The 57671-nt window shown below is 33.4% G+C and carries 56 protein-coding genes and 2 pseudogenes (1 of these 58 running past the window's edge); 30 read left to right on the top strand and 28 right to left on the bottom strand.

Annotated features, from left to right (window positions below; genetic code table 11):
- The 5 genes from rpmB to GBH57_RS05230 all read right to left on the bottom strand — a co-directional run.
- On the bottom strand, positions 1–89 hold the 5' end (the start) of the coding sequence (gene rpmB / locus GBH57_RS05250; protein WP_151673029.1) for a 50S ribosomal protein L28. It extends 151 nt beyond the left edge of the window; the window shows 89 of its 240 coding nt (coding positions 1–89); its start codon is at positions 87–89; its stop codon lies off the left edge, out of view.
- Between the two features lie 76 nt (positions 90–165).
- A complete protein-coding gene (locus GBH57_RS05245) occupies positions 166–1413 on the bottom strand; it encodes a CinA family nicotinamide mononucleotide deamidase-related protein (RefSeq protein ID WP_151673028.1) in 1248 nt (415 codons plus the stop codon).
- 2 nt (positions 1414–1415) lie between these two features.
- Positions 1416–1757: an Hpt domain-containing protein gene (locus GBH57_RS05240; protein ID WP_151673027.1), complete on the bottom strand. Its 342-nt coding sequence runs from the start codon at positions 1755–1757 to the stop codon at positions 1416–1418.
- Entirely contained in the window at positions 1757–2368 is a 612-nt protein-coding gene (locus GBH57_RS05235; protein WP_151673026.1) for a fumarylacetoacetate hydrolase family protein, read from the bottom strand. Before GBH57_RS05235 ends, GBH57_RS05240 begins: the two co-directional genes overlap by 1 nt.
- A gap of 17 nt (positions 2369–2385) precedes the next feature.
- Positions 2386–3159: a 3'-5' exonuclease gene (locus GBH57_RS05230; protein ID WP_151673025.1), complete on the bottom strand. Its 774-nt coding sequence runs from the start codon at positions 3157–3159 to the stop codon at positions 2386–2388.
- A 111-nt stretch (positions 3160–3270) separates the two neighbouring features.
- Here GBH57_RS05230 and GBH57_RS05225 point away from each other — a divergent pair, with 111 nt between their 5' ends.
- Positions 3271–3882 carry a glutaredoxin family protein gene (locus tag GBH57_RS05225; RefSeq protein WP_151673024.1) on the top strand — a complete coding sequence of 204 codons (612 nt, stop codon included), beginning with the start codon at positions 3271–3273 and terminating at the stop codon, positions 3880–3882.
- A gap of 9 nt (positions 3883–3891) precedes the next feature.
- On the opposite strand, the gene GBH57_RS05220 is transcribed toward GBH57_RS05225, so the two are convergent.
- Positions 3892–5415: a GH3 family acyl-acid amido synthetase gene (locus tag GBH57_RS05220; protein ID WP_151673023.1), complete on the bottom strand. Its 1524-nt coding sequence runs from the start codon at positions 5413–5415 to the stop codon at positions 3892–3894.
- Between the two features lie 161 nt (positions 5416–5576).
- Between GBH57_RS05220 and rluF the strand changes: the two genes are divergently transcribed.
- Both rluF and GBH57_RS05210 read left to right on the top strand, forming a co-directional pair.
- Positions 5577–6440, top strand: coding sequence for a 23S rRNA pseudouridine(2604) synthase RluF (gene rluF / locus GBH57_RS05215; protein ID WP_151673022.1), 864 nt, complete (start codon positions 5577–5579; stop codon positions 6438–6440).
- A gap of 348 nt (positions 6441–6788) precedes the next feature.
- Entirely contained in the window at positions 6789–8060 is a 1272-nt protein-coding gene (locus tag GBH57_RS05210) for a DUF2254 domain-containing protein (protein ID WP_151673021.1), read from the top strand.
- A 2-nt stretch (positions 8061–8062) separates the two neighbouring features.
- Here GBH57_RS05210 and GBH57_RS05205 read toward each other — a convergent pair whose 3' ends face one another.
- From GBH57_RS05205 to ruvX, 15 genes are all read right to left on the bottom strand, one after another.
- A complete protein-coding gene (locus GBH57_RS05205) occupies positions 8063–8458 on the bottom strand; it encodes a hypothetical protein (RefSeq protein ID WP_151673020.1) in 396 nt (131 codons plus the stop codon).
- A 116-nt stretch (positions 8459–8574) separates the two neighbouring features.
- Positions 8575–9765 (bottom strand): ADP-forming succinate--CoA ligase subunit beta, encoded by a 1191-nt coding sequence (gene sucC / locus GBH57_RS05200; RefSeq protein ID WP_151673019.1) that lies wholly within the window; start codon positions 9763–9765, stop codon positions 8575–8577.
- Between the two features lie 177 nt (positions 9766–9942).
- Positions 9943–10203: a DUF1456 family protein gene (locus GBH57_RS05195; RefSeq protein ID WP_151673018.1), complete on the bottom strand. Its 261-nt coding sequence runs from the start codon at positions 10201–10203 to the stop codon at positions 9943–9945.
- 60 nt (positions 10204–10263) lie between these two features.
- On the bottom strand, positions 10264–11205 hold the full coding sequence (locus tag GBH57_RS05190) for an NAD(P)H-dependent flavin oxidoreductase (protein ID WP_151673017.1): 942 nt from the start codon (positions 11203–11205) through the stop codon (positions 10264–10266).
- Positions 11205–12821 (bottom strand): S8 family serine peptidase, encoded by a 1617-nt coding sequence (locus GBH57_RS05185; RefSeq protein ID WP_151673016.1) that lies wholly within the window; start codon positions 12819–12821, stop codon positions 11205–11207. The genes GBH57_RS05190 and GBH57_RS05185 overlap by 1 nt, the downstream gene beginning before the upstream one ends.
- Positions 12822–12876: 55 nt before the next feature.
- Positions 12877–14085, bottom strand: coding sequence for a tRNA 2-thiouridine(34) synthase MnmA (gene mnmA, locus GBH57_RS05180; RefSeq protein ID WP_151673015.1), 1209 nt, complete (start codon positions 14083–14085; stop codon positions 12877–12879).
- 99 nt (positions 14086–14184) lie between these two features.
- Complete coding sequence (locus tag GBH57_RS05175; protein WP_151673014.1) at positions 14185–14886, bottom strand: toxin-antitoxin system YwqK family antitoxin; 702 nt, start codon at positions 14884–14886, stop codon at positions 14185–14187.
- Positions 14887–15004: 118 nt separating this feature from the next.
- On the bottom strand, positions 15005–16891 hold the full coding sequence (gene yidC, locus GBH57_RS05170; protein ID WP_151673013.1) for a membrane protein insertase YidC: 1887 nt from the start codon (positions 16889–16891) through the stop codon (positions 15005–15007).
- Positions 16892–17092: 201 nt separating this feature from the next.
- On the bottom strand, positions 17093–17842 hold the full coding sequence (locus tag GBH57_RS05165; RefSeq protein ID WP_151673012.1) for a hypothetical protein: 750 nt from the start codon (positions 17840–17842) through the stop codon (positions 17093–17095).
- A 4-nt stretch (positions 17843–17846) separates the two neighbouring features.
- Positions 17847–19490 carry a CTP synthase gene (gene pyrG, locus GBH57_RS05160; RefSeq protein WP_151673011.1) on the bottom strand — a complete coding sequence of 548 codons (1644 nt, stop codon included), beginning with the start codon at positions 19488–19490 and terminating at the stop codon, positions 17847–17849.
- A gap of 180 nt (positions 19491–19670) precedes the next feature.
- Positions 19671–20048 carry a hypothetical protein gene (locus GBH57_RS05155; protein ID WP_151673010.1) on the bottom strand — a complete coding sequence of 126 codons (378 nt, stop codon included), beginning with the start codon at positions 20046–20048 and terminating at the stop codon, positions 19671–19673.
- A gap of 96 nt (positions 20049–20144) precedes the next feature.
- On the bottom strand, positions 20145–20918 hold the full coding sequence (mazG, locus tag GBH57_RS05150; RefSeq protein WP_151673009.1) for a nucleoside triphosphate pyrophosphohydrolase: 774 nt from the start codon (positions 20916–20918) through the stop codon (positions 20145–20147).
- Positions 20919–21020: 102 nt separating this feature from the next.
- Positions 21021–21563 (bottom strand): DUF5606 family protein, encoded by a 543-nt coding sequence (locus GBH57_RS05145; protein ID WP_151673008.1) that lies wholly within the window; start codon positions 21561–21563, stop codon positions 21021–21023.
- 112 nt (positions 21564–21675) lie between these two features.
- Positions 21676–22266: a peptide deformylase gene (gene def / locus GBH57_RS05140; RefSeq protein WP_151673439.1), complete on the bottom strand. Its 591-nt coding sequence runs from the start codon at positions 22264–22266 to the stop codon at positions 21676–21678.
- Between the two features lie 59 nt (positions 22267–22325).
- Complete coding sequence (gene ruvX, locus GBH57_RS05135) at positions 22326–22736, bottom strand: Holliday junction resolvase RuvX (protein ID WP_151673007.1); 411 nt, start codon at positions 22734–22736, stop codon at positions 22326–22328.
- A 147-nt stretch (positions 22737–22883) separates the two neighbouring features.
- Here ruvX and GBH57_RS05130 point away from each other — a divergent pair, with 147 nt between their 5' ends.
- Positions 22884–23708 carry a 2,3,4,5-tetrahydropyridine-2,6-dicarboxylate N-succinyltransferase gene (locus GBH57_RS05130; protein ID WP_151673006.1) on the top strand — a complete coding sequence of 275 codons (825 nt, stop codon included), beginning with the start codon at positions 22884–22886 and terminating at the stop codon, positions 23706–23708.
- A 10-nt stretch (positions 23709–23718) separates the two neighbouring features.
- Entirely contained in the window at positions 23719–24333 is a 615-nt protein-coding gene (locus GBH57_RS05125) for a hypothetical protein (RefSeq protein ID WP_151673005.1), read from the top strand.
- Between the two features lie 38 nt (positions 24334–24371).
- Here GBH57_RS05125 and GBH57_RS05120 read toward each other — a convergent pair whose 3' ends face one another.
- Complete coding sequence (locus GBH57_RS05120) at positions 24372–25118, bottom strand: lipopolysaccharide kinase InaA family protein (RefSeq protein ID WP_151673004.1); 747 nt, start codon at positions 25116–25118, stop codon at positions 24372–24374.
- A gap of 86 nt (positions 25119–25204) precedes the next feature.
- Between GBH57_RS05120 and GBH57_RS05115 the strand changes: the two genes are divergently transcribed.
- Positions 25205–26278, top strand: coding sequence for a glycosyltransferase family 9 protein (locus tag GBH57_RS05115; protein ID WP_151673003.1), 1074 nt, complete (start codon positions 25205–25207; stop codon positions 26276–26278).
- 1 nt (position 26279) lies between these two features.
- On the top strand, positions 26280–26861 hold the full coding sequence (locus tag GBH57_RS05110) for a class I SAM-dependent methyltransferase (protein ID WP_151673002.1): 582 nt from the start codon (positions 26280–26282) through the stop codon (positions 26859–26861).
- Between the two features lie 15 nt (positions 26862–26876).
- On the opposite strand, the pseudogene GBH57_RS05105 reads toward GBH57_RS05110, so the two are convergent.
- Positions 26877–27665 (bottom strand): annotated as a pseudogene (locus GBH57_RS05105) (glycosyltransferase family 2 protein); the annotation flags it as partial.
- Between the two features lie 33 nt (positions 27666–27698).
- Positions 27699–28517: pseudogene (locus GBH57_RS16145) on the bottom strand (glycosyltransferase family 2 protein); the annotation flags it as partial.
- A gap of 135 nt (positions 28518–28652) precedes the next feature.
- Here GBH57_RS16145 and GBH57_RS05100 point away from each other — a divergent pair.
- Positions 28653–29390, top strand: coding sequence for a glycosyltransferase family 2 protein (locus tag GBH57_RS05100; RefSeq protein ID WP_151673001.1), 738 nt, complete (start codon positions 28653–28655; stop codon positions 29388–29390).
- A 23-nt stretch (positions 29391–29413) separates the two neighbouring features.
- Here the strand turns inward: GBH57_RS05100 and GBH57_RS05095 are convergent, their stop codons facing one another.
- A complete protein-coding gene (locus GBH57_RS05095) occupies positions 29414–30097 on the bottom strand; it encodes a polysaccharide deacetylase family protein (protein ID WP_151673000.1) in 684 nt (227 codons plus the stop codon).
- A 79-nt stretch (positions 30098–30176) separates the two neighbouring features.
- Between GBH57_RS05095 and GBH57_RS05090 the strand changes: the two genes are divergently transcribed.
- The 15 genes from GBH57_RS05090 to GBH57_RS05020 all read left to right on the top strand — a co-directional run bounded on the left by GBH57_RS05090 (position 30177) and on the right by GBH57_RS05020 (position 45586).
- Positions 30177–30938: a glycosyltransferase family 2 protein gene (locus tag GBH57_RS05090; protein WP_151672999.1), complete on the top strand. Its 762-nt coding sequence runs from the start codon at positions 30177–30179 to the stop codon at positions 30936–30938.
- A 61-nt stretch (positions 30939–30999) separates the two neighbouring features.
- Positions 31000–32067, top strand: coding sequence for a glycosyltransferase family 4 protein (locus GBH57_RS05085; protein WP_151672998.1), 1068 nt, complete (start codon positions 31000–31002; stop codon positions 32065–32067).
- Positions 32068–32086: 19 nt separating this feature from the next.
- Positions 32087–32992: a glycosyltransferase family 2 protein gene (locus GBH57_RS05080; RefSeq protein ID WP_151672997.1), complete on the top strand. Its 906-nt coding sequence runs from the start codon at positions 32087–32089 to the stop codon at positions 32990–32992.
- Positions 32985–33545, top strand: a complete 561-nt coding sequence (locus tag GBH57_RS05075) for an L-threonylcarbamoyladenylate synthase (RefSeq protein ID WP_151672996.1) — start codon at positions 32985–32987, stop codon at positions 33543–33545. Before GBH57_RS05080 ends, GBH57_RS05075 begins: the two co-directional genes overlap by 8 nt.
- A gap of 48 nt (positions 33546–33593) precedes the next feature.
- Entirely contained in the window at positions 33594–34559 is a 966-nt protein-coding gene (locus GBH57_RS05070) for a class I SAM-dependent methyltransferase (protein WP_151672995.1), read from the top strand.
- Between the two features lie 108 nt (positions 34560–34667).
- Positions 34668–35399, top strand: coding sequence for a hypothetical protein (locus GBH57_RS05065; protein WP_151672994.1), 732 nt, complete (start codon positions 34668–34670; stop codon positions 35397–35399).
- A 117-nt stretch (positions 35400–35516) separates the two neighbouring features.
- A complete protein-coding gene (locus tag GBH57_RS05060; protein WP_235904648.1) occupies positions 35517–36968 on the top strand; it encodes a CCA tRNA nucleotidyltransferase in 1452 nt (483 codons plus the stop codon).
- Positions 36965–37495, top strand: coding sequence for a GNAT family N-acetyltransferase (locus GBH57_RS05055; RefSeq protein ID WP_151672993.1), 531 nt, complete (start codon positions 36965–36967; stop codon positions 37493–37495). Before GBH57_RS05060 ends, GBH57_RS05055 begins: the two co-directional genes overlap by 4 nt.
- Positions 37482–38498 (top strand): COX15/CtaA family protein, encoded by a 1017-nt coding sequence (locus GBH57_RS05050; protein WP_151673433.1) that lies wholly within the window; start codon positions 37482–37484, stop codon positions 38496–38498. The genes GBH57_RS05055 and GBH57_RS05050 overlap by 14 nt, the downstream gene beginning before the upstream one ends.
- Positions 38499–38596: 98 nt before the next feature.
- Positions 38597–39127: an IS1096 element passenger TnpR family protein gene (locus tag GBH57_RS05045; RefSeq protein ID WP_151672992.1), complete on the top strand. Its 531-nt coding sequence runs from the start codon at positions 38597–38599 to the stop codon at positions 39125–39127.
- A gap of 79 nt (positions 39128–39206) precedes the next feature.
- Complete coding sequence (locus GBH57_RS05040) at positions 39207–40265, top strand: nucleoid-associated protein (protein WP_151672991.1); 1059 nt, start codon at positions 39207–39209, stop codon at positions 40263–40265.
- Between the two features lie 199 nt (positions 40266–40464).
- Positions 40465–41373: an ABC transporter ATP-binding protein gene (locus tag GBH57_RS05035; protein WP_151672990.1), complete on the top strand. Its 909-nt coding sequence runs from the start codon at positions 40465–40467 to the stop codon at positions 41371–41373.
- A gap of 9 nt (positions 41374–41382) precedes the next feature.
- The gene (locus GBH57_RS05030; protein ID WP_151672989.1) at positions 41383–42219 is read left to right on the top strand and encodes an ABC transporter permease; all 837 of its coding nucleotides are present in this window, start codon (positions 41383–41385) and stop codon (positions 42217–42219) included.
- A 157-nt stretch (positions 42220–42376) separates the two neighbouring features.
- Positions 42377–44812, top strand: coding sequence for an FIDD domain-containing protein (locus GBH57_RS05025; protein ID WP_151672988.1), 2436 nt, complete (start codon positions 42377–42379; stop codon positions 44810–44812).
- 75 nt (positions 44813–44887) lie between these two features.
- The gene (locus GBH57_RS05020) at positions 44888–45586 is read left to right on the top strand and encodes a hypothetical protein (RefSeq protein WP_151672987.1); all 699 of its coding nucleotides are present in this window, start codon (positions 44888–44890) and stop codon (positions 45584–45586) included.
- Here the strand turns inward: GBH57_RS05020 and GBH57_RS05015 are convergent.
- Entirely contained in the window at positions 45583–46200 is a 618-nt protein-coding gene (locus GBH57_RS05015) for an L-threonylcarbamoyladenylate synthase (RefSeq protein ID WP_151672986.1), read from the bottom strand. The two genes, GBH57_RS05020 and GBH57_RS05015, sit on opposite strands and share 4 nt — an antisense overlap.
- Positions 46201–46294: 94 nt before the next feature.
- A complete protein-coding gene (locus tag GBH57_RS05010) occupies positions 46295–46504 on the bottom strand; it encodes a hypervirulence associated TUDOR domain-containing protein (RefSeq protein ID WP_151672985.1) in 210 nt (69 codons plus the stop codon).
- Between the two features lie 109 nt (positions 46505–46613).
- On the opposite strand from GBH57_RS05010, the gene GBH57_RS05005 reads away from it, so the two are divergent.
- Genes GBH57_RS05005 through GBH57_RS04995 form a run of 3 tightly spaced genes read left to right on the top strand, consistent with a single transcriptional unit; the run spans position 46614 to position 48313 of the window.
- Positions 46614–47528, top strand: coding sequence for an alpha/beta hydrolase (locus GBH57_RS05005; protein WP_151672984.1), 915 nt, complete (start codon positions 46614–46616; stop codon positions 47526–47528).
- A 15-nt stretch (positions 47529–47543) separates the two neighbouring features.
- Positions 47544–47837 carry a hypothetical protein gene (locus tag GBH57_RS05000; RefSeq protein WP_151672983.1) on the top strand — a complete coding sequence of 98 codons (294 nt, stop codon included), beginning with the start codon at positions 47544–47546 and terminating at the stop codon, positions 47835–47837.
- Positions 47834–48313 carry a hypothetical protein gene (locus GBH57_RS04995; protein WP_151672982.1) on the top strand — a complete coding sequence of 160 codons (480 nt, stop codon included), beginning with the start codon at positions 47834–47836 and terminating at the stop codon, positions 48311–48313. Before GBH57_RS05000 ends, GBH57_RS04995 begins: the two co-directional genes overlap by 4 nt.
- Before the next feature lie 18 nt (positions 48314–48331).
- Here the strand turns inward: GBH57_RS04995 and GBH57_RS04990 are convergent, their stop codons facing one another.
- On the bottom strand, positions 48332–50650 hold the full coding sequence (locus tag GBH57_RS04990; RefSeq protein ID WP_151672981.1) for an ATP-dependent helicase: 2319 nt from the start codon (positions 50648–50650) through the stop codon (positions 48332–48334).
- Positions 50651–50923: 273 nt separating this feature from the next.
- Between GBH57_RS04990 and GBH57_RS04985 the strand changes: the two genes are divergently transcribed.
- From GBH57_RS04985 to GBH57_RS04970, 4 genes are all read left to right on the top strand, one after another.
- The gene (locus tag GBH57_RS04985) at positions 50924–52204 is read left to right on the top strand and encodes an amidohydrolase (protein WP_151672980.1); all 1281 of its coding nucleotides are present in this window, start codon (positions 50924–50926) and stop codon (positions 52202–52204) included.
- Positions 52205–52314: 110 nt separating this feature from the next.
- Positions 52315–53925 carry an FMN-binding glutamate synthase family protein gene (locus GBH57_RS04980; protein ID WP_151672979.1) on the top strand — a complete coding sequence of 537 codons (1611 nt, stop codon included), beginning with the start codon at positions 52315–52317 and terminating at the stop codon, positions 53923–53925.
- Between the two features lie 118 nt (positions 53926–54043).
- Entirely contained in the window at positions 54044–56812 is a 2769-nt protein-coding gene (locus tag GBH57_RS04975; protein ID WP_151672978.1) for a TrlF family AAA-like ATPase, read from the top strand.
- 294 nt (positions 56813–57106) lie between these two features.
- On the top strand, positions 57107–57412 hold the full coding sequence (locus GBH57_RS04970) for a TM2 domain-containing protein (protein WP_151672977.1): 306 nt from the start codon (positions 57107–57109) through the stop codon (positions 57410–57412).
- The last annotated feature ends 259 nt before the right edge of the window (positions 57413–57671 follow it).

Below are 57671 nucleotides of genomic sequence, written 5' to 3'. Positions count from 1 at the left end.
TTAAACTTGCGTTTTGTTTTATTCATCGCGTGAGAAACGTTGTTTCCAACCATTGCTCTCTTTCCAGTAAGTTCACAAACTCTTGACATTTCTGTAAATTATTAAGTTATTTTTAAACAGGCTGCAAATTTAATTAATATTATTGGTTCATACAACAAAAGAAAATTAGTTTTTTAAAATTTCTTTTAGAAGCATTTCCAAAGCCTTATTTTTTGCTTTCAAAATTACTCGTTCTCGAGCATTTCCAAAGTTAAATTTTTCCACTATTACTTTACGTGGACCAGCGACAGCAATACATACCGTACCTACCTCATCGTCTCCGTCTCCTTTTGATGGGCCAGCAATACCTGTTGTAGCAATTGCATATTGAGTGTCAAATAATATGTTAGATTTAATAGCCATTTGTGAAGCTACTTCAATGCTAACAACATTATATTGTTCAATTAACTCTTTTTCAACTCCAAGAATGGTTGTTTTCATCGAAGTGTCGTAAGGGATTAATCCACCTTTAAAATATGATGATGCTCCCGCAATTGCAGTAATTTCCTGTGCTATAGTACCGCCTGTACAACTTTCAACAATACTTAAAGTTGCTTTTCGGCTTACTAACGCTTCTGAAATTTGCTGCACCAAACTTGTATCTCCCTCATAACCAATTGCTATATCACTTAAAATAGCATGCAATCTATCCATTTGTGAGTCAATTTCAGTTTTAAGTTTGGTTTCATCTTCACTTGTTGAAGACAACCTAAGCCTAACTCTTCCTAATGATGGAAGATAAGCTAATTTAATATGGTTAGGAAGTGCTTCTTCCCAATCTGAAATAATTTCTTGAATTTCGGTTTCTCCTTTACCGTAGGTTAAAAGAGTTTTGTGATAAATAAATGGCCTATTGAACTTTTTAATAACACGAGGAAGTACTTGCTCCGTCATTAAATTTTTCATTTCAAAAGGGACTCCTGGCATAGAAACAAAAACAGTGTTTTCTTTTTCCATCCACATTCCTGGAGCTGTTCCATAAGGATTATCAAGAATTGTTGCCTTAGAAGGCACCATTGCTTGTTCTAAATTTGACGGCAACGGTTCTTTATCTAAATATTTAGTAAAAATTAATTTCACATTTTCAAGCACATCAGTATTTTCTACTAATGTATCTTGAAAAAAATCTAAAAAAGTTTGCTTTGTAATATCGTCTTTGGTAGGACCTAAACCACCAGTAATCAACACTAAATCAACCCTACTCATCGCTTCATTAAAAGCATTGACTATGTGTTGTTTTTCATCTTGTATTGATGTAATCTGATAAACCTTTACTCCTATTTTATTTAACTCCTTGGAAATAAAGACGGAATTTGTATCTACAATTTGACCAATGAGTATCTCATCTCCTATTGTAATAATCTCTGCGAGCATATTTAACTTGGGTAATCAGCTTTTAACTCTTCAAAAACAAGATGAAGCACTTCATTTAAATGATCTACATGTTCTGTAACTGTCGAACTGTTTTTGCTTGTTTTTGTCCAAGCTTCTATGCTAGTAATATTTTTTTGAACTGGAATACCAAACATTTCTAGGTTTGGTTTCATTTTATGTGCAAATTGATATGCGAGCTCTTTATTATCATTTTTAACAGCTTCTACTAAAGCTGTTAAGTCCGGGGGAATTTCTTCAAGAAAAGTTTTAGCTACGATCTCCATAAAATCCTCATCTCCACCAGCGACTTCGCTTAAACTCTCTTTTGAATAATGTGTACTCATCACTTAATTTTAATTTTAAAATTCTCCTCGCCTTCTAAAAAACCAGTAAGAACATCGTTAGGTTGTATTTTTGCAACACCACTTGGGGTGCCTGTAAATATAATGTCCCCAATCTTTAAAGTGAAATATTTTGAGATATATTCGATTAAAGCATCAATTTTCCACAACATTAGGCTTGTATTTCCCTTTTGAACGAGAATATCATTTTTTTTTAGGCTAAAACTTATGGCGTTTATATTTTCGAACTTTTCTTTATCTACAAATTTACCAACTACGGCTGCTCCATCAAATGCTTTTGCTTTTTCCCAAGGCAAGCCTTTTTCCTTGAGTTTTTGCTGAAGATCTCTCGCTGTAAAGTCAATTCCTAAACCTATTTGATCATAATATTTATGAGCAAACTTACGATCTATATGTTTTCCAATTCTAGTTATCTTAACTAGAACTTCAACTTCGTGATGTACATCATCACTAAAATCTGGAATAAAAAACGGTTGTTTTTTCAATAAAATTGCAGTATCGGGTTTCATAAACACCACTGGGTCTGTAGGACGTTCATTCTCTAATTCCTCTATATGGTCCGTGTAATTACGTCCTATACAAATTATCTTCATCAATCGTGTTTTTATAGTTACATTTTAGTATTTAATGAGCTTAACTTTATTCTAGTTAACACCTTTTTAGTGTACAATGGAAAATCTGCATTTAACAGCCATCCAAAATAACCCGGCTCCTTCTCTAAAACATCAACGACTAAAGTTCCTTTATGTTTTCCAAAGCCAAATGTTTCTTTTCCATCTTTAGTTAAGTGAATGTATCCTGCAAAATCAGCAAATCTTTTGTGAGCACTAAATTCTGATAATTTAGGCACGTCATTTTCAAGATCATCATACATTTCTAATTGCGCTTTTAACACTTCGTAAGTGGCATTTGTATCTGCCGCAGCACTATGCGCATCAACAAGTGTTTTTCCACAGTAAAACTTATACGCAGCTTCTAGTGTTCGCTTTTCCATTTTATGAAAAATTGTTTGTACATCTACTGATAAATTCTTTTTTAAATCAAAATCAACCTCAGCTCGCAATAATTCTTCCGCTAATAAAGGGATGTCAAATCTATTACTATTAAAGCCGCCTAAATCACTGTCTTTAATTAAATCGTAGACTTTTTTAGAAAGCTCTTTAAAGGTTGGCTCATTAGCTACCATTTCATCTGTAATACCGTGCACAGCTGTAGTTTCAGCAGGAATTGGAATTGTTGGGTTTACTCGCCAAGTATGGCTTTCTTTGTTTCCGTTTGGAAATACTTTTAAGATAGATATTTCTACTATTCGATCGTTTGCTATATTGATTCCTGTCGTTTCTAGATCAAAAAAACAGATAGGTTTTGTGAGTTTTAATTCCATTGGTATGATTTATGATTCAAATATACTTAGAAATTGAAGAGGATTAAATTCCTTGATTCAAAATTGAAAAATAACTTACAATCCAATTAGTATATTTGCCCTATGAAATTAATGACCTTTATTTTTACTGCTTTTATTTTTTGTTGCACTTTAACATCATACGCACAAGCTGACCGCATTATAATTTCCGAAGAAAAAAAAGGAAGACGTATAGTTTTATTTGCTGAGAACACTACTGATGAGGCATTAAATATTTTCATACTAATTGATGCAAAGGGATATCGACGTAGTGCAGATAAACCAATTTTAATGGATGTTCCTGCAAAGCGAAAACTACCTGTGACAACCTTAATTGAGCTAAACCTCGAAACTGCTAGTTATACTTATGAGTTGATTATAAACGAAGAACTAGACAATACTAAGGAAATTTCTTTTAAAAATTCTGTTTCAGATATTGAACGAGTTATAAAAGATAAATTAGTGATGTTTTCAAAATCAGATTGTGATAGGTGTGAGCAATTGAACGATGAATTAAAAAATCGTAGAATTATGTTCCGAAATTTTAATATTGACGAAGACCCTGTTTTATACAAACAGTTTATGGCTTTTATACAAAATAGTTACACTGAAAAAACTGAAATTCGTTTTCCTGTTATCTGGAATAAGAACGAAGTAATTTTTGGTTATGATGAATTAGAAACTCTAATACCTACACTGAAATAATTTAAAAAGTTATTTAACCGAAGAAACAAAGTCTTCCCATTCTTTAAACTTTTCTTCTTTCATTACACGAGCCATTTTTACCTGTCCTCCTTTTTTCTTGTTACGCTCATTCCAATCGTAAAAAACAGAAGGTGAAACGCTATGGACTTCAACCCCTTTCAAGGCTTTGGATCGAGCTACTCTATAGTTTTTATTAGCTCCTTTCAAGGCTTCATCTATAGCATTTGCTAATGTTGCAACGTCTATATTTGCTTCAGTACCCAAGTACCAAGAATGATAGAACTCTCCATTTCTTTTAACTGCTGCTAAAGTAAATTCGGGGATTTCAATGTCAAATTTTTGCTCTAACTCGCGTAAGGCTGTGTCCATCTTATTTACTGAAAGCTGAGAACCCACAACATTTAAAAAGAATTTAGTTCTACCCGTTATTACAATTTCAGCTTTTTCTACATCTGTAAAAGCAATGGTATCTCCAATAATATATCTCCACGCACCAGAAACTGAACTCATAATCAATACATAGTCCTGATCCTCCTCCACTTCAGCTATAGTCAAAACCTTAGCATTTTGATCTAAAGAACCATCTTCATTAATATATTCAGGTTTAAATGGCATAAATTCAAAATAAATACCGCCATCGGTTACTAATTTCATCGAGGTTGTATTTGGTCTATTCTGAAATGCTATAAATCCCTCACTTGCTAAATAAGTATCTATTACTGTTATAGGCTTAGACAACAAAAGATTAAAGCTTTTTTCATAGGGCTGAAATGCCACACCTCCACTTGTAAAAACTTGCAAATTTGGCCAAACGTCGTGTATTGTTTCTGCATTGTGGTAATTAATTACTTCTTTCATCATCAATTCCATCCACGATGGTATGCCACTTAAAGCGCCGATATCCCAACTTTTAGCTCTTTCAGCTATTGTTTTAACACGCTCATCCCAATCATCAATTTTAGCAATATCTTCTCCAGGTTTATAATAGCCTTTAAACCAAAACGGAATATTACTAGCGGTAATACCGCTAATTTCTCCTTCAAGAAATTCTCCACGTTCTTCTAAATCTGTTGAACTTCCGAGCATCATAATTTCTTTTTCGAAAAAATCAGATTCAAGTTCGAAGTTAACTAAAGCACCCACCTGTTGAACTCCTGCAGCTTTAATAGCATCAATCATTTCATCCGTAACAGGAATTCGTTTACTAGTTTTTCCAGTTGTCCCACTACTTAGTGCAAAATACGACGGTTTTCCAGGCCACGTAATATCGTGTGCGCCATCAATTACGCGGTTCCACCAATTTTCCTTCATTGCATTGTAATCGTGAAAAGGAATTATTTTAGAAAACTCTTTTTGAGGGTTTTCTGAATCCAAAATGGAATCGAAAGAATAGTATTTCCCAAACGCGGTATCTTTTGCTGTAGATAGTAAATTTTTCAATACTTGTAACTGAGCTTCTTTTGGTGATGTTTCAGAAATTAAACTACCTCGTAAGTCGATTGCACCTTTAATAATTGATCCTAAAATTGCCATGGTTTTACTGTTTTACTCAAAACTAACAATTATCAACTAATGCACTTTTCTATTTAATTCAACTTTAACCTTTCTAAAACCATTATAATTACAACGTTAAAAAAATGATAGTGTACTACAATATTATTAAGCAATAGCCTTATAAATGTTATCTTTGCGCTATGGCACATCATCCAGATTCTACTCGATTAAATAAAGCAATTAGTGATAGCGGTTACTGTTCACGAAGACAAGCTGACACCCTTATTGAACAAGGTCGTGTTACCTTAAATGGAGCTCCAGTATCATTAGGCGATAGAGCGATGCCTGACGATAAAATTGAAGTTGACGGAAATCTAATTACCGAAAACAACAACTTAGTTTACATTGCACTTAACAAACCTGTAGGGATCACTTGCACAACAGACTTAAGAGTTGAAGGTAATGTGGTTGAATTTATAGGACATAGCGAACGCATATTTCACGTAGGTAGATTAGATAAGCCTAGTGAAGGTTTATTATTAATGACTAATGATGGTGATATTGTAAATAAGATACTTCGAGCGGGCAATAAGCACGAAAAAGAATATATTGTTAGGGTTAATAGACATGTAACCGATGATTTTTTAAAAAGAATGAGTAGTGGTATACCTATTGCAGAACTAGAGACCACGACAAAACCTTGTAAGGTAGAAAGGCTAAGTAGATTTGTTTTCAGGATTATATTAATACAAGGCCTTAATAGACAAATACGCCGTATGTGTGAATACCTCGATTATGAAGTTGAATCATTACAACGAGTTCGTATTATGAATATTGAATTAGGTGATTTAGAAATAGGAAAATGGCGTGATTTAACTGTTAAAGAACTTCAAGATTTAAAAGATTCTGTTGAACAGTCTGACAATAGTGCTTTTGTAGATGCTACAACTAATAAAAAAGAACCTGAGTATAAAAAAAGGGAAACTAAAAACGAGCCTAGAAGCTCCAGAAAACCATTGAATTCTACAGGAGGCAGACGCCGCCGTGGCAGAAATAATAGTTAAAAATAATCACACGTCGACCGGGTTACGTGTGATCTTTCAACTAACTAACCAAATTAAATTTCAATTACGAAATCTCCCAGCCGCTTTGTACCATATTTCAATTATGAAAGTGCAAGAGAATCTCACTAACTCTTACAAGCACTACAAAATTACTATTTATTACTCTTACATTAAATTTAGTAGGCTTTGTTATCGTGCACATTGTCGAAAACCTACATTTTAGACATGTCATATTTCTTACCAACACCTAAAATTAAGTGTTTTTCTGTAGACAACCACTTACTTTAATACTTTGTTAATACATCTCTGAATTCAAATTAGGTATTTTTATTGTAAATAAAACAATAGATGAAACTCCTTTACAATAGAGCTCGCGATTTTTTTAATACTATACAAAGCAAAATTGCGTTCTACCCTACTTTATTTGCAATTTTTGGTTTTGTTCTTTCACTTGTTATGGTTGCAATTGAAGAAACAGGGGCTTCTCAAAGTCTTCAGAAAATAATGCCTCAACTAATGCTAGAAGATGGGGATACAGCGCTTACAGTTATGAGCACTTGTGTTGGAGGTATTATTTCTATGATGGTTTTTAGCTTTTCGATGGTTATGTTATTACTTAGCCAAGCGTCTAGTAATTTTTCTCCAAGAATTTTGCCAGGATTAATAAGTAATAAAGGCCATCAAGTAATATTAGGTATTTATCTTGCCACTATTATATATACCATTTTCACATTATTCTCAATTGAACCAGATGATGCACAGTATACCTTACCAGGAATCGCTATACTTGTCGCTATATCTTTAACGATAATATGTCTAGGATGCTTTATTTATTTTATTCATAATATTTCAGAAAGTATTCAAATAAACACAATACTTGATAAAATATATCACGGTTCACGAGATCGTTTAATTGAAGCTATTAAAGAGGAAGGAAAAACAACACAAGAGCCATTTGATTATAACAATTGGTATTCTTATAGTATTTCAAGTAGTGGATATTTTCAAAATGTATCTATTCAAAACTTATGTGAATTTTGTGAAAGTGAAAACACATTACTATACATTGCCAAACCAAAAGGATTTTTTGTTCTTCAAAATGAAATATTTTTCTATTCAAAAAAGGAGTTAGATGATGATCAAATAGAAACTATATTATCTAATATTAATTTTTCGAGAAGTGAATTAGTAGAGGATAATTATATTCTTGCATTTAAACAAATAACTGAGATTGCAGTTAAGGCTATGTCTCCCGGGATAAATGATCCAGGTACCGCTATAAATGCTATTGATTATTTAACCGAATTATTTAGCTATCGTTTATCTAAAAACGATAATAGTCTACATCAACACAAAAATAAAACATATGTTGAATTAGCTGTGGTTACTTTTGAACAGTTATTATATAATTGTATGGCATCACTAAGAACATACTGTAAACACGATCCTATTATAATTCAAAAACTTATATATATGTTACGTTATTTAAGTGTTCAAGAAATGTGTAAAGATTCCTACAAAACCACAATTGAAAATGAAATACAGGCGCTAATAGCAGATAGTAAAAATGCATTAAACAATAAACACGATAATAATATGATCACTAATTTAATTAACTAAGCTTAGTTGTAATAGGTATTAAAAATTTTCATAATATCTCCACTTGGTATAATCTTGTTATCATAATCATTCATTCGTAATAATAATTGATTTACTACACCTTGTCTAATTCCCATTTTTAAACCAAAATTTCGTACAGCAACTAATTCTTTTTCATGAGCCTCATTATCTATGTTCATTGTAAGTATTAATTTATAAAAATGAGTGATACGCTCAAGCTCCGTTTTTAAAACTTTAGATGGTAATGGGTTTTCAAAAAGTATTTTTACTTCTTGTTCACTAATATCCATTTTAGTCGCAAGACTTAAAATAAAATTATATTCCCCATCAGTAACCTTATCATCAGCTTTTGCTATGACAATTAAGTCGCTAATAATTGCTTGGTTATCTTTATTCATCTTAGTTTGTTTTAAATTTTTGATATTTCAGAAGTTAATGCTACTACTAAAGTTATAAAAATAAAAAAAGCCTTGACAAAATTGTCAAGGCTTTCACAATTTATTTAAAAATCTGATTAAGCTAATACTGCTTGTACTTTATCTGCAGCTTCTTGGAACTCAATTGCACTTTGTACATCTAATCCACTATTGTCAATTAATTCCTTTGCGATATCTGCATTTGTTCCTTGTAAACGAACAATAATAGGCACATTAATAGTTCCCATATTTTTGTATGCGTCAACAATACCTTGAGCTACACGATCACAACGAACGATACCTCCAAAAATATTTACAAGAATTGCTTTAACAGCAGGATCTTTTAAAATCAATTTGAAAGCCGCTTCAACACGTTCAGCATCTGCAGTACCTCCAACATCTAAAAAGTTAGCTGGCTCACCACCTGCTTGCTTAATTAAATCCATTGTTGCCATTGCAAGACCAGCACCGTTAACCATACACCCTACGTTTCCGTCAAGATCTACATAGTTAAGCCCCATTGCCTGAGCTTCAACCTCTACTGGGTTTTCTTCGCGTAAATCACGCATTGCTAGGTAATCTTTATGACGGAAAAGTGCATTGTCATCAATACTTACTTTTGCATCAACTGCAATAATTTTATCATCGCTAGTTTTCAACACTGGGTTGATTTCAAACATAGATGAATCACTAGACTCATAAGCCTTTACAAGTGCAGTCACAAATCTTGTCATCCCTTTAAAAGCTTGGCCACTTAATCCTAAGTTAAATGCTATTTTTCTAGCTTGGAAAGGAAGTAATCCTGTTGCAGGATCAATTTCTTCATGAAATATTAAGTGTGGTGTTTCCTCAGCAACTGTTTCGATATCCATTCCACCTTCGGTAGAATACATTACCATATTTTTTCCAGTAGCACGGTTAAGTAAAACACTTATGTAATACTCTTCTGGTTCGCTATCGCCTGGGTAGTATACGTCTTCAGCAACTAGTACTTGGTGTACTTTTTTACCTTCGGCGCTTGTTTGAGGGGTGATTAAGTTCATCCCTATAATATCATTTGCTATACTTTTAACTTCATCAAGATTTTTAGCAAGTTTTACTCCACCACCTTTACCGCGTCCTCCTGCGTGTACTTGTGCTTTAATCACGTGCCATCCAGTTCCTGTTTCTTCAGTCAACTTTTTAGCTGCTGCTACCGCCTCATCTGGAGTTTGAGCTACAATACCGCGCTGGATTGTTACACCAAAACTGCTTAAAACTTCTTTTCCTTGATATTCGTGTAAATTCATAGTGATGCCCGTACAACGGGAACTTTTTAATTAATAATATGTTTTAAAAACGTTACAAAAATAGTAAATCCCTCGTGATTGCACTAAGACTTTTTAATAGGATATACTGAAAATTTGGAATCCCTATCTATAGCTGAAACATGAAGCATTTAAAAAGTACTAATAAAATCAACTTGTTTATTTTGAAACGGTATTTTCTTTCGGTTTTTTAGGCGGCATAGGTCCTCGTAAATGAATAATTAATCCATTCAAAAAGTTGCGTAGAATTTGATCTCCACATTCCATGTATTTAGGATGTGTTTCATTTCTAAAAAATGCACCTAGTTCACTTTTACTTACTTTAAAATCAACGAGCTCTAATATTTTCACAATATCGTCATCTCTCAATTTGTGCGCTACACGTAATTTTTTAAATATATCGTTGTTGTTTAAAGGCATTGTGTGTGTGTTTTTATTTATGCGATGTATCGTTTCTAATTTTAAATGTACTTTAAAATACTAAAAGCTAAAATTTTCTTTTTTCACTAAATTATACTCTTCAATAATTTCTTTTACAATTTCAGCAGCTGGTTTAATTTCATGAATCAATCCTGCAATTTGACCTATTTCAAGTTCACCGTCTTCTAGATCACCTTCAAACATACCTCGTTTTGCTCTTGCCCTCCCTAGAAGTTCTATTAAATCTTCTTTAGACGGACTCTTTGTATACAATTCAGCTACTTGATCAAAAAATTTATTTTTTAATAAACGAACCGGAGCTAGCTCTTTTAATGTCAATACTGTATCTCCTTCTTTAGCTTTTAAAACTTCATTTTTAAATGCGGTATGGGCACTACTCTCTTCACTCGCAACAAACCTACTTCCCACTTGCACAGCATCAGCTCCTAAAACCATGGCTGCTAGCATTCCTCTACCCGTAGCAATGCCTCCTGCGGCTATTAAAGGTATACGTATTTGCTCTTTTACCATTGGTATTAAAGTAAAAGTAGTAGTCTCATCACGTCCATTATGTCCTCCCGCTTCAAATCCTTCTGCAACTACCGCATCAACTCCTGCTTCTTGGGCTTTTAATGCAAATTTTACACTACTTACTACATGGACTACCACAATACCTTCAGCTTTTAATCGAGCTGTGTGCGTTTTAGGATTTCCAGCTGAAGTAAACACTATAGGTACTTTCTCTTCTATTATTATATTAATAATCTCCTCAATATTAGGATAGAGCATTGGAACGTTTACACCAAAAGGCTTATCCGTAGCTTTTTTACATTTAGTAATATGTTCTCTTAACACCTCTGGATACATAGAACCTGCTCCTAATAATCCTAAACCTCCCGCATTACTTACTGCACTTGCTAATCGCCATCCACTGTTCCAAATCATTCCTGCTTGTATAAGAGGATACTGAACATTAAATAGTTTTGTAATCTTGTTCTGCATTAGTTTTTAATGAGTTTAAATATATTTTCTGTTTCTGAAGTTACCACTTTTACTAAATACGCACCAGAAGACAATCCTGAAATATCTAATTGTTGATTTTCAACTAAAGAATCTATTTCAAAAACTAATTTTCCTGTTATAGCATAGATAGCTACACTAGCATTTGCATTATTATTTGGGAATGAGAAAGCTATATGCGAATGTGCGGGGTTTGGATACATAGCAATTTGTGTTGCTTGTAATATTTCGGCATTGCCTAAAAGTTGTAAGGCATTATAAGCTTCTTCCATATTCGGAATTCCATATCCCATTTCATTAGTTGGATTGTCAAATAAATGCGCTGACTCTCGTACAATTTGCATTAATTGTGCATTAGTCGTTTCGGGTCTCGATTGCCATAAACTAGCTATAGCTCCAGCCATAATAGGTGAACTAAATGATGTACCATTACTGAAATTGACATTTCCGCCTGTGTCTATAACGGCTGCTGAAACACCTTGCGCCATTACATCTGGTTTAATACGTCCATCTACTGTTGGTCCTATTGAACTAAAACTAGCGTAATTTTCATCGGAATCTACCGCTCCAATTGTAAAAACCCCTGGAGCATCAGCTGGTGTTGCAACGTGTACAAATGACTGACCATCATTTCCTGCTGAAGTAACTAAAATCATTCCTTTATCAAAAGCGTGATTTCCGCCTCTTGCCGCTATAGTAGTTTGCCCATCTAGATCAGCATAACTATGGTCATAAGCTGGATTATCAAAATCTTGATATCCTAATGAAGTATTCACAACATCTACCCCTAAACTATCTGCTCTTTCTAAAGCCTCTACCCAATATGCTTCTTCTACTGGATTTTCTTGAAAACCATCTTCTGTCACATATAAATAAAAAGAAGCTTGTGGGGCTGTACCTGTCATTTGATCTCCCAACAAAGCTCCAATATCACTAAAGGTATTTAAGCCATGCGAACCTGTTCCATCTGCATTAATTTCTCTCTCAACAAAATCATAAGTATCTAAAATTCTATCCTCATCAACAATATGAGCAAAAGCTGGATTTGAAAATACACCTGGAAAACCGTTATCTAATACTGCTACAATCATCCCTTCACCCGCGAAATCTAAATCGTGAAGAAAATCAGCTGAAATCATTGTTGTCTGACTATCTGCTGCACCATAATCGTATGTTATTTGAGCAGAATCATTTTCCATTCTAAATTTATCTTCTGCTCCATCACCACCTATTGGGTAAAGATTTAAACTTTTATCTGCAAACTCAACACCCGTTACAAATGATTGATCTAAAAGATTATTAATATTAGTTTCTGATCCTCGTACATAAACACTGTTCATCCACTTAGACTTAGCATAAACTGTTATTCCTGGTGTATTTTTAATTTGAGTAATATATGCTTCGTTAACTGGCACATCACGAACATCAATAGGTGTACCGTGTAAAAGTTTACGATCAATAGCTCTTTGCGTTAAAATAGAAATAGGATTTGCTACAGAAGCAGCGACATCTACTTTGTCTGCAAAGAAAACTAAAGCATCTTCTTGTGCTGTCATTGCAGTAGCAACTAAGACAAATAATAGCATAATTTTTCTCATAATTTTTCTTTTTTATAATCAGTAATAGTGTAACGGTTGCAACTTTTTCGTAAAGTTACGAAATTACTCCACTACCTAAACACTCTTCTCCATCATACCAAGCCACAAATTGTCCTGCAGTAATTGCTGACTGAGGATTATTAAAAATAACATACAATCCAAATTCAGTTTGATATAATACTGCATCTTCTAAAGGTTGTCTATATCGAATTCTCGCTTTAGTTGCTAATTTTTCGCCAATTGACAGTTTTAAATCCTCTCTAATCCAATGTGTTTCTTCATTAGAAACAAATAAGCCACGACGGTATAAACCTGGGTGATTTTTACCTTGTCCTGTATAAATAATATTTTCAGAAACATCGGTAGCAATCACGAACAAAGGCTCTTTCATACCTCCTACTGCCAAACCTTTTCGTTGACCATTTGTAAAATAATGGGCGCCTTGATGTTCGCCAACTACTTTTCCATCTGAAACATTATAAGTGGTTTTAGCCGAAATATTCTGTAACATTTCTATTTCGGTTATACCATCAATAGCTACATTATTATATTTATCTGAATCTGCAGCTATTTCAACAATTTGTCCTTTTTTAGGTGCTAATTGCTGTTGCAAAAATTCTGGTAGCCTAACTTTTCCTATAAAGCACAATCCTTGTGAATCTCTTTTTTCAGCAGTAATTAATTCTTGTTCTGCTGCAATTTTACGAACCTCAGGCTTTAATAATTCTCCTATAGGAAACAACGTTTTAGAAAGTTGTTCTTGAGACAATTGACATAAAAAATAGCTCTGATCTTTATTGGGATCTTTTCCAGCCAATAATTGATGAATCTTTAAATCCTCACCATTATTTTTAACTACTGTTGTAGAAGTTCTACAATAATGCCCAGTCGCAACAAAGTCTGCTCCCAAGTCAAGTGCTATTTTCATAAACACATCAAACTTAATTTCGCGGTTACATAATACGTCTGGATTAGGTGTTCTTCCCATTTCGTATTCCCTAAACATATAGTCTACAATACGCTCCTTATATTGTTCACTTAAATCTACTGTTTGAAATGGAATATTGAGTTTTTGGGCAACTAACATTGCATCATTACTATCTTCAAGCCAAGGACACTCTTCACTAATAGTTACAGAGTCATCGTGCCAGTTTTTCATAAAAAGCCCAATTACATTATAACCTTGCTCTTTTAAAAGATAAGCTGCAACGCTAGAGTCTACTCCGCCACTTAGGCCTACTACTACTGTTTTTTGATTGTTCATTATCGGTACAAAATTACAACATTTATAATGGCAAAAGGAAAACCCAAATTCTAATTAAAAATCAGAATTTGGGTTTAACTTAAAACTATTTAATTCGTTTTAATTCTTGATTTTCTTTCCTGTAATTAATGGCTTTGGATGCATTTCTTCTAGTTCTACTTTTCCATTTTTATAATATTTCCAAAGACCGTCTTTACGTCCTTTTTTATAAGTTCCTTCAATAGTTATTTGTCCATTACTGTCGTAATAAACAGCACGACCTTGCAGCTGATCATCGAGGTAATTAAGCTCATTTAATAATACGCCATTTACTGAGTAATTTTTACTAACCCCCTGTTTTAAACCATTTACATAATTTGTAGTTTCTGTAACCACATCATTTACATAATAAACAGTAACAACCCCTTCCAACTTGTTGTCGAGGTAGTTTTCGCGCATCATCACTTTATTCCCTTTTTTGTGATATGTTAACCATTCACCTTGACGATTTTTACCAACCATTTCGCCTTCACTAACTAACTTTCCTTTAATAGTAAAATATGAAACTTTTGCAGAACCGTCACTTCTAAACTCTTTTATAACTGAAGGTTGATCTTTACATTCTTCGCAATAAAACTTAAAGGTTCCTATCTCTTTTCCATCTTTAAATTGGCCTTCATACCTAAGCTGTTTGGTATTTTTAAAATACTTTTTCCAAACGCCTTGACGGTTGCCTTGAGCATCTGTATGATTTATATCCTGAGCAAACAAAGTTACTGTAGACACTAAAAACAACATAACAAAAGAGAGCAGAAATTTCATATATCCTGATGATTTAGATAACATAACGTATTTAATTAAGTTCTATTGAATAAATATCACTTTTCAAAAAGAGTGCCGATTTTAACAAGTTCTTTCTAAAACATATTAAATACCCACGTTATTTTTTCTTCTGAGCTTTTTTCTGTGCTTCTGCTTGCTCCATCATATCAGCCATTTTCTTAGAAAATTTGCTTTGTTTTTTCGGCTTTGCCTTATTCACTTGTATTTGAGCGTGAATTTTATCTTCATCGATAATAACATTCTTAATAAAGAGCATAATTCCTATTGTCAATAAATTAGAAACAAAATAATACAATGATAATCCACTTGCATAGTTATTGAAGAACACTAACATAAACAGTGGCGACAAATACATTAAAAACTTCATATTAGGCATTCCTGGCTGCTGTTGTGTCTGCATACTTTGCCCCATAGTCATTGTCATGTATATGAAAATCGCTATCGAAGCAAGAATTGGGAACAAACTAATGTGATCTCCGTAGAATGGAATATGGAATGGCAATTCAGCTATGGTATCATAACTTGATAAATCTTCTGCCCACAAGAAACTTTTTTGACGTAAATCAAAAGCTGTTGGGAAAAATGTAAACAACGCATAGAATACAGGAATTTGCAATAGTGCAGGGAGGCAACCTTTCAATGGACTGGCGCCTGCTATATTTTGAAGTTTCATTGTTTCCTGCTGAATCTTCATTGCATTACCTTCGTTTCTTTCCTTAATAGCATCAATTTCAGGCTTCAACACCTTCATCTTAGCTTGAGCTACATATTGTTTGTATTGTACTGGAGATAATGCTAGTTTTAAAATGATTGTCAATAAAATAATAGCAATACCTGCTGGCATCCATCCACTTAAGAAACCGTATAATGGTATAATAAGAAACTTATTAATCATCCCAAAAATCCCCCACCCTAAAGGCATAGCCTCATCAAGATTACGATCGTATTTTTTAAATATTTTATAATCTGTTGGTCCAAAATACAGATTCATATTTTCTGCAATTGCACCCCCTTTAGCTTCTAATAAAATTTTAGCTCCATATTGTTTTGTAAAAACGGTATCTATCTCTTCATCCTCAACTAGGTTTCTAGAACTTAAAGCTACTTCCTTAAATGACTTATCAGTCAATAACATCGAGCTAAAAAAGTGCTGACGCATATTTAACCAGTTTACATCTTTTTCAACCTCATCATCATCACCTGTAGGCGAAAGCTTAGAATGCTTGTCTCCTTCGTATTCGTAAGTTAAACGCGTATACCTATTTTCGTAAGAGATACTTTTAGCGTGACGGTATCCTTTTAACTTCCAATCAAGGTACATGTCTTGACTTGTATCAACAACATTCTCTAATCCTTGAGAACGAATACTAAAATTAGTCATATACTCTCCAGGTATTAACTCGTAACGATATTCAACGAAGGCATTAGCCGAAGTTTTCAAACGCATAGTTAACACTTGATTTTCACCGTTTTGAGTAAGTGTAGGTTCAAAATAACGATCTTTAGTGTTTAAGGTTCTATTCTCTGCAACAAATTGAAAATTTAATGATGAATTCCCATCCTTTATTAAATATACTGGAATAGAATCATATGTTTTAAATTGTTTTAAGCGAGCTTCAGTAATAAAACCACCCTTATTACTTATTGTTAAAGACAAAACATCGTTTTCAACAACTGTAGTAGCATTAGTGGCAGACGGTAGTGTTTCAGAATATGCAAAAGACCCTAAAGCATTTTGTAATTTTAATAACCCTAGTGAGTCAGTTGCTGATGGCACTTCCAATACAGCGGCATCGGCTAACTTAATTTCTTCTTCAGCTTGTTTTTTTGCATTTTCAGCAGCGACTTTCTGTGCTTCAATTTTAGCTTCTTCAGCTGCAATTTCTTCATCAGTTGGTTTTTGCAAATAAAGCATCCATATAAAAATGGCACCTATTAATAAAAATCCTATTAATGAATTGAGGTCAAATTTTTTATTTTCCATATCGTTCATTCACCGTATCTGCAGGCGAAACTTTTTACCTATAAAAGGCTTAGTTAATGTTTAAAATTTCTAAAATAATTTCTTCGGAAATTTTAATGGTTTTCACTTAGTTAATGTCTTTAATATTTCGGCTCTGCCAAAATTACTTTTTTCTTTAGTCAATAATCTATCCTAAATTTAGATTACGACATATTGTCTTAATTAATAATAGTCATAGCTATATACAACAATCCTTTCATCACCATAAGTTCTAGTTTCAGTAATAGGATAGTCAAGCTCATTATAAGTAAATTCATTACTATATGAGATTTCCGGAATTACTTCGTTAGCATCATTATAGTTAGTATATGATAATCTATTATGAGCAAAAACTGTGTCATAAAAGGCATATCCTAAAGATTTAATAGCGCTGTTTTTTCCGTCATTTACCGTAATATTTCTAGAACGATTATCAGGATTACTATCTATCAATAAAATTTCTGCACTACAATTTTGATCTGAATAGTCAAATTCAATATTCAAATACTGTTCTTGATTTTCGTCAAAATAAGTTACTGAATCTAAATTACAGGTTGATGAATTAGTTGCATACAATCTGTACGCAAATACGTCTCCTGTATTAACATCAATTTCATCTAGACGTGTAAAAACACCACCTTCAAGATGATTTTCTAAACTTCTAACCAATTCGTTTTGATCATTGTAATAATTGTAGGTAATTAAATTTTCCTCATATTCAAATTCAATTCTTGTAGCTCCTAGCTCATAACTCCCTAACCTAGTAATTAGATGATCGTTATCATCATATACAAAGCTTTCAGTCAATACGCCATTAGTGCTTATAGATTTAACTAACAAAGCATCATTAATAACAATTGAATTATCATCGTTTAACGAACAAGAACTAATGACAAACATCAGTACACTTAATATGCAAAGTCTAATTGCCATATTATTATTTAGATTTAGATTTCGCTTTAGACTTAGATTTACTTTTTGAATAATCATAAGCAGCTTTAACAAAACTCACAAATAATGGATGTGGATTTGCTACAGTACTTTTATATTCTGGGTGATATTGAACCCCTATAAACCAAGGATGGTTTTCAACCTCAACAATCTCTACAAGATTTGTTTCTGGATTTATCCCAGTAGTTTTTAATCCTGCAGCCTCTAATTGATCTCTGTAAGCATTGTTGTATTCAAAACGATGGCGGTGACGCTCATCAATTGCTTTAGCCTTATAAACATCTGCTACAATACTACCTGACTGTAAATGACAAGCCCAAGCACCTAAGCGCATTGTTCCACCTTTTTCAGTAACACTTTTTTGGTCCTCCATTAAGTTGATTACTGGGTCCTTTGTATCTGGGTCCATTTCAACTGAATTTGCATTTTTTAAACCTAGCACATTTCGGCTATATTCTATTACTGCCATTTGCATTCCTAAACAAATACCCAAAAACGGAATTTTGTTTTCACGAGCAAAACGCACAGCTTCAATTTTACCTTCAATTCCGCGCTCACCAAAGCCTGGTGCAACCAAAATTGCATCAAGCCCTTTTAATTGTTTTTTGACATCATTTGCATTTAAAAACTCTGAGTGAATTGACTTTACTTTTACTTTCACTTCATTTTCTGCACCTGCGTGAATAAACGATTCTAAAATAGATTTATAGCTATCTTGTAATTCTACATATTTACCTATTAATCCTATTTTAACTTTCCCTTTAGGGTTTTTATGTTTTTTCAAGAAACTATTCCAATGGTCTAAATTAGGGATGCTATCTTTTAAGTTTAATTTAGATAAAACAACTGTATCAAGCCCTTCTTCTAACATTAAGTTAGGGACATCATAAATAGTTGATGCATCAATAGATTGAATAACGGCTTCCTGCTTTACGTTACAAAATAAGGCCAATTTTCTTTTTAAGTCATCAGACAATTCGTGCTCTGTACGACACACTAATATATCTGCTTTGATACCACTTTCCATCAATGTTTTCACACTGTGTTGTGTTGGTTTTGTTTTTAACTCACCTGCTGCTTTAAGAAAAGGAACAAGTGTTAAATGAATTACTAATGCATTATCATCGCCTAATTCCCATTTAAGTTGTCTAACAGATTCTATATAAGGCAATGACTCTATATCACCTACAGTTCCTCCTATTTCAGTGATAACAATATCAAATTTTCCGCTTTTCCCTAAAATCTGGATGCGCTCTTTAATTTCGTTTGTAATATGTGGAACAACTTGAACTGTTTTACCTAAAAATTCACCACGGCGTTCTTTTTGAATTACACTTTGATAAATACGTCCGGTAGTAACATTATTAGCTTGTGAAGTAGGCACGTTTAAAAAACGCTCGTAATGTCCTAAATCTAAATCTGTTTCTGCTCCATCATCAGTTACATAACATTCACCGTGTTCGTAGGGATTTAATGTCCCTGGATCAACGTTGATATATGGATCTAATTTTTGGATTGTTACTCGGTAACCCCTCGCCTGCAGCAGTTTAGCAAGTGAGGCAGCAATTATGCCTTTACCTAATGAAGATGATACTCCGCCCGTAACGAAAATGTATTTTGTAGTGCTCATGATACCTTGAAAAGTTTCTATACGGGATGCAAAGGTATGGATTTATATGAAGATATACCGAAGGAGTTACCCGTTATTTCTAAAAACTTATAGGATAACGCAATAGACTAGTTTCACTAAATTGTATGTGAAAAAATATGTTTTGTGATTTTTAAAGTTTCAGAAATAAAACTTTCTCTGTTAATCGCTTCCTAATGGGTAACGATCTGGCGTAGTTGCAATATTTTTCATAAAAAGAACTACAGAGTAATAGCCTGTTATAAACAAATAACCACTTCCAATAATTGTCATTTTTAGTCCTGACCAAATAAATGATTTGGCAGTAAGTATATCAGAAATCAATGCTATAAATAAATAACTCACTAACAACACTAAAATTGACGCAATTACTAAACCTAAAGTTCTGCTTTTATAAGTAAGCTGTGAAAATAACAATGTTAAGAGAATAATTGCAATAGGATTTAAAAACTGTCCCGCTGAAGCCCAATAAATTATCACTGAAATAATTAGGAATAATTCAGGGTACCATCTTGAAACTGATCTTGCGATTAAAAACATATTCTTTTACAATTTTTACTGTGGTTCTTTTAAAGAGATACAGGTTTTCTAAAAGGGTTGCTTTCAAATTTAAGAAAATTTTACAAATTCAATAATTTAATTCTTTTTAGCTTCTTCCCAGTAAATATCCATTTCTTCTAGGGTCATTTCTTTCAATGACTTACCTAATTCCTTAGCTTTCTTTTCTAAATACTGAAATCGTTTTATAAATTTTTTATTAGTGCGTTCAAGCGCATTTTCTGGATCAATTTTTAAAAATCTAGCGTAGTTTATCATTGAAAACAATACATCACCAAATTCATCTTCCATTTTTTCTTGATCACCGGCTTCAACCTCAACTTGTAATTCCCCAAGCTCTTCCTTTACTTTTTCAAAAACTTGCTCAGGAAATTCCCAATCAAAACCAACTCCAGCTACTTTATCTTGAATTCGGTTTGCTTTTACTAATGCGGGCAATGATTTTGGGACTCCCTGTAAAACACTTGTTTTACCTTCCTTAAGTTTTAATGCTTCCCAATTTTGTTTTACCTCTTCTTCATTTGCAACCTCAACATCACCGTAAATGTGCGGATGCCTATGTATCAATTTTTCGCAAATTTGATTGGCAACATCAGCAATATCAAAGTCTTTTGTTTCACTTCCTATTTTAGCATAAAAAATGATATGTAAAAGTAAATCACCTAATTCTCCCTTTACCTCCTCTAGATCTTTTTCTAAAATAGCATCACCTAACTCGTAAGTTTCTTCAATGGTTAGATGGCGTAAGGTCTCCATTGTTTGCTTTTTATCCCAAGGGCATTGCTCCCTCAATTCGTCCATAATGGTTAGCAATCTATCAAATGCAGCTAATTGTTGGGCTCTTGTATTCATTGGTAAAATTATTGAAACGTAAAGTTAAACCTTTAAAATAGTGACACAAAAAAAATCCCGCTATTCAATATGAATAACGGGATTATATAAAGTTTACAACTTTTATTTTTTTCTTGCTGCTGTACTTTTAGCTGCTGCTCCTTTTTTACCTGAAGCAGCTTTAGGCGCTGCAGATTTAGGTGCTGCTTTTTTTGCTTTAGGTGCTGCCGCTGCTGCTTTAGCTACTTCTTGATCTTCTTTTTTAGCTGCTGCTGCAGATTCAGAAAAATCATTAAGACCGTTTTTAACTAATAGATTATACCATTGCACCACTTTTTTAATGTCGCTTGCGTACACACGCTCTTCATCATAGTCTGGCACTACACTAAAAAAGAACTCTTCAAGTTCGATTTTTGGCACTTTATGGCTTATAGTTTCTTTACCCTCTTCCTTTTCGGCGATTTTCTTGAAAATTTCTCTTAACGGAACTTCTTCCGTTAACGTATAAATAGCAATTTCCGAAAGCAAACTCACGTTGTGTCTTGCACTTACGCTAATTTTCTTGTTGTCTAATAACGACTCTGCTAAAAAACCACTTCTTGTTTGATTTGTCAAACGATATAAACCTGGTTTTCCTGAAATTGATAATACTTTTTCTAAACTCATATTGTAGGTTCTTCTTATTAATCTTTAATCCATTAAATAAACGACGCTTTTAGTACCGTGTTACATTATGGGGTGGCAAAGATGTTTTGAATTTTTTAAATGTGCAATGCTCTTAACGTTTCTTTTTAGCATTTGGGTAACGCATTCTGTAATCTGCATTCGTTTTCCCTTTACTAATATTCGTTAATTTACCTTTAATCAAACGCTTTTTTAATGCAGAAAGTTTATCTGTAAATAAAATTCCTTCAATATGATCATATTCATGCTGAATTACTCTAGCAACAATACCAGTAAAATCCTCTGTATGCTCTTTAAAATTTTCATCGAAATAATGCACTTTAATATTAGGTTGTCTAAATACATCCTCACGCACATCTGGAATACTTAAACACCCTTCGTTAAAAGCCCATTCATCTCCTGACTCTTCAATTATAGTTGCATTGATAAAAGTTCTTTTGAAGTTAGATGTTAACTCAAACTCTTCTTTACCCATCTCTTCTTCATCTGCAAATGGCGAAGCATCCACTAAAAATACGCGGATAGCTTTCCCTATTTGAGGAGCAGCTAAACCTACACCGCTAGCAGCGTACATGGTCTCGTACATATTATCAAGTAGAGCCTCTAGATTAGGGTAATCCTTATCAATATCTTCACATTCTTTTCTTAAAACTGGATCGCCATAAGCGACAATTGGTAATACCATTGTTGTACTTTTTTCTTTAATCAATTATTGTAATTCTTTTATAAAGCAAAGCCGAAATATTAACGATAACGCATATAGTTCTGTAATATGATAGTTGCTGCTATTTCGTCTATTAACGCTTTATTCCTTCGTTGTTTTTTCTTTAAACCACTATCAATCATTGTTTGAAATGCCATATTACTGGTATAACGCTCCTCTTCACGAGCGATAATCATATTAGGAAATTTAATCTGAAAACCATTTATAAAGTTTTGAATATTTCCTTCAACATCCGATGGAGTACCATCCTTTTGCGTAGGCTGCCCTATGACAATGGTGTCTACAAGCTCTTTTTCTAAATACTCAGCAATAAAAGGCATTAAATTATGCGTTTCAACTGTTGTCAAACCACTGGCAATTAGCTGTAACTCATCAGTCACTGCAATGCCTGTACGCTTAGTTCCATAATCAATAGCAAGTATTCGTCCCATTCTCTGCAAAAATAAGGCTTTACTTAATAGTACGCTAAAAATGTAAAAGTTATTGATTGGGGTTGTTATATTTGCTATAAGATTCATCTAAATTTATACCAAAAACGTTGAATTATTAAAATTTCCGAATAAAACATCATTTTAAAAATGAACGAATTAAAAAATAAAATAGAAGCAGCATGGGAAGATCGTTCCCTATTAACTAACCCAGAAACTATTGCAGCAATTAGAGAAGTTGTAGCATTATGTGATGCCGGAACTCTTCGTTGCGCAGAGCCTAATCCTGATTCTGAAAGTGGATGGCAAGTAAACGAATGGGTGAAAAAAGGTGTTGTACTCTATTTCCCAATCCAAAAAATGGAAGCATTAGAAACGGGTATTTTTGAATACCACGATAAAATTCCGTTGAAAAAAGGCTATGCAGAAAAAGGTATTAGAGTAGTTCCTAATGCTGTAGCTCGACATGGAGCTTACATCTCTAAAGGTGTTGTAATGATGCCAAGCTATGTAAACATTGGGGCATATGTTGACGAAGGTACTATGGTAGATACTTGGGCAACCGTAGGTAGCTGCGCACAAATAGGTAAAAATGTTCACCTGAGTGGTGGAGTTGGAATTGGTGGAGTATTAGAACCTTTACAAGCTTCTCCAGTAATCATTGAAGATGGTGCTTTTATTGGGTCACGTTGTATCGTTGTTGAAGGAGTTCGTGTAGAAAAAGAAGCTGTTCTAGGTGCTAACGTAGTATTAACTATGAGCACTAAAATTATAGACGTTACAGGAGATACCCCTATCGAAACTAAAGGTGTAGTCCCTGCAAGATCTGTTGTAATACCGGGAAGTTACACTAAAAAATTCGCAGCTGGTGAGTTTCAAGTTCCTTGCGCACTTATTATTGGAAAACGTAAAGAGAGTACCGATAAAAAAACTTCGCTTAATGCTGCATTAAGAGAATATGATGTTGCAGTATAAATACTATTAAATGAATAGAATAACTATTGCCACATTAGCTAGTATACTATTGCTATTCATATTAGGATGTAATGACACATCCACTTCTACTAAAGAAATTTTTAACGGGTTCGCTTTGCAACCCGTTAATTTTCTAAATAAAAAAGTCTACATTCCAAGTAATTATACAAAAACAAATCTTGATGAATTAGGCGAAATGCTAACACAAAATCCAGATCTAAATAAACTGGATAAGATGAATTATAAATTTGCAACTTCATCTTACGACCAATCTGGAAATGTTCCAGTTTTATACCAAGACTCTATTGTTAACACAAACTCCATTTGGTTTTTACCTGGTGCATACACCCCTATAAACAAAGGATTGGTAAACGAGTTTGTAAACGCTACAGAAAGGCAATTCTTAAAACCCGCTGAGCAACAAGGTGTATCTTTTGACAGATTAGAAGCTAAATTTATTACTCAACATTCATTAAAAGCTATCAAAGTAAAATACCAGTTAAAAACCGAAAATAGCACACGCTACTTTACACAATTTATAATTACAAAAAATCTAGAAACGTATTCAATGGTAGTTCTCCACGATTATAATGAAGATTTTCAAAAAATTCTAAAGAGCTTGTAACTAGTCAATAATATTAGGCTTTAACTAGAAATATATAATTACTTTCTCCTTCTTAATTTCTTTCTATTCACTTTACGCTGAAACTCTTTGCTATACTTTGACATTAGCATATGTATTTCAGTTTCAGAAACTCCAGCTAACTTAGCATACACTGGAGCCATTACATTTATCATTTTTTTAGAAAGCCACAAGCGTCTAAAATTATGCATTCTCTTTTCAAGAGACATTTCACCAAATTTCATCCTATTTAAATCAATCAAATAAAACTCATATTGTTCTGGAGAAACTTTTTTAATCAACGTGTTTCCTGGCGAATGATCTAAAAACTCAATACCTGCTTCGTGTAACTTAAATGTAAAAGCAGCAAACTGACGCAAGATGATATCGCGTTCTGGATATAGAGGAGTGTGGTTTAAAACTCTAAAATCTAAATCGTAACTTAGATGAGCACTAATATAATAACTTTCTGCTATACCACCTTTTTTATTAATTGCGTAAGCAATGGGTGCTGGAGTATTAATCCCCTTTTCGGTTAGCAATTTTGCATATTCAAAAGAACGCTCTGCTTTACTTTTACGTACATATGCATAGACGATGCTTTGGAAAAAATTCGGCTTTTTAAAACTTTTAATATTCACTACTTTTTGTCCTAAACCTGCCTTTTTTATAACATTACGGTCACCCTTAGTGACAAAATTTTCATTTTTATCAAAACCTAAAAGTAACGCAATAATCGCTTCGTGTTGCGATACGTAATCTGGATGTATGATAATTTCTAAATTCATGTGGTTTTTCAGTAAAACGGAATTAAAATCAGTCAATATTGATTTAAATTTACCTTAAAAATAGCTACTTTGCGAAGGTAATGATAGTGAAACAAATTCTCGTAATACAAAACAAACGAATTGGCGATGTACTCATCTCCTCTGTTATCGCAAATAATATAAAAAAGGTATTTCCGCAGAGCGAAGTAACTTATTTTGTATACGATTATACCACAGGTGTTTTAGAAAATAATCCCAACATAGACCATATAATTTCAGTTCAAGAAAAGGTATTAAAAAAACCTTTAGAGCTTATGAAAATGGTCCGCCGTATTCGTAAACAGAAATTTGACATCATTTTCGATCCTTATTCTAAATTACAAAGTAGGCTAATTTGCCTGTTTTCTAAAGCCGAAACGCGCATAGGATTTAAACGAGCTCACAAAACATTAAAGCTTCCTTTTTTTACACATCCTATTAATTTTGCTGAACATCGTACTAAAAGCTGTGGAAAAGCTATTGAAGATCGTATTAATATGATTGAGTCTGTTTTCGGTTTAGAAAACCCTGAGTACGCGCCTAAAATATTTTTAACAGCCGAAGAAAAAAAATACAATCCTGTTTCCGAGGTAAAAAAACCTGTGATTATGCTTGGCGTGCTTGGAAGTACTCCACAAAAATCGATGCCGTATAATTATATAGCCAAAATCATAAATTACATTACTAAAACTTATAACGGAACAATATTATTTAATTACGCACCACACCAAAAACCTGAAGCTCAAAAAATCTACGAACTCTGTGATAATAAAGAGCAAATCAATCTTGATATTTACGAAGACAGTATTCGTGGTTTTATAAAATTGATGAATCAATGCGACCTACTTGTAAGTAATGAAGGAGGAAGCGTACATATTACTAAAGCACTTGATGTTCCCACTTTTACAATTTATTCGCCTTATGTCAATAAAGAACATTGGTGCAGTTTTGAAGATGGAAATGATCACGACTCTATTCATTTATTAGAAGAGAAGCCAGATTTATTCAACACATTTACACTAGAGGAACGCCGTAAAATTGAAGAGAACCCAGATGCCTTATATCAAAAATTAACCCCAGAAATGATTCTAGAAAAACTAAAACCATTTTTAGAATTACATTTAAACACCGCCAAAAAATAATATGAATATACTCGACAAATTCCATCATTGGCGTCGTAAAATGCGCTGGGACAAGCAATACAAAAGTGGTCGCTGGGATAGTTTAGCAAGTGAAAAAGAACTAAAACGTTACCAACAAATAATAGACTACATAGAAACTCACGGAAATAAAAACCCAAGTGTTATGGACATTGGCTCTGGTGATGGAGTTTTAACAATGCGAATGCAACAAACACCCTACTCCTATTTTCTAGGTTTAGATTTTTCTAAAGTATCAATCGAAAAAGCTAAAGCACGAAAGCTTCCTAACGCCGAATTTGAAACGGCTGATGCGATCACATATATCCCAAAAAGAAAATTTGACGTCATTATTTTTAACGAAGCATTCTACTACATTCACGATACCAAAAAACAAGAAGTATTAGACAGAATGATTAGCGCATTGAATGGAGATGGAATCATAATCACTTCTATATACAGAGAAGGAACAGGTTGTTGGGAGTTTTTTAAAGATCACACAAACCTAAAAGAACTAGACTTTACTAATGTAACTACAGACGAGGAATTACGCTATTGGAAAGTGGGAGTTTACGCTAAGTTGTGAGAGTGAGTAGTGAAATTATTTCTCAATTCCGTACTCCGTCCAAACCTTATTTTCTTTTTTAGTAGTTGCCCTAATCGCTTTGTTTTTCACAATCATATCTTCCGTTACATAACCACGAGCGTGAGCTAAATGTATAGTGACAGCACTATAACGTATTTGAACACCTTGAACGCCATAGTTTGTTAAACGCTCTCCAAGCTCCCTATCTTCACCTCCATATTGCATTCGCTCATCAAAACCATTTACCGCTAAAATATCCTCTCGCCACCCTGAAGCATTATTTCCATCCCAAGTAGGCGTTGTTGTTGTAATAGTATTCAACAAACTTTCCTTAGCTCCTTTTGAAGTAAGCTTATTCATTTTAAACGATTTTTTCTGCCCATTAGCCACTAGCCAATCCACATCAAAGCAAGTTTGCTTTTCAATATCTTCTTTACTTACAGCTTCAGAAATAGGTTCGCATAGTTTATAATAACCACCAGATAAAAAATACCCTTTTCGGCGATGTTTTAAATGTTTAAAAATAAAATCGTTTCTTGGAATACAATCTCCATCAGTAAAAATCAAATAATCTCCCTGACTTGCAACTATGGCTTTGTTTAAAATTTTAGTCTTTTGAAAACCATCATCTTCTTGCCAAACGTGGGTAATTCTCAACTTAGAATTTGCTATAAATCGATCAATAAGATTTTTGGTTTCATTTGTGGAACCGTCATCTGCAATTACAATTTCAAAATCTGAAACTTGTTGTTGCTCGAATCCCCATAAGGCTTTCTCAAGCCATCTTGGTTGATTATATGTACTTACAATTACTGATATTTTAGGTTTTTTATTCGGTTCTTTTAAAATACCGTGTTCTGTCCACGCCTTTTCAAGTTCGCGGGTTTCCTTTCTAATTGCTTGATTTTTTTTAATTGAAGCTTCATTTTTATAACCACGAGGGTGATCCAAATGCACTACTATAGCATTGTATCTAATTTGTTTAGACTTTATTCCTGCATTAAAAAGGCGCTCTCCTAACTCACGGTCTTGTCCTCCATACTGCATTTCCTCGTTAAGCCCATTTACTGCAATAATATCTTTCGTCCATCCAGAAGCATTATGTCCATTCCAGCTAGCATTAGTAGGTGTTATTAAATTTAAAATAGACGCCGTAACCTTTCCTGCAGTTAACTTTTGGTTTTTAAACGAGGTGTTCAATCCATTTTCTTTTAACCAATTAAGATCAAAACACCGCTCCTCGTAGATATCTTCTTTTGTAATTTTTTCTGAAATATTCATTGGCAACATAAAATATCCTCCAGAAAGAAAGAACCCTTCTTCACGATATTTAACGTGTTGCTCCACAAAATCTTTTCGTGGAATACAATCGCCATCACTCATTATTATATAAGGAGTACTGCATTGTAGTACCGCTTTATTTAAAATCTGAGATTTTTGAAAACCATTATCCTCGTGCCATACGTGAACTATTGGGTAAAAAACCTCCTCACGCAATTTATCTAATAATGCTTTAGTTTCAGGCCCAGAACCATCATCTGCTATAACAATTTCAAACATTCTATAGGTTTGATTGTTATAACCCAATAAGGTTTTCTCTAACCAATCTATCGCATTATATGTGCTAATAATTATAGAAGTATCCAGTTGTTGCATGTTTACAAAGATAGGACAAATTGCAGTTTTATTAATTCTGAAATATTAAAAACCAAACAACTATTAGAATCAATTTATCTTAATATTTTCTTCTGAAATATCAATTATCCATTCGTATTTCTATAATTTTGAAGCGTGTCTACACTTACAGTAATCATACCCACGTATAATGAAGCCGCCTATATCATAGACGCGCTCAAGTCTGTTGCTTTTGCTGATGAGATAATCCTTATAGATTCGTTTAGTGATGATGAAACAGTAGCGCTAGCAAAACCACTAGTTACGAAAGTTTTAGAACGAAAGTTCGATAATTTTAGTGGTCAGAAAAATGCAGCTTTACAACACGCTACTGGTGATTGGGTGCTGTTTTTAGATGCAGATGAGCGTGTTACACAATCGCTCGAGCAAGAAATTAAAGCTACAATTGCTAATCCTAAACACGGAGGCTACAAAATAAATTTTCCACATTTTTATATGAACCGTTTTCTATACAGCCACAGTGATGATGTGCTTAGATTAGTAAAACGAGAAGGCGCTAGTTACAGCGGTAAAGTACACGAAAAACTAACCTGCGAAGGATCTATTGGGAAACTTGAAAATAAAATGCTCCATTACACCTACAAAGGTTTAACCAATTATATCACTAAAAAAGAAAGTTACGCCTGGTATCAAGCAGAACAACTATACAACAAAGGTAAAAAAGCGACATTATTTCACTTTTTCTTTAAACCCATTTATCGTTTTTTTAGTTCGTTTATTTTAAAAGGCGGATTCAAAGATGGTGTTCCAGGACTTACTGTTGCTGCAGTAAATGCTTACGGAGTTTTTCAGCGTTACGTAAAGCTGAGACTCCTTTATAAAGGAATGAGGTAATAATAAAGCTTTAAAATTTTGGCTTAAAAAAACTTGCCGAATCTAACTTTACGCTTAAACTTTCTTAATGAAAACTCCCCTTTCACATCAATACGCTGTATCTCGAAAGGATCTTTAAAAGGAAACGTATTTACACGATTCCCAATACGTAGTCCATACGCAAAACCTGCATCACGAAGCTGATTTTTAAATTGTAGATTAGACGCAGCGAGTTTTGGAAATTTACCATAAGGATACGCCATAAAAGGTCCAAAAGACATATCGTTTTTATCTAGCGTTTCAAAACTTAACCGTACATCTTCAGCAACTTCAGGAATTGTAAGCGCATCATATTTTCGGTGAGCATAACTGTGGTGCGCTAATTCTACAGTGCTAAGGTCTAATGTTTTTAAAGTTTCCGAAGTCATTATTGGAATCTCTTTAGTATGCCACGAATCGTTAGTACCTAAATATTTTAAAGGAATAAAAAAGGTCGCTTTAAACCCATACTTTTTAAGCAACGGAAGCGCGAACTCTCTCTGACTCTCGAAACCATCATCAAAAGTAATGACTACATTTTTTTTAGCTGGCAACTTTTTAAGTATCAACAACTCTTTTAAATGATACGAAGTGTACCCCTTTTTAGAAAGGTACTGCAACTGCTCCTCAAACTTAGCGGCTGAAATTGTCAACCCACTACCCTCCTCTTGGGTGATGTGGTGATACATTAAAATGGAAAGTCTGCTCAAAATTGCTACGGTGTTATCTTCGTAAAATTAGTATTTTTACCCAAACATTTACTAGTATTTGGAAAATCTACCTAAAATCTCTGCAGTTGTCATCACACTCAACGAAGAAACTGCTTTGCCAGCCTTCCTTGAAAGCCTTTGGTTTGCAGACGAAATTATAATTGTAGACAGTTTTAGCACAGATAACACTGTTGCTGTTGCTAAAAAACATTCAAAAGTCACTGTGTTTGAGAGAACATTTGACAACTTTTCCTCTCAAAAAAATTATGCGATTTCAAAAACTACTAATGATTGGTTAGTATTTTTTGATCCTGACGAGGTAATCTCTAAAGAATTGGCTTCGGAAATTTTAACCGAATTAAAGCAACCTAAAGCCATTGCTTATGAGGTAAACAGGACTTTTTATTTTATGGGGAAACGCATAAAATATAGCGGATTGCAGAATGATTATGTGATTCGGTTTTTCAATAAAAATTACTGTAACTACAACGGAAACCTAGTTCACGAAACAATGGAAACAGATGGCAAAGTAAGTCGTCTCTCCACTAAAGTACCACATCATACTTACAAATCGTTTGACGATTACACAGGAAAAATGCATAAATACAGTGACTTAAAAGCGCAAATGCTTTATGAAAAAGGAAAGAAACCAAATGCGTATCATTTTTTCTTTAGACCTTGGTACCGTTTTGTAAATCAGTATTTTTTTAAATTAGGAATCCTTGATGGTACAGAAGGTTTTATTTTAGCATACGTAAGTGCCTTCTCCGTATTTAAACGCTACGTTAACTTGTGGTTGCTGTATCGAAATATTGAATAATATATTTTAAATTTTTAAGTTCGATTTCGACTTCAAAACATAAGATTTTAAAAAACACCAAATGAAAACCGTATTCCTAGAAGCACATAATCTAAAAAACAAGTTCTCTGGTTTTGGGCAATTTAATTATCACTTAATTAAAGCCTTATCAAAACAGGAAACTCCTGGTTTTAAAATGATGCTCAATGTGCAAGATGTTATAGGAATGAAAGCTGAGTTTGGCAACTCCTTTAAATATAAACGCTACCAAAGTATACAACGCCACAAACCTTTCCGTATTAAAAAGAAATACAATCTTTGGCATTCTTTAAATCAGAATATTAAAATTGAACCTTTTTTTAAAATACCATATTTACTTACAGTACATGATATTCATTTTGTAACTGAAGGGTCTGAAACGTTACAAAAAAAATTAAGAGAAAAGTTTGAAGAGAAATTAAGCCGCGCAACGGCTATTGTCTACATTTCAAAATTTGCGAAGCAAGATACCAACAGCCATTTCAACGTGCCAAATATACCTGAATATGTAATCTATAATGGAAACACGATTACTGATGTTTCAATACCTGAAACGTTTAAGCTTGGCAAACCAACACCTGATAAATTTCTGTTCTCAATTGGCGATTTTAGTGAACGCAAAAACTTTAAAAGCCTCGTTTCTATGTTACCGTTTTTACCAGAATACAGTTTAGTACTGTCTGGAAACAACAGCTCCATTTATGCTGATCAATTAACACAATTAGCCGAAGATCTAGGCGTACAAAATCGTGTAATTCAAACTGGAAAAATAGGCGACGATGAAAAAAAATACTATCTCTCTAAATGTGCTGCTTTTGTATTTCCAAGTCATCGCGAAGGTTTTGGTATACCCCCCATTGAAGCTATGCGATTTGGGAAACCCGTATTTATTTCAAACAACACCTCCCTACCCGAAATAGGTGGTGAACACAGTTTTTATTGGGATCATTACGAACCACAATATATGGCTGGTACTCTTAAAAACGGAATGAAGAAATATAATGACCAAAAGGATTTTTATACCCAATGGTACATAGATCGCGCTAAAAGCTTTAATTGGGATACAACTGCCAAGGAATACATTAAGGTGTATCAAACAATTTTAAGATAATTTGGTATAGATTTGCACAATGCACGATATTGCCGTTATACTCATTAATTACAATTCATCTAAATACACTCTAGAGTGTATAAATGCTGTATATAAGCATACTTCGAGCGCTTTAAACATTCAAATAATTGTTGTCGATAACAATAGCGTACAAGCAGATTACAATAATTTAAAAACAAATTTTCCTGACAAATCTAATTGCACACTACATAGAAGTATTATTAACACAGGTTTTGGCGGCGGAAATATGCACGGTGCACAATATGCAAATGCCGAGTATTTGTTATTTCTGAATAATGATGCTATGCTACTCAATGACTGTTTAAGCATTTTAAAAACCTATATGGATGCACATCCAAAAGTAGGCGTTTGTACAGCTCAAAATTACGACGACAATAATCAATTAGTACCATCGTTTGACCATAACAAAGGATTACGTAGATTACTTTTAGGACGTGGATATTTAGAAAAATCAAACCCAAAACGGTATCCAAAACGTAAAGCTTCTTATTCTGAACCGTTGGAAGTTGATTGGGTAAATGGCGCTTTTTTGTTTTTTAGATGTGCTGCCTTTGAAGTAATTGGTGGTTTTGATACAACTATTTTTCTCTATTGGGAAGAAATGGATGTCTGCCATCGACTTAAAAAAGCAGGATATTCAACGTGGCTTATTTCCGAAGCTAAAATATTACATTATCAAGGAGTTAGCACAGGAACATCTAAACCTATAAGCAACGAAAGCTATATTAGTTACCTTTATGTAATTAAAAAGAATCGTGGTTATTTAAAGTATTTAATTATTAAAAGTTACTTGACTTTAGCAATTAGCATAAAGCCAAAAAAATGGTATCTATTACCAACAATCATAAAAGGAAATGCCTTAACAAGCTCCCTAAAACAACAACAAAAAATACGTTATGTATAAAGAAATTGAAGAAGCAATTGCTGTAATGAAACGTGGAGGAATTATACTCTACCCTACTGATACAGTATGGGGAATAGGTTGCGATGCTTCACATCCTGATGCAATTGACAAAATTTACAAGTTGAAAAAACGTGCCGATTCTAAGTCGATGATTTGTATCGTACACGATTTTAAAATGCTAAACCAATTTATCGAAGATATCCCGGAAGTTGCTTACGATATTTTAAAATATGCCGTAAAACCAACTACCATAATTTACGACGACCCAATTAGAGTTGCCGAAAATATAATAGCAGCTGATAATTCGCTTGGATTACGCGTAGTGCAAGATGAGTTTTGTAAAAAACTAGTGCGTAAGTTTAGAAGGCCTGTGGTTTCTACTTCAGCAAATATTAGCGGAGAGAAAACACCTAAAAACTTTAAAGAAATTTCGCAAGTAATTAAAGACGGTGTAGATTACATTGTTCCTTTTGCTCAAAATGAACAATTAGACACTCCTTCGGCAATTATTAAGTTGACGAAAGACGGACAAGTTAAAATAATTAGAGAATAATTTTTGAAACTAATTAAATAGTATATCGTTATTATAAAAAAATATTAAATGAATACATTAAGCTCCACGTGCAAAGTCTGCAATACCAAAAATGAAAACAAAACTTTTTTAGTTAAAGAAATGATGTACGGTACAAGAGAAAAATTTCTATATTTTCAATGTACTACTTGTAAGTGTCTACAAATTAATGAGGTTCCTGATAATTTGCATGACCATTATCCAACTGCATATTACAGTCTGGACGAATTTAAAGACAAACGATTTGAGGGTACCTTCGGAAATATTAAAAAATCATTATATAAGGCATCTGCATTAAATAAAGGTATTCTAAAACACTTTTATAAAGTAACAGAATTCCAATTCTTGAAACATTTGAATATTAACACAACTTCAAAAATTCTTGATGTGGGTTGTGGTAATGGTCGGAATTTTTTACACCCACTGGCAGAAGTAGGTTTTACAAATCTACTGGGTTGCGATCCATATTTATCAAAGGGTCTTTCCTACGATAATGGTCTTAAAATACTTAAAAAAGAAGTTTTTGACATTAGCACGAAATGGGATTTAATAACATATCATCACGTATTTGAACATCTTGAAAACCCTTTAGAGCATCTACATAAAATTTATGATTTATTAGAAGAAGATGGCGTTTGTGTACTCAGAATACCGACAGTTTCATCTTATGCTTGGGAACATTATAAAGAAAACTGGGTACAACTTGATGCACCACGACATTTATTTTTACACTCAACCGAAAGCCTTAAGATATTATCTGAAAAATCGAACTTTACGATTGACAAGATTTTATACGACTCCACAAATTTCCAATTTATAGGTAGTGAAAATTACATTAAAGACATCCCTTTAAATCAGAAGAAAGACAAACGATTCTTCAAAAAATTGAAAAGAAAATATCAAAAAGCAACATACAATATCAAAGCAAAAAACCTAAACAAAAATAATTTAGGAGATCAAGCGATTTATATTCTTCGTAAAAGAAGATTTAAATGATAATATGTAAAAAAAGTTTAAAATTATTTAATCTTATCTTAACCTAAAAAATTAACAAATAGCTTGTTTTTTGGATTAGTTTCGCACTCTTAACTTAAACAAAAAAACATGAAAAATTATCTATTAAAAATTTCAATTATCACATTAATTTCTATTTTCGTTTACTCTTGCAGTAAAGATAATTTAGACGAAATTAAAGAAGAGTCTAATACTTCTGTTGATGAAGGTCTTGTAATTTCAATTGAAAAGAAAATTCCAGTATTTAAAATTTCGTCTGTTGAAGAAGATATAAATAGTATTAATAAATCGTCCCAAAATTTTGCTGCTCAAAATAGTTATAATTTTATTTACAGATTTTATAAAGATGGGGATCACTTTTATACTGTTAATCAATCCGAAGGATTTAATGCTGGATATACCTATGAAGGTATTTTAGGAAAATCTCTTATTGCAAGTGGTTCACAAATCCAATTAACAAGATGGTATAATATTCATAGTGGCGATCGATATATGACCCAAAGTGTTTCTTCAACTCCCGCTATTTATACTAATATGAACGACCAATGGCATTGTTTAACCCCGACTAATCCAGTTTATCTCTGTGATTTACCCGCTTCACCAAATCGTATACCAGGAACAAATATCACATCTGACCCAGCAACACCTAATGGTGATTGGAGGTACGAGGGACTTTTAGGCAAATCAGGAGGTACAAAAGCTATTTATTCTTATTATAATTCAAGTGCAAATGACCACTATTTCACTAATAATTACAATGATTTAGGTAATGGTAATTATGGTTATATATACGAGGGCATAGTATTTTATTTATATAATTAACTCTAATATAATTAACACTTATGGTTCTAGAATCATAAGTGTTTTTTTTTTGAGGAAATTTTATTATAGTATTCTTCTATTAAAACTACAAAGAAAATTTCTTCTTTACCCCTATCTTTGCAGTCGCTAAAAAGAACAATTCCTGTGGCTACAAACAACTATAAAAACGCACTAAAAAATCCTGTATTCAAAACTGTTTCGGCAGCAGCTTCAGCTTTGGGTGTTGAATGTTATGTCATTGGTGGTTTTGTTCGCGATTTCTTACTAGAACGCGGCGATGCCAAGGATATAGACATTGTTGCTATTGGTAGCGGAATTGATCTTGCAAAGAAAGTTTCGGCACTACTTCCTGGAAAACCTAATGTTTCAGTATTTAAAAACTACGGAACTGCAATGCTTAAAAGTGGCGGTGTAGAATTAGAATTTGTAGGCGCTAGAAAGGAATCCTATTCTGAAGACAGTAGAAACCCTGTTGTTGAAAACGGCACATTACAAGATGACCAAAACCGAAGAGATTTCACTATCAACGCTTTAGCTATAAGTCTAAACGATGCTAATTATGGTGATCTACTTGATCCATTTAATGGTATTGAAGACCTTGATAGCAAGACTATAAAAACACCTCTTGGACCAGATATAACCTACAGTGACGATCCATTAAGGATGTTACGTGCTATTAGGTTTGCTACACAATTAAACTTTAAAATTGATGCAGCTTCCATAGACTCTATAACACGAAATGCTGATAGAATTAAAATTATCTCAAAGGAACGTGTTGTTGATGAGTTACATAAAATTCTTGCGGCGCCAGTTCCATCAGTAGGTTTTGCATTATTACACAAAACGGGTTTACTGCCTCTACTATTACCAGAACTTACAGCGCTACAAGGAGTTGATGAAAAAGAAGGACAAAAACATAAAGACAACTTTTGGCATACGCTAGAAGTAGTAGATAATATTGCCAAAACCACAGACAATCTCTGGTTACGTTGGGCTGCACTTTTACATGATATTGGAAAAGCTCCAACAAAAAGGTTTGACAAAAAAGTAGGTTGGACTTTTCACGCACATGAATTTGTAGGATCAAAAATGGTTTTCAAATTATTTAAAAGGTTGAAAATGCCTTTGAATGATAAAATGAAATTTGTTCAGAAAATGGTTTTCATGAGTTCCCGTCCAATAGTATTGGCTAGTGATGTTACAGACAGTGCTGTTAGAAGATTAATATTTGATGCAGGCGAATATGTAGAGGACTTAATGACGCTTTGCGAAGCAGATATTACGACGAAAAACCCTAAGAAATTTAAAAAATATCACAACAATTTTCAACTAGTTCGTGAAAAAATTGTAGAAGTAGAAGAACGCGATAGTGTTCGTAATTTCCAACCTCCAGTAAGTGGAGAAGAAATAATGAGCACCTTTGGTTTAAAACCGTCTCGTGAAATAGGACTTATAAAAGACGCTATCAAAGAAGCTATTTTAGAAGGAGAAATTGCTAATGAATATGAAGCCGCAAAGGCCTTTATGCTCTCTAAAGGAGAAGCCTTAGGATTGAAAGTTGCGAAATGAAACACATAACCTTAGAAACAGAACGATTGCTCATACGTCCATTTACTTTAGCCGATGTCGATGGTGTTTTTGAGTTCGCATCTAACAAATTTTGCCAGCAACATACAGGAAACGATGTTATTACTTCAAGAGATGCTGCGCAAGATTTAATTGAAAATGTTTGGTTAAAGGATTATGCTGAGTTTGGTTACGGCCGTTTTGCAGTAATCCACAAAACTGACAATAAAATAATAGGTTTCAACAGTATAAAATTTCTGAAAGATATTCAAGCTACAGATTTAGGCTATCGATTTTTGCCAGAATATTGGGGAAAAGGCATTGCAACAGAAGCTTCAAAATCCATTTTGAAATTTGCTTTTGAAGATAAAAAGTTAGCCGAAGTAATTGCAACAGTATATCCTGAAAATTCAGCTTCTACTGCTGTTTTAAAAAAACTAGGTTTTCAACATATAGAAACAAAAACTTACCCCGAAGAAACAACAACACTTGATTGGTATTCGCTTAAAACAACTAATTATGAAGGATAATAAAAAAGTAATATACTGGCTCTTAACTGGATGTGCACTTATTTTTATTATGGTAATTGTAGGTGGTATTACAAGACTTACACACTCCGGACTTTCAATTTCAAATTATAAATTGATCTCAGGAACTATTCCTCCACTTAACGATGTTGAATGGAATAACGCTTTTGATCTTTATAAACAATATCCTGAGTATCAAAAAATCAATAAAGGTATGTCCTTAGAGGATTTTAAAGATATTTATTTCTGGGAATGGATTCACCGTGTTATAGGTCGATTTATTGGTGTGGTGTTCTTCATTCCGTTTATGTATTTCTTACTCACAAAACAACTTACAAAAGCCACTATACGTAAAAGCATACTGCTTATGGTAATGGGTGGATTTCAAGGGTTTTTAGGTTGGTATATGGTAAGCAGCGGATTAGTAGATCGACCAGATGTTAGCCATTATCGACTAGCAATGCACCTTACCACAGCATTTTTAACGTTTGCATATACTTTTTGGGTAGCACTAGATTTATGGTTTCCTAATAGGAAAGAGGTTTCAATTTCATTCCGAAATTTGATTCGTGCAAGTGCAGCTGTTTTAATACTACAAATTATTTGGGGGGCATTTGTTGCCGGACTTGATGCAGGATGGGTGCACAACCACTGGCCATTAATGAGTGATGGACAATTTATTCACGATAGCGTTACCATTGAGCAAACACCAGTTTGGCGCAACTTTGTTGAAGGAAAAAGTGGTGTTCAATTTATACATCGCACATTAGCTTATATCGTTGTAGCCTTTATAGGACTAATTTGGTATAAATCTAAAAAACTTACAACAACAGTATTGCAAAAAAGAGGTGTTAACATTTTAGTTGCACTTGTTGGGATTCAATTTGTTTTAGGCGTATTAACACTACTATGGCAAGTACCTGTAATTTTAGGAGTTTTACACCAAGTTACAGCATTTGTACTTTTAGCGGCAATGACTTTTACATTGCATCGTTTCACAAAATAGTGTTTTAATTTAACCGAAATTTTCTTCCCTATTTATCCACAATGGAACATTTCCAAAGGTGAATAATTGTATCTTTGTCGTCCTTAAAAAAACAGGATATGATTTATCGATTTAGAGCTATTCTAAACACTAGTGAAGAAGTATATAGAGATATAGAGATTGAAGCAGATGCTACTTTTGAAGACTTTCATAATGTTGTAACACAGGCATTTGGATTTGACGGACAAGACATGGCTTCCTTTTACATCAGTAACGAAAAATGGGAACAACTTGAGGAAATAGTATTGTTTGATATGGGCGATGCTGAAGGACCTGTTCGCACAATGGGGTCTACCTTAATTAGCGATATCATTGATGCTGAAAACCGTAATTTAGTTTACATATATGATTTTCTAAATATGTGGACTTTTATAGTTGAATTAGCCGATATTGTAGCGCCAGACCCAGGGTTCTCATACCCACACTTAATGTACGCTCACGGTGAAGTACCTATGACGGCACAAGAACCTGAATTTGTTTCGGAAAGCTTAGATGGGGATGATCCATATGATGACGATTATGACGATGACGAATATATTCCTGGAACCAATGACTACGAAGACCTTGACTTTGATGAAAATTGGAATTAACTAAACTTTTAAATTCATAAAAGCTAGTTTCAATTATTAAAATTTCGGTTTACTAAATAATACTGCAAAACACCCAAATATGATTAATTTATTTAATACGCACATTGCTTCACTATCAATACATAGAGTGGGAAATAAAAGTAAAAATGAACCAATGTTACTTTCATCTGTGCCTTATAAAATGGATGATGAAATTACGCCTTTGATGAAGGAGTTTTTTTTAAAGCCTTTTAGAGATAAAGAAGAAAATTACTTTCAGTTTGTGCTTGATGCAGGGCTTGAGTTTCACGATATGTTCAATCACGCTTCAGCAATTTTTGACAATCCAGAAACCATTCACGAAGTAAGTAAAAAAATAACCAAACATTTATTTGATCAATCAACTCATCCCCATATTAAAAGTGGTGAGGTGTACATTGCTTATCTCGAAAACGTACAGTTAGACAATGTAAAAATGGATGCCATTGGTATTTTTAAAAGTGAATTAAAACAAGATTTTCTTCAATTTACAGAAGATGAAGATCAATTAAAAGCGCACTTAAAACAAGGAGTTAACCTTAATAAATTAGACAAAGGGTGTTTAATTTTCAATTCTAAAAAAGAAGAAGGTTACAAAATACTTTCAGTAGACAGTAATAGATACGATGCACGTTATTGGTTAGAAAGTTTTCTAGGAGTTGAAGCTTTTGAGGATGATAATTTCTACACTAAAAAGTATTTAAAATTTTGTCAAGATTTTGCAAAAGATGTAGTATTACCTGCGGAAGATAAAAAGGAAGAAGTGCTTTTTATGAACCGTGCTGTAAATCATTTTGCTAAAAATGACACTTTTAACGAAAGTGCTTTTATGAATGAAGTAATTGAAAATCCAGATTTAATTCCGGAATTTAATCACTATAAAACTGAGCAGTCTCCAAAGTATAAAATTGAAGATTTAACTACCTTTCCCATTGCAAATACAGCAGTAACAGCAGCGAGAAAGAAAATAAAAAATGTAATTAATCTTGATACTAATATTCAAATTAAATTAGATTTCATCAACCCAGAAAGCGCAGATAAGTTTGTAGAAAAAGGTTGGGATGAAGAAAAACAAATGTATTACTACCTAGTTTATTTCAATAAAGAAGAGAAAAACTAAGTGGTTACATTTTTAATAATATAAACCTGGATAATAACGGATTTCAAGTTTAAATGAATCTCAAACAGAAGCTCCCATTGGGAGCTTCTGTTATTTTTAAAACATTTTAGACAACTAACCGTAAATCATTAACTCTTTTCCTGTAACAAAAACTAGAGTATCTCGTCATACAATCACCAACCATTAAACCCAACCGCTTTTGGAAACAATCCTGAAAATTGAAAATCTTACTAAGAAATATGGTAAACTCATAGCCGTAAACGATGTTTCATTTAATATCGAAAAAGGGAATGTATATGGTATATTAGGACCTAACGGAAGTGGTAAATCCACGACTCTTGGTATTGTACTAAATGTTGTAAATAAAACATCAGGGGATTTCTCTTGGTTTGGTGGAAAACTATCAACGCACGAAGCGTTAAAGAAAGTAGGAGCAATTATTGAACATCCTAATTTCTACCCTTATATGACAGCCAAGCAAAATCTTGAGCTTGTATGTAAAATTAAAGGCGTTGCTAAAAATCAAGTTCAAAAATCACTAGAAATAGTTGATTTATTGGATAGACAAGATGATAAGTTTAAAGGTTTCTCTTTAGGAATGAAACAGCGACTAGCCATTGCCTCTGCCCTTTTAAACGAACCTGAAATACTAATCCTCGACGAACCTACCAACGGATTAGACCCACAGGGGATTCATCAAATTAGAGGAATCATAAAACGTATTGCCGCTAACGGAACTACTATTTTATTAGCTTCACATTTATTAGACGAAGTTGAAAAAGTATGTAGCCACGTTGTTGTATTACGCAAAGGAAAGAGTTTATACGTTGGTAAAGTGGACGAAATGAACGCTAGTTTTGGCTTTGTGACCATGCAATGCGATAATATGCCTCTTTTAAAAGAAGTACTTTCTTCCCATAAAGGTTTTGGCAAAATAACAGAAGAAGGAGAATATATAGTAGCTTATTTAAATGAAGAAATGGATGCGTCCTCATTAAACAAATTATTGTTTGAAAAAGGCATTTCCCTTTCACACTTAGTAAAAAGAAAAGAAAGTCTCGAAGAGCAATTTCTTGAACTTACAAAAAACACAACCTCAACTAAATAAGCCATAGTTATGATTAGATTACTTTCCATAGAATTAGATAAAATAAAACGTAACAAGGCTGCTAAAGTAATAGTGAGCGTGTACTTTTTGCTCATTATTGCAATAGCTCTTATTGCTTCAATCGAATTTAACTTTGCCAATGTCAATTTTAGAATTGCAGATCAAGGTATTTTCAATTTTCCTTTTATATGGCACTTTAACACTTATGTTGCAGGAATTTTAAAAATATTTTTAGCCATTGTTATTGTTTCCATGATGGCGAATGAATACAGCTACCGAACCTTAAAACAAAACTTAATTGATGGCTTAAGTAAAAAAGAATTTATTTTTTCAAAGTTTATAACAGTTGTTGGTTTTGCATTAGCCTCAACGCTTTTTGTATTTCTGGTATCGTTTGTTTTAGGGATGTTTTTCTCTGATCACACTGAAGCTATTGTCATCTTTAGAGATATGGAATACTTGTTTGCATATTTTATAAAACTCGTTGGCTTTTTCTCTTTCTGTTTATTTTTAGGAATCTTAGTAAAACGCTCAGCTTTTGCATTAGGTTTTCTAATTATCTGGCAAATAATAGAAGGGATTATTTACGCTGTAATGAAATGGCAGCTTTTTAAAGACACAGAGTTAGCCGATAAAATAATTAACTTTTTTCCGCTTGAAGCAATGGCAGATCTAATTGTAGAACCTGTTACACGCCTTGGAGGTGTTCGTACTATTGCTAACCAAGTTGGCGAAGAGTTTAGCAAATCGTATGCTGTAAACTGGTACACTGTTCTAATTGTTGCAGCTTGGTCAGCTATTTTTATTTATGGTTCCTACAAGATACTTAAGAAACGTGATTTATAATCACAAAATAAAAGAAGCTTTTCTTCGGAAATTTTAAGTATTTGAAACCTTGTGCACGAGTAATAAATTGTTAAAATTTCGGCATTGCTTAATACTAAGCAAATTGGCAAATTAATCCGTTTGAAAATTGTGTATATTTAGCAGAGTAATTGCTGCTATGAAAAAACTATTACTATTATTTCTTACTATATTCACGTTTTGTGGTATTCAAATGAATGCCCAAGATGTTGAAATATTTCAACAATTTAATGGGCGATATGACTATGTAGCTTTTGGAAATACTTTAAACATTGTAGAGAATACAAACCCTGGCGGACCAGATCCTCCTTGTAATATTCTCACTTCCAGCAGTGCTCCTTTTGCATTACAACCTGATCAAACTATTATTTCGGCAAGCTTATATTGGGCTGGTTCTGGAGCTGGTGATTTTCAAGTTCTCCTAAACGGAACTCCAATAACAGCAGAAAGAACTTTTGCAGATAGCCTATCTGAAGAGTTAGTCTATTTTGCCGCTTATGCAGATGTAACTGATCTCATTACAAACACAGGTAATGGAATGTACACCCTTTCAGATCTTGACCTAACTGATGTAATTGCAGCATATTGTGGTAACACAACAAACTTTGGTGGCTGGGCTATAAATGTAATTTATGAAGACGCCTCACTACCCTTAAATCAAGTAAGCGTATTTGATGGTTTAGAGAGCGTTTCAGCAGTAAATAACAACTTGAGTATACCTCTACAAAATGTAAATGTACTTGATGTAGATGGAGCTAAAATAGGTTTTCTTTCTTGGGAAGGTGATATGTCATTGAACAATAATGAAACCCTATTAGTCAACGGAAACCTTATAAGCAATCCACCTTTAAATCCATCGGATAATGCTTTTAATGGTACCAACAGCTTTACGGGAAGTGGTACACAATACAATATGGATATTGACTTCTATTCTATAGAAAACAACATAAGTCCTGGCGATACAAGCGTCCAAATCAACTTGACTTCGAGTCAGGATTTTGTGATGATCAATAATGTAATTACCGTATTAAATTCGCAATTGCCCGATGCAACAATTAGCCTTGACACGGTTGTAGCAGATGCTACTTGTGGAGCGCGTGATGTAAATGTTCAATACACCGTTTACAATGAAAACAGTACCGATTTTTTACCCGCAAATACCCCAATTTCTTTTTACGCTAATTCCACATATGTTGGGCAGAGTGAAACTATAAATGATATTCCTATTGGCGGTAACGAAGGTGGAACTACAACCCTAACAATTCCTGCTGCAATCACTTCTCCTTTTAGTATTACTGCTATTGTTGATGACATTGGAAATGGAACAGGCATAGTCCCAGAAATTAATGAAGATAATAACGAGGCTGAAGTTTTAGATTTAATATTGCTAGACTTCCCAAACTTAAATCCATTACTTGATCTTGATGAGTGCGATGCCGTGGGAATTGAATATTTCAACTTAAACGAAGCTTTAGTGAATATCGATGATGATCTAATTATAAGCTTACACTTAAATGAAGTTGATGCGAATGCTAATACAAACCCCATAGTAACTACTTTCAACTTTGTAAATACCGAAAACCCACAAGAAATTTTTGTTCGTGCAGACAATGGTGATTGCCAACTTGTAGATAGCTTTATGATTGAAGTTATTATTTGTCCATTGCCAGACGCTACGGTTAGTATTGATAATAATTTAAACGCGTGTAGGCGTAGAGATTTAACTATAGAATACACCGTTTATAATACTTTAGGAACAGCATCACTACCAGCTAATACTCCCATTGCTTTTTATATTTCAGGGCAATATATAGCACAAGCATTTACACAAGGAATCATTCCAATAGGCGGAAGCGAAACAGGAACAATTGAAATCGCACTTTCAGAAAATGTGGCAGATACTTTTACGCTTATAGTTATTGTAGATGACACAGGAACACAAACTGGAATTGTTGAGGAGCTTGATGAAACCAATAATCAATTTACTACAACCGTAGTATTTGAAGACATCCCTTCTATTGGATTATTACCCGATTTAAATGAATGTGACGAAGGATTTAACCGTGCAACATTTGATTTAACAGTACAAGACGATTTGATTTCTACAAACCCTTTCGATACCATTACTTATTATACAAGTGCAGTGAATGCTTTTGATGAATTTAACCCTATTTCAGATCCTGAAAATTTCATAAACACTATGGACCCACAAGCTATTTTTGTGCGTTTAGAGAATGAAATTTGCTTTACAACAACATCTTTTATATTAACTACCGAAAATTGCCCGCCTTTTATTCCCCAAGGATTTTCACCTAATGGTGATGGTATTAATGATGAATTTGAAATTAGCGGATTACTTAATGTATTTGAAAATTTTGAACTTCAGATTTTCAGTAGAGAAGGAAACTTAATTTACACTGGTGGAAATGATCTTGGTTTTTGGGATGGATTTCCTAACACAGGTTTATTGTATACAGATAAAATTGTCCCTGTTGGAACCTATTATTATGTATTAGTACTCAACGACTCAAACTTTAAAGAAGCCTTTACTGGCTTTGTCTATATCAATTATTAATATTTACATTTATTAATAACATTGATTTATTCTGCTCAATCCATTTAATCTTTTAGTTTTACAAAAAAACGCAAGATGAAAAAGCAACTCTTTTTATTGGTAATTTTATGTCTTTCAATTTCATTATTTGCTCAAGATAAAACAGACAAAAATGAATTTCCAAATGAAGATATACGATTACTAACATTCAATTTATTTACACCTCTTGCATTTGATACTCCTCGCTATCGTTTAGGATACACTCACGGAATTTCAGGACATCTTCGTGCAGGTATTGAAGTTGGTTATGGAAATGAAAATACTACTGTTGTAATTTTCGATGACGATTTTAGTGATCGTGATAATTACGCATTGTTTGAAGTACTACCGCAGATAACATACATATTTAACCCTACATATCCTGTTAACCATTATATAGCATTACAAGGTTTTTATTTAAATCAAGATGAGCAATTTTTCAACAACAGCTACTTTGATAGTGATTTGAGAGTTCAAATTCGTTATGATCAAGCTGACTATAACCGTAAAAAAGTAGGTGCTAATTTATTATACGGCGTTTATATTCCTTTCGGAAATGCGCCAATTGGGATTGATATTTCAGGTGGTTTAGGAATTCGTTCTAGAAAAAATACGTATTCAAATATTGTAAACCCTAGGGCAGATAACTTTTTTGACGACGATGATTTTTTCGAGAATTACAGAGAAGATAGTGGCACAAGAGTAGGAATAAACTTCTCTCTTGGATTTAAATTGACTTATAATCTCAATAATTAAATATCTAAACTTCCTTTACCTTCTCTAATTAACAGTGGTTCGCCTGTTGTTAAATCAATTACAGTACTGGCAATGTTTCCACCATATCCACCATCAATTACAACATCAACTAATTTTTCCCATTTTTCGAAAATTAGTTCTGGATCTGTAGTGTATTCAATAACCTCATCATCATCTTTGATAGATGTGGATACTATTGGATTTCCTAATTCACGAACAAGCGCTTGTACTATAGAGTTATCTGGCACTCTAATACCAACTTCTTTTTTCTTTTTAAATACGCTAGGCAAATTGTTATTTCCTGGTAAGATAAAAGTATAAGGTCCTGGAAGGGCTCGTTTTAAAATTTTAAATGTTCCTGTATCAATTTGCTTCACATAGTCAGAAAGGTTACTTAAATCTTCACAAACAAATGAGAAATTAGCTTTAGCAAGTTTAACACCTTTTAGTTGAGCAACACGCTCTAAGGCACGGTTATTAGTAATATCACAACCCAAAGCATAAACGGTATCACTTGGATAAATGATAAGTCCGCCTTTTTTTAAAACATCCACCACCTTTTTAATATCCTTAGGATTAGGATTGTCCTCGTAAATTTTAATTAATTGTGCCATTGTAATGTATTGAGCATTTGATGTTGAAAAATAACTAAACCGAATTTAATAATCAGTACGCCTAACAAATAATAATTTAAAGATACTCTTTCTTTTAATTTCTACTTACTTCACTTTCTAACTTTAGAACATTATTACCATCTTCCACTTCTATATAAAGTGCTTTGTTTCCTTCTTCTCCATTACGAGTAACCTCAGTGCCATCAATCTTTCTAGTTACCTTTTTTGTAAAAGTACTTTTCACCTTCCCTGAAGCGGTTCCGTTAGCCCATTTCCAACTTACTACTGTTCCTTCTTTTATCATAATTTCTATCTCTTTTAACTAAAGTTACAAACTTTTAAAATTTCAGAAATACTAAATAACACATCCTTAACATAAATCAGTATTTTTAACGTTAAATAAAAAAACACTTATGAAAAAGATTCTTTTTTTGTTTGCTCTTGTACTAAGTACTACGGTAACATTCACTTCTTGCGATACAGATGATAATGTAGTTGTCCAACATACGGATGATGTAATGGATGATGACGATATGACAATTGATCCATTAACCGCAGACGTTCAACTAAATGTGCCTTATGGAGACGACCCACAACAGGTCTATGATTTGTACTTACCTGCTGGCCGTTCGGCTGACAAGACTAAAGTTATTGTTATTGTGCACGGAGGTGGGTGGATTGAAGGTGATAAAGCAGATGTGACTGATATTATTAATCTATTACAAATTAACAACCCAAATCACGCTATTGTAAATATCAATTATAGGTTAGCAACCCTTAACACCCCAGCTTTCCCTAATCAGTTTCTGGACCTTCAATCTGTAATAAACCAAGTTATTTCACAAAAAGACACCTATCAAATTTTACCAGAATTTGGTTTAATTGGGTTAAGTGCTGGTGCTCATATTTCGTTACAATATGATAGCGTATATGACTTAGATGACGATGTTAAGTTTGTTTGTAATATTGTAGGCCCTTGTGATTTTACAGATCCTTTTTACCAAGAAAACCCTAATTTTGACTTATACTTAGCAACTCTTACAGATGAAAGTGCTTATCCTCCAGGGACTGATCTTGCAGTAGCCTTGAGTCCTGCATTACAAGTGAGTATTAAAACGAGCCCTACAATGTTATTCTACGGAAATATGGATGACCTTGTACCTTTAACTAACGGAAACACGCTTAACACAAAACTTGAAACGAGTGGAATTGATCATCAGTATACTATTTACGATGGTGGTCACGGAGATTGGAACCAAGTTCAGTTTGCAGATTTAGAACAAAAAGTGTCCATCTATATTGACACCTACTTAACTATTGCTGAGTAATAACTACAAAAATTAATGGCTATACTTTTTGGTATATTACTTTTTCTAAGTTTTCTAGCGGCCATAATATTTGGCACAAATTATATAACTATAAGAAGCATTTTAGAGCAAAAAGGGATAGCAATTTCGTGGTTTTTTAATTGGATTTTTGATGATTTAGCAAAGTTTAAAAAACTTATAATTTCCGAAGAATCAGCTGAAAAGAAAGCTGAATATCTATATTATTACAATTGGTGTGCATATGCATTTCTTGCTACAGTTATATGTGTTATTAATGCAATAGTTATTTTTAATGTTTTACTGGAATGATAGAAGATATCGCATTATTTTTTGGAGAGCTATTCTTTTGGCGCGAAGATTATTCATTTTCTAAACGTAAAAAAGCAAGACGCGCTTTAGAGAAAGAGCAAAACCTTCCTAAAAAGTTAATGATTTCTCCCATTGTAATAGTAATAGGGGTTTTATTATTGATTGTAGTAGTACTAAAACTAGTAAGCAGTAGCTACTTCAATCCAAATAAAGGAATTAGTAAAACTTCCGAAAAGATTACTAAAATAGAATTATTGCTTGAAAAACGAAAAAGTACTCTGGGCGAATACCCAATTGAATTAAAAGCCATAACCAAAAATAATCCCCTAAAAAAGCGAAGTATTCTCGATTATTGGAATAATAAATTCCATTACAAAGTAATTGACAAAGACTCTAGTTACATCTTAATTTCTAAGGGCAAAGACGGCATCTTAAATACTGAAGACGACATACTCAGCACTAAATTTAAACATTGAAAAAAACTTACATTGCAATTACTCAATAACACTGAGCTTAGCAAAACGTAATAGCAACTTTTTCAAGCCACCATTATCAAAATCAATTTCGGCTTTTGTGTCTGCTCCTATTCCTTCAATTTTTGTAATTCTACCTTTTCCAAAACGCTGATGTTCTACCATAGTCCCTACATGCAAGTTTGCATCTGCAGCACTAAAATTTTTCTCCGTAGCGCTTGCAACTGGTCGTATTTTTCGAAGTTTTCTTAATTGTTCTTCGGTTGGGCCTGTTGGCGGTTTTCCTGCGGTTGGTTTCTTTAAACGCAATTTACTATGATCTACTTCACCAAAAATATCAGCGTCTAATAATGGCTTAAAACGGTGTTGTGTAATGGGTGTCAAATATTCTTTATACGAATCTTCAATTTCATCAATAAACCTACTTGGTTCTGCATCAATTAATTTTCCCCATCTATAACGAGATTGCGTGTATGTTAAATAAGCTTGTTTCTCAGCTCTTGTTAATGCTACATAAAATAAACGGCGTTCTTCCTCCAGTTCTGCCCTAGTATTCATTGACATTCCACTAGGGAACAACTCTTCTTCCATTCCCACAATATATACATATGGAAACTCAAGTCCTTTAGCTAAGTGCACCGTCATTAAGGCAACACGATCATCATCGCCATTATCGTTATCTAAATCTGTTGCTAGTGCTACATCTTCTAAAAACTCATTTAATGAACCTGTAGAATCTGCAATTTCTTTTTGTTCTTCAACAAAATCGCGCATCCCATTTAGCAACTCTTCAATATTCTCTATTCTAGCAATACCCTCTGGAGTTCCATCTTTTTTAAGCTCTGTAAATAAACCCGTTTTTTTAGTAACGTGTTCTGCCATCATAAAAGCATCTTGGCTTTTATTAAGCACTTGGAAACTTTGTATCATTACCACAAAGTCCTGCAATTTCTGCTGAGTACCTTTATTAATGTTCAGCCCTATTTTTTCAATATGCTGCATTACTTCAAACATTGACTTATCGTAATGGTTTGCAGCCACCGTTAAACGTTCAATAGTTGTTTGTCCAATACCACGTGCAGGATAATTAATTACTCGTTTTAAAGCCTCTTCATCTTTTGGGTTTAATATTAAGCGTAAATACGAAATAACATCTTTAATTTCCTTTCGTTGATAGAAACTAAGTCCACCATAAATACGGTATGGAATATCTCTTTTACGCAAGGCATCCTCCATTGCACGCGATTGTGCGTTGGTACGATATAGAATAGCAAAATCGCCATTATCTAGTTGCTCGTTCATTTTAGTTTCAAAAATGTTACTTGCAACAAAACGCCCTTCGTCACCATCAGTCATGGTGCGATTGATTTTTATTTTATTTCCTTCGTCATTTGCCGTCCAAACAACTTTATCAAGTCGGGTTTTATTTTTTTCAATAATACTATTCGCTGCATTTACAATGTTTTTAGTTGAGCGATAGTTTTGCTCAAGCCTAAACATTTTCACATCGTCATAGTCTTTCTGAAAGTTTAAAATGTTATTAATATTAGCACCACGAAATGCATAAATACTTTGCGCATCATCCCCTACCACACAAATATTTTGAAACTTGTCGCTTAGTGCGCGAACAATTAAATACTGGCTATGGTTGGTATCTTGGTACTCATCTACTAATATATATCTAAATCGGTTTTGGTATTTAGCAAGTACTTCGGGGAAGCGTGTTAACAGCTCATTGGTTTTCAACAGTAAATCATCAAAGTCCATTGCTCCTGCTTTAAAACACTTATCGCAGTAACTTTTATAAATCTCTCCCAAACGTGGCATTTTAGCCATAGCATCTGCCTCCATTAATTCTGGATTACTGAAATATGCCTTAACCGTAACCAAGCTATTTTTGTACGATGAAATTCTAGAATACACCTGTTTGTATTTGTAAACATCCTTATCAAGATTCATTTCCTTGATTACCGCACGAATTACACTTTGGGAATCTTGTGTGTCGTAGATGGTAAAATTAGATGGGTAGCCTAATTTATCAGCTTCAAAACGTAGAATTTTAGCGAAAATACTATGGAATGTCCCCATCCATAAATTTTTTGCTTCGCTTGATCCTACAATTTCCGAAATACGCTTTTTCATCTCTCGGGCTGCTTTGTTTGTAAATGTTAAGGCGAGAATGTTAAATGGATCCACCCCTTTAGACATTAAAAAAGCAATGCGATAGGTTAATACTCGGGTTTTACCAGAGCCCGCTCCTGCTATCACGATCATTGCACCATCCTTTTGGATTGTAGGCGCTAACTGGGCTTCATTAAGTTGGCTTAAATATTCTTGCACGTCTTTTTACTGAAATTATAAACAGCGATTATCTCTCTTCGGAAATATGCTTTGGTGAGTAAATTTTGGACTGTGAATTTACGCAATTTAACAAGATTCAAATGTGTGATATTTCCGAAGTTATAAACAGTTCGATATCCAAATTGAAAATGAAGTTGAAAAGGTAAAAATAATCTTACGTTGAATTGAAAATTAATGAAAACCGGATAATATTTCGCGTTTCTATAGATTTCAATATCTTTAGCAAACGTTCCATAATTAATATTTCCGAAGATGAAAAACTGCTTATTACTACTACTGGTCACAGCCTTTGTTTACACATCGCAAGCTCAAATGGATGCCTCCATATTAAAGGACATTGAAAATGTTGAAAACAAAGTTATCGATTGGCGTCACGATTTTCATCAAAACCCTGAACTTTCAAACCGCGAATTTAACACTGCTAAAAAAATTGCTGCACACCTAAAAAAATTAGGAATGGAAGTACAAACAGGCGTTGCTAAAACGGGTGTTGTAGGATTATTAAAAGGAAACAACCCAGGGAAAGTAGTTGCTTTAAGAGCTGATATTGACGCTTTACCTGTAACCGAAAGGAACAGTTTGCCTTTTAAAAGTAATGTAACTGATACGTTTTTAGGCACTGAAACTGGCGTAATGCACGCTTGTGGTCACGATACACACATTGCCATTTTAATGGGTGTTGCTGAAGTAATGAGCAAGCATAAAGACAAAATTAACGGTACTATTAAATTTATATTTCAGCCTGCAGAAGAAGGTCCGCCACCAGGAGAAGAAGGTGGTGCAAGCTTAATGGTAAAAGAAGGTGTTCTTGAAAACCCTAAAGTTGATGCTATTTACGGACTACACATAAACAGTGGTACTCCCGTGGGAACAATCACGTTAAAACCAGAAGGAATTATGGCTGCCGTTGAGCGATTTGTTGTAACTGTCGATGGAAAACAAACGCACGGCTCAGCACCATGGAGTGGTGTTGATCCTATTTATATTTCGGCAAAAATTATTGATGGATTTCAATCTATTATTTCTAGAGAATCTAATTTAGTAACTGCACCTGCTGTAATTACCGTGGGGAAAATTACAAGTGGTGTTCGTTTTAATATTATTCCTGAAACTGCTGAGTTAATAGGAACGGTTAGAACATTAAACCCAGATATGCGTACACATATTATGAAACGTATGAATGAGATGGCTGCAGGAATCGCAGAAGCTCACGGAGGGAAAGCAACTATTGAATGGCAAAACAACACGGTAGTAACCTACAATGACCCTGCATTGACAACTAAAGCAATTAGCACGTTAAAAAGGGTTGCCGGAGATGACAAAGTACTTGATATGAAAGCCGTTACTGGTGGGGAAGATTTTAGTTACTTTCAAGAAAAAGTACCTGGAGTATATTTCTTTTTAGGTGGAATGACACCAGGAAATACCGAATCGTTTCCGCACCACACACCCGATTTTAAAATTGACGATGCGGGAATGCTACTAGGTGTAAAAGCATTGAGCCAACTTGCAATTGATTATTTAAATAACTAGTAGCTTTTAGAAACATACAACAATAATTTGGCTTTTATATTCCCGATATAGTTGGTCTTCGGTTTTGGATAATTACTTTTACTTTTTGATATTATAGATTTATACTTTTTATGGAGAACATTTTAACTTTTTTAGGTAACATCGCTTGGTGGGGCTGGCTTATTGTAGTGCTTGCTATTATATTTATCTACGACATATTTCAGAAAAAACATACTATTTTACACAACTACCCAATTGTGGGACATATTAGATATATGCTTGAAAGTATAGGTCCAGAAATACGCCAATACTTAGTTGCAAACAATAGAGAGGAGCTACCATTTAACCGTATAGAACGTGGATGGATTTATGCTTCATCTAAAAATGAAAACAACTATGAAGGTTTCGGTACTGACAGAGATATTTATGACTCTAATTACATTTTTGTAAAAAATGCTATGATGCCTTATAGAGTGGACAAAAAACACCCTAATCATAAAGACCCTTACTTTCTTGCTTGTGCAAAAGTGATGGGAGAAGGGCGCAGAAAACGTCCATTTAGACCAGCTTCGGTTATTAATGTTTCGGCTATGAGTTTTGGATCATTATCTGCTCGTGCTGTTGCATCATTAAACATAGGGTGTAAATTATCGCACGCTTATCACAATACTGGTGAAGGTGGATTATCACCTTATCACAAGCAAGGTGGTGATGTTGTATTTCATTTTGGTACTGGTTATTTTGGTGTACGCGATAACGATGGAAATTTCTCTATGGAAATGATGAAGGAACTTACTAAAAATAATCCTCAAGTACGTGCTGTAGAAGTTAAATTAAGTCAAGGTGCTAAGCCTGGAAAAGGAGGCGTACTTCCTGGTTCTAAAATTACTCCTGAAATTGCTGAAATTAGAAATGTACCTATTGGAAAAGATGTACTCTCTCCTCCTACCCACTCAGCCTTTTCTGGAGTTGATGGATTGATAGATTTTGTTGAAGATATTGCGGAAAATACTGGTCTACCTGTTGGGATTAAAGCAGCAATAGGAAAACTAGAAGATTGGGAAGCACTTGCTTCTAAAATGGCCGCTACAGGAAAGGGTCCCGATTTTATTACCGTTGATGGTGGTGAAGGTGGAACTGGTGCAGCACCACCTAGTTTTGCAGATCACGTTGCATTACCTTGGATTTATGGATTTTCAGCTATTTACCAAATTTTTAAAAAGTATAATTTAACAGAGCGTGTTGTTTTTATAGGTAGTGGGAAATTAGGGTTTCCTGCGAGGGCTGTTATGGCTTTTTCAATGGGAGTAGATTGTATTAATGTTGCACGTGAGGCAATGATGTCTATAGGATGTATACAAGCTAAATTATGCCATACAAATGCATGCCCAAGTGGTGTTGCTACACAAAGTAAATGGAAACAACGTGGTATTGATGTTGATGCCAAATCTATAAGAACCCACTATTATTTTAAAAATTTTAGAAAAGAGCTTTTAGAAATGACACACGCTGCAGGGTATGAACACCCTTCGCAGTTTACAATGGACGATGTTGAAATGGCAACTAGCGATAAAGAAATGATTAATGATTTATCTTCTATTTTTAAATATAACAAGAAACCTGTTTTATTTAATGGCATTAGTAGTTTACAAAACTGTGAACACTTAGGAGGTGGCTACAGTATTAAAACAGAAAAGAAAGTCGTAAAAGAAGCTTTGAAAGAAGATAACGTAAGGTATTAATCTATTTTAGTTACGGGATATGCATGACATATTCCCTTTGTTATCCTGTTTATAATACGGGATAACCATGACAAAGTTAATTATATAACGAGTTGTACTGCATTAAAAAACAAACTTTATGAGTAAAAAATATCCGAAAGGTTCTGAATGGAGAAAATGGGATTTACACGTTCATACACCTTCCTCAATTTACCATAGATATGGTGCAGATACTGAAGAAACTTGGGAAAAATATATTGACGATTTAGAAAAATTACCTTCTGATTTTTCAGTATTAGGAATCAATGATTATTTCTTCATTGATGGCTATGAGAGGCTTGTTAACGAAAAGACTACTAACGGTAAACTTAAAAACATTGACCTTTTATTACCTGTTGTTGAATTTAGAATTGAAAAATTTGCAGGAATCGATTTCGGACAATTAAAGAGAATCAATTTACACGTTATTTTTTCTAATGAATTACCTTTAGAAACTATCAAAAGTCAATTCTTACAAACTCTTGAACAAAGTTATTTTTTAGAAAATGGAGAACAATGGACAAGAGCAATAACAAAAGAAAGCGTTCAAGAACTTGGTGCAAAAATAAAGAGTAGTGTTCCCCCAGAGCAATTACACAAATATGGTACTGATTTAACTGAAGGATTCAATAATTTAAATGTAAAAGAGGATAAGATTTTCGAAGCGTTACAAAAAGATTGTTTCAAAGGAAAATACCTAATTGCTATTGGAAAAACAGAATGGGGTGATTTAAAGTGGACTGATGCGTCTATTGCGACTAAAAAATCAATAATTAACAAAGCGGACATTGTTTTTACAGCTTCTGAGTCCATTGAAGCTTATCATAAAGCCAAATCACAACTAACAGCTCAACAAGTAAATGATATACTTTTGGATTGTAGTGATTCGCATTATTTATCCACAGAAACTGACAAGGATAGAATTGGTAACTGTTTTACTTGGATTAAAGCAGACCCTACTTTTGAAGGATTAGTTCAAATATTATATGAACCAAATGAGAGAATAAAAATCTCTGATAGCAATCCGAATTTAGAATTTGATAAACCTTACATCTCAAATATCACAATTAATGATGATGTAAACGTATTTCAAGATGAAGAAGATTTAAGTTTTTCAAAAAATGAAAGCATACCTTTAAATCAGAACCTCGTTGCAATTATCGGAGGACGTGGAGAAGGAAAAAGTATGCTTACAGATTATTTAGCCAGTAGTTTTATAGGCCAAGAACATTCTAAAGAGGGTGATTTCAATAAAAATGGTGTTGTTAATTTATCATATCATAAGTCGAATCAAAGTGAGGAGGATATTATAAATTTTGACTTGACCGAGGATAAAAAAGCTGTTGATTTCATTTACATCAATCAAGGTCGTCTAAAAAACTTAGTTGAAAAGAAAGACAAGCAATTCCAACTTGCAAATTCAATCAGACGATTAGCCAAACTAAAGCAACCAGAATTTAATACAGAGTTAGACAAGAAAATTCGTGAATCGATTAATGAGTATCACGAACTGGAGAGGTTCTTCGAACAAAAGGATGAGGATAATAATTTAATAAACTCAATAGAATATTTAGAAATTCAAGAAAAATCAATTAACGATTTCATTAGCAATATCACTACTAGTGAAAATAAAGATAAACTTGAAAAATATTCAGAGAACTTAAGGCTTAGAAACAACTTAAACTCTAAGCTGAAGGAATTATTGGAGTTAGAAAACGAACTTAAAAATGCTATTGAAGAACTCAATTTAAAAATCATCAAAACAAATGGAGATTTAAAAAGAATATCAATTATTGAATTGAATTCTTTACAAAAACAATTTGACGAAATCAACAATTGGAAAGGTGAACTCGAAAAAGAAATAGCATCTATATCTGTAACTATATCTGTTGTTAAAGAGGAATTCAAGGATTACAAAGGTGACCTAACAACGCTTTTAAATGACATTGATAAATTTCAAAAAAGCTTATCTGAAATTCGTGAAAACATTGCTGTCTCAAAAACTAGAAAAGAAAGACTTGAAAGTTTGAAAATATCAATTTTCGAAACGACAGACGATTCTATTTCATTAATAGACAAGATGAAGCTTGACTATGACAACCAAGTCGTTGAGCTTATTAAAAGTTGGGACGAATTTAAGGATGTAGATTCAAAAGACACCTTAAATCCCTCTCAAAAATCTATAATGAAAAATCTTTTAACTGACCTTGAAATTGAGGTTAAAGTAGATTTTGATGTTTCAAAATTTTATGATGAAATATATCATTGCATAGATGGAGCAAAATGGAGAATTAAAGGAAATAAAGAAGCTCAAAAAAACTCCTTTGAAATTCGAGACTTAGATACGTTTTTTGAATTTCTTAGAAACAGATATCTTGAATTTTATCATTATGATGGTATTCATAGTAAAACTTTTAAAAACAAACTCTTTGACGAACTAGAAAGGAAAAAGTATTTAAAAGTATTTCCGATACTGAAGTACAAAGGCAAGGATTTAAACAAAATTTCTGTTGGACAAAAAGGAACTGTTTATTTAAAGATGATGCTCGCAACAGAAGCTTTTTCTAAACCAATAATTTTTGACCAACCAGAAGATGATTTAGATAATGAGTTTATTATGCAAAATCTGATTGGGCTTTTCAAGGAATTAAAGCAATACAGACAAGTGATTATTGTTACACATAATGCAAACTTGGTTGTAAACGCAGATGCAGAACAAGTAATTGTCGCTTCAAATCTTGATGGAAAACTTAATTACACTAGCGGAAGTCTTGAGGATAATGAAATAAATTCTAAAATCTGTCAAATCCTTGAAGGTGGTGAAATTGCATTTGAAAAAAGAAGAAATAAATATCAAAAAATAGGATAAATAACGCAGTACAACAATGTATATAAAAAATAGGCGAAACAGTAGTAAATTCGAGGGTTGTGGCTCGTATCAAACTTTGTGCTTAACCGAAAGTTTAGTGCTTCAAAATCGCCTACTTTTCATATACTAACCGTTACCTACCATATTGACAAAAATTGAGATAGATATGAAAAGTAAATAACATAGAAAAATAAATAAAAAGTTTGTTATTGGACTAAACTCTGATAAAGATTTACAAACTCTAATCAATTAACTAACGCTGAATTTATATCTAATAAGCAAAAAAATAATTTTATGAAATCAAAAGGAGTAGCTTACTTATTATGGTTTTTTCTTGGGATATTTTCTGCCCATAGATTTTACCTTGGAAAAGTTGGAAGTGGAATTCTGTATTTATTAACAGGACAATTATTCGGAATCGGATGGATAATTGACCTATTTATTCTTGGAGGAATGGTTGATAAATACAATTTAATGAACGGATTTATCGGACCGAACAGAGGAAATGTAAATCAAAATCAAAATGTTGTCGTAAATGTTACTGCTCCAACGCAGCCAACACCTGCTCCTGTTCAAGCGGAAAATAAGACAGCCGAATAAAAATACGGTAGGTAACACCGTATAAAAATAATGCGGTAGTTAGTGCTTAATCAAAGGTTAGTGCAGTTTTGTTACGTCTGATTTTCCTTCAGAAAATCCTCGCATACAAAACCGCACTATTCTTATACAATCCCGTTGCCATCAAGCTTTTAAAAAAAAAATGCGAATAATAAAAAACATACATTTTCTAATTTTAATATTTGTTCTTTCGAGCTGTTCAGCGCAAGGAAATTTAAAAGATTATTATTTTCCAATTAGC

It is taken from the genome of Patiriisocius marinus, assembly GCF_008974325.1.
GTDB lineage: Bacteria > Bacteroidota > Bacteroidia > Flavobacteriales > Flavobacteriaceae > Patiriisocius > Patiriisocius marinus.
This window is presented reverse-complemented; position numbering and strand designations above follow the sequence as displayed.

Coding starts and splice junctions, on each gene's coding strand:
- GBH57_RS05245 (WP_151673028.1), bottom strand. CDS start 1,413: ATGCTCGCAGAGATTATTACAATAGGAGATGAGATACTCATTGGTCAA.
- GBH57_RS05240 (WP_151673027.1), bottom strand. CDS start 1,757: ATGAGTACACATTATTCAAAAGAGAGTTTAAGCGAAGTCGCTGGTGGA.
- GBH57_RS05235 (WP_151673026.1), bottom strand. CDS start 2,368: ATGAAGATAATTTGTATAGGACGTAATTACACGGACCATATAGAGGAA.
- GBH57_RS05230 (WP_151673025.1), bottom strand. CDS start 3,159: ATGGAATTAAAACTCACAAAACCTATCTGTTTTTTTGATCTAGAAACG.
- GBH57_RS05225 (WP_151673024.1), top strand. CDS start 3,271: ATGACCTTTATTTTTACTGCTTTTATTTTTTGTTGCACTTTAACATCA.
- GBH57_RS05220 (WP_151673023.1), bottom strand. CDS start 5,415: ATGGCAATTTTAGGATCAATTATTAAAGGTGCAATCGACTTACGAGGT.
- rluF (WP_151673022.1), top strand. CDS start 5,577: ATGGCACATCATCCAGATTCTACTCGATTAAATAAAGCAATTAGTGAT.
- GBH57_RS05210 (WP_151673021.1), top strand. CDS start 6,789: ATGAAACTCCTTTACAATAGAGCTCGCGATTTTTTTAATACTATACAA.
- GBH57_RS05205 (WP_151673020.1), bottom strand. CDS start 8,458: ATGAATAAAGATAACCAAGCAATTATTAGCGACTTAATTGTCATAGCA.
- sucC (WP_151673019.1), bottom strand. CDS start 9,765: ATGAATTTACACGAATATCAAGGAAAAGAAGTTTTAAGCAGTTTTGGT.
- GBH57_RS05195 (WP_151673018.1), bottom strand. CDS start 10,203: ATGCCTTTAAACAACAACGATATATTTAAAAAATTACGTGTAGCGCAC.
- GBH57_RS05190 (WP_151673017.1), bottom strand. CDS start 11,205: ATGCAGAACAAGATTACAAAACTATTTAATGTTCAGTATCCTCTTATA.
- GBH57_RS05185 (WP_151673016.1), bottom strand. CDS start 12,821: ATGAGAAAAATTATGCTATTATTTGTCTTAGTTGCTACTGCAATGACA.
- mnmA (WP_151673015.1), bottom strand. CDS start 14,085: ATGAACAATCAAAAAACAGTAGTAGTAGGCCTAAGTGGCGGAGTAGAC.
- GBH57_RS05175 (WP_151673014.1), bottom strand. CDS start 14,886: ATGAAATTTCTGCTCTCTTTTGTTATGTTGTTTTTAGTGTCTACAGTA.
- yidC (WP_151673013.1), bottom strand. CDS start 16,891: ATGGAAAATAAAAAATTTGACCTCAATTCATTAATAGGATTTTTATTA.
- GBH57_RS05165 (WP_151673012.1), bottom strand. CDS start 17,842: ATGGCAATTAGACTTTGCATATTAAGTGTACTGATGTTTGTCATTAGT.
- pyrG (WP_151673011.1), bottom strand. CDS start 19,490: ATGAGCACTACAAAATACATTTTCGTTACGGGCGGAGTATCATCTTCA.
- GBH57_RS05155 (WP_151673010.1), bottom strand. CDS start 20,048: ATGTTTTTAATCGCAAGATCAGTTTCAAGATGGTACCCTGAATTATTC.
- mazG (WP_151673009.1), bottom strand. CDS start 20,918: ATGAATACAAGAGCCCAACAATTAGCTGCATTTGATAGATTGCTAACC.
- GBH57_RS05145 (WP_151673008.1), bottom strand. CDS start 21,563: ATGAGTTTAGAAAAAGTATTATCAATTTCAGGAAAACCAGGTTTATAT.
- def (WP_151673439.1), bottom strand. CDS start 22,266: ATGGTATTACCAATTGTCGCTTATGGCGATCCAGTTTTAAGAAAAGAA.
- ruvX (WP_151673007.1), bottom strand. CDS start 22,736: ATGGGACGAATACTTGCTATTGATTATGGAACTAAGCGTACAGGCATT.
- GBH57_RS05130 (WP_151673006.1), top strand. CDS start 22,884: ATGAACGAATTAAAAAATAAAATAGAAGCAGCATGGGAAGATCGTTCC.
- GBH57_RS05125 (WP_151673005.1), top strand. CDS start 23,719: ATGAATAGAATAACTATTGCCACATTAGCTAGTATACTATTGCTATTC.
- GBH57_RS05120 (WP_151673004.1), bottom strand. CDS start 25,118: ATGAATTTAGAAATTATCATACATCCAGATTACGTATCGCAACACGAA.
- GBH57_RS05110 (WP_151673002.1), top strand. CDS start 26,280: ATGAATATACTCGACAAATTCCATCATTGGCGTCGTAAAATGCGCTGG.
- GBH57_RS05095 (WP_151673000.1), bottom strand. CDS start 30,097: ATGTATCACCACATCACCCAAGAGGAGGGTAGTGGGTTGACAATTTCA.
- GBH57_RS05085 (WP_151672998.1), top strand. CDS start 31,000: ATGAAAACCGTATTCCTAGAAGCACATAATCTAAAAAACAAGTTCTCT.
- GBH57_RS05080 (WP_151672997.1), top strand. CDS start 32,087: ATGCACGATATTGCCGTTATACTCATTAATTACAATTCATCTAAATAC.
- GBH57_RS05075 (WP_151672996.1), top strand. CDS start 32,985: ATGTATAAAGAAATTGAAGAAGCAATTGCTGTAATGAAACGTGGAGGA.
- GBH57_RS05070 (WP_151672995.1), top strand. CDS start 33,594: ATGAATACATTAAGCTCCACGTGCAAAGTCTGCAATACCAAAAATGAA.
- GBH57_RS05065 (WP_151672994.1), top strand. CDS start 34,668: ATGAAAAATTATCTATTAAAAATTTCAATTATCACATTAATTTCTATT.
- GBH57_RS05055 (WP_151672993.1), top strand. CDS start 36,965: ATGAAACACATAACCTTAGAAACAGAACGATTGCTCATACGTCCATTT.
- GBH57_RS05045 (WP_151672992.1), top strand. CDS start 38,597: ATGATTTATCGATTTAGAGCTATTCTAAACACTAGTGAAGAAGTATAT.
- GBH57_RS05040 (WP_151672991.1), top strand. CDS start 39,207: ATGATTAATTTATTTAATACGCACATTGCTTCACTATCAATACATAGA.
- GBH57_RS05030 (WP_151672989.1), top strand. CDS start 41,383: ATGATTAGATTACTTTCCATAGAATTAGATAAAATAAAACGTAACAAG.
- GBH57_RS05025 (WP_151672988.1), top strand. CDS start 42,377: ATGAAAAAACTATTACTATTATTTCTTACTATATTCACGTTTTGTGGT.
- GBH57_RS05020 (WP_151672987.1), top strand. CDS start 44,888: ATGAAAAAGCAACTCTTTTTATTGGTAATTTTATGTCTTTCAATTTCA.
- GBH57_RS05015 (WP_151672986.1), bottom strand. CDS start 46,200: ATGGCACAATTAATTAAAATTTACGAGGACAATCCTAATCCTAAGGAT.
- GBH57_RS05010 (WP_151672985.1), bottom strand. CDS start 46,504: ATGATAAAAGAAGGAACAGTAGTAAGTTGGAAATGGGCTAACGGAACC.
- GBH57_RS05005 (WP_151672984.1), top strand. CDS start 46,614: ATGAAAAAGATTCTTTTTTTGTTTGCTCTTGTACTAAGTACTACGGTA.
- GBH57_RS05000 (WP_151672983.1), top strand. CDS start 47,544: ATGGCTATACTTTTTGGTATATTACTTTTTCTAAGTTTTCTAGCGGCC.
- GBH57_RS04995 (WP_151672982.1), top strand. CDS start 47,834: ATGATAGAAGATATCGCATTATTTTTTGGAGAGCTATTCTTTTGGCGC.
- GBH57_RS04985 (WP_151672980.1), top strand. CDS start 50,924: ATGAAAAACTGCTTATTACTACTACTGGTCACAGCCTTTGTTTACACA.
- GBH57_RS04980 (WP_151672979.1), top strand. CDS start 52,315: ATGGAGAACATTTTAACTTTTTTAGGTAACATCGCTTGGTGGGGCTGG.
- GBH57_RS04975 (WP_151672978.1), top strand. CDS start 54,044: ATGAGTAAAAAATATCCGAAAGGTTCTGAATGGAGAAAATGGGATTTA.
- GBH57_RS04970 (WP_151672977.1), top strand. CDS start 57,107: ATGAAATCAAAAGGAGTAGCTTACTTATTATGGTTTTTTCTTGGGATA.